Genomic DNA, 43,887 nt, shown 5'->3' with positions numbered 1-43,887 from the left:
GGATCGCGCGGGGAGGCAGGTTCAGCGAGCGGACGTGCCGGGCGATCTCGCCGAGCGGGGCCAGCCACACGTCCGGGCGGGACGCGACGTGCTCGATCAGCCCCTCCAGCGCGGCGGCGCGGCCGGGGCGCCCCGAGAGGAAGGGATGCGCGGTCAGGACGAAGCAGCCGTGGTCGCGGTGCAGCGCCTCGAACTCGGCCCGCCACATCTCCACGGCCTTGACCGGGCTCTCGATCAGCCCGGACCCGGAGACGTCCGGCAGGTAGCAGTACTGCTCCCAGTCGTCCAGGCCCCAGTGGACGGGGATCTCGACGATGGGCGCGCCCGTGCCCGTGTCCAGCTCGTACGGGACGTCGGCGTCCATCAGGCTGGAGTCGTACAGGAACCCGCGCTCTGCCAGCAGCCGCGGCGAGGCGTGGGTCAGCTCCCACATCGGCGCCCGGTACCCCTCCGGGCGGACGCCGGCGACCTCCTCCAGGGCGTCCAGGCCCCGGTCGAGGATCTCCGCCTCGGTCCGCTCGTCGACGGCGCCGTCCGGCCCGGCCAGCGGCTCGTGCAGGTAGCCGTGGTGCGCGATCTCGTGGCCCCCGTCCACGATCGCGCGGACGGCGTCCGGGTGGCGGTGCGCCGTGTGGCCGGGCACGAAGAAGGTCGAGCGGACGTCGTGCCGGTCGAGGATCCGCAGCAGGCGCGGCAGCCCCGTCAGCGGCCCGTACACCTGGTGGCTCAGCACGCTCAGCCGTTCGGCGGCCCGCGGCTGGACGCTCAGCACGGCCGACTCCGCGTCCACGTCGAAGGCGAACGACGCCGCCGACGTCGCCGCCCCCGGCCACCGGACCGGGTCGGCGGTGCGCAGGGCGCCGGTCACGCCGGGCCCTTCGCCAGCAGGCTCAGGATCTCGTAGATCACCGTGGCGGCGGCGATGGAGGTGATCTCGGCGTGGTCGTAGGCGGGCGCGACCTCCACCACGTCCGCGCCGACGATGTCCAGCCCGGCCAGCCCGCGCAGGATCCCCAGAAGCTCCCGGCTGGTCATGCCGCCGCTGTCGGGCGTCCCGGTCCCCGGAGCGTACGCGGGGTCGAGGACGTCGATGTCGACCGACAGGTACACCGGCGCGTCCTGGACCCGGGCCCGTACCCGCTCGGCGACGCCCCGCGCGCCGATGTCGTCCAGCTCCGCGCAGTGCACGATCGTGAATCCGAACGCGGCGTCGTCCACCAGGTCCATCGGGTCGTAGAGCGGGCCGCGGATGCCGACGTGCGCGCTCGCGTCCCGCATCAGCAGCCCCTCCTCGGCGGCGCGGCGGAACGGGGTGCCGTGCGTGTACGGCTCGCCGAAGTAGGTGTCCCAGGTGTCGAGGTGCGCGTCGAAGTGGACGAGCGCGATCGGGCCGTGCAGCGCGTGCGCGGCCCGCAGCGCCGGAAGCGCGATCGTGTGGTCGCCGCCGATCGTGACGGCCCGGCCGCCGTCCCCGGTCAGTTCCCGCAGCCCGGCCTCGACCTGCCTGATCGCGGTGCCGATGTCGAACGGGTTGCAGGCGAGGTCCCCGGCGTCCACCACCTGCTGCGAGGCGAACGGCAGCACGTCCAGCGCCGGGTTGTAGGGCTTGAGGAGCCGCGACCCCTGCCGCACCGACGCCGGCCCGAACCGCGCCCCCGGGCGGTACGAGACGCCGCTGTCGAACGGGACCCCGACCACGGCCACGTCGTAGCCGGGCACGTCGGTGCGGCGGGGGAGGCGGGCGAACGTGGCCGGACCGGCGAACCGCGGGATCTCCAGCGCGTCCACCTGCCCCACCGGCTCCCGCTCGGCCGGGTTCTGCTCTACCGGGTCCTGGTCCACCGGCTCCATCGGGTTCCTTTCCGGGGGGTCACGCGCGGGACCTGGTGGTGCCGCCGTTGACGTGCAGGATCTGGCCGACGAGCGTGGGGAGCCGGGGGTCGGCGAGGAACGCGACCGACTCCGCGACCTCCTCGGGCGAGGCGATGCGGCCGAACGGCACGCGCTCGGCGTACCGGGCGCGGATCTCGTCGACGGTGACCCCGGCGGCCTTCGCGTCCACCTCGAGCTGGGCGGTGTCGATCACGCTCGGCGCGATCGCGTTGACCGCGATGCCGAGCGGCCCGAGCTCGCGGCCCAGCGACTTGGTGAGCGCGATCATCCCGGCCTTGGACGCGGAGTAGGCGGTCGCGTCCGGCCACCCGATCAGCCCCCACTCGGACGAGACCAGCACCATCCGGCCGCCGCCGCGCTCGACCATCCCGGGCAGCACGGCCTGCGCGCACGCGAACGTCCCGCCGAGGTTGACGTCGACGATGCGCCACCAGTCGTCCAGGTCGTGCTCGGCGAACGGCGACATCGTCATGTAGGCCGCCGCGGCGACGAGGAGCCCGGCGTGCTCGCCGGTCTGCCGCTCGACCTCCTCGACCATCGCGTCGACGGCCGCGGGATCGGAGACGTCCGCCGGCACCGCCACCCCGCCCAGCTCGGCGGCGAGGCCGGCCACGTCCCGGTCCGGGTGGTCGTTGAGGGCGACGAGATGGCCGCCGGCCGCGAGCCGGCGCGCGATCGCGGTGCCGAGGCCGCCGCCGGCCCCGGTGATCAGCGCGACCGTCATCTAGATCACCGCCCCGGCGTTGGGGGACAGGATCTCGCCGGCGCAGAACGTCGCGTCCTCGACCAGGTACGCGGCGGCGAGCGCGACCTCCTCGGGGGACGTCAGCCGCCCCGCCGGGAGGCCCTGAAGGTAGGCGGGCCGGCGCCAGGGCGAGTCGGCCGACAGCAGCGGCGTGTCGGTCGGGCCGGGCGCCACCGCGTTCACCCGCACGCCGGACGGCGCCAGCTCCGCCGCCAGCGACCGGACGAAGCCGATCACCGCGCCCTTCGCCGCCGCGTAGTGGGCTTCGGCGTCCGCGCCGCCGATCGCCAGCTCCGAGGTGACCGCGACGACGCTGCCGTGCCCGCGCTCCACCATCCCCGGCGTCACGGCCTTGCACACGTTCACCACCCCGCCCAGGTGCACCCGCAGCATCCGCTGCCAGTCCGGCCAGGCGATGTCGGACACCGGGACGATCGCGTAGTGCCCGGCGGCGCACAGGGCCGCCTCGATCGGGCCCAGCTCGCGCTCGATGCGCCGCGCCGCCGCCCGCACCTGCGCGGGGTCCGACACGTCGACGCCCACCGAGTGGGAGGCGTCGTCGGCGGGGCTGAGGTCCAGGGCGGCCGTCGTCCAGCCGCGCCCGGCCAGCTCGCGTACCATCGCGGCGCCGATCCCGCTCGCGGCCCCGGTGACGAGGGCGACTCGTTCTCGCATCGAACCTCCGAACGGGTCTCGGACAGGCCTTCAGGCAAACCCGCTGTACCGCCAGGTGGCAAGGGTCACGGCGTTTTCTTGGTCAAATGCACCGCGGCACGCCCGAACTGTCGTGCCCTTCTCCAAAATCACGGTCACGATCATGGGACGACCGGCACCCGGGGTGAGAGGCTGAGGCTGTGACCAGCGATCCCGCGGTGCTGCGCCTCACCGTCCGGCAGCTCCTGGAGGTGCCGCGCTTCCGGCTGCGCCTGGTCGCCGGGGAGGGCGGGCTGGACCGCCCGATCCGCTGGGCCCACTCGACCGAGCTGCTCGACCCCGGCCCCTACTTGCGCGGCAACGAGATCGTCCTGACGGTCGGCGCGTCGCTGCGGGACCCGGAGACCTGCACCTCGTTCGCCGACTCGGTCAGGGCCAGCCGCGCCAGCGCGATCGGCTACGGGATCGGCGACGTGACGGACGAGGCGCCCGAGGCGCTGTGCCGGGTCTGCGACCGCCTCGGCCTGCCGCTCATGGAGGTCCCGCCCGAGGTCCCGTTCCTGAGCTTCACCGAGTGGTTCGCCGAACGGCTCGCCTCCACCCGCGACGAGCGGCACGAGCGCGAGGAGACGGGACGCCTGCTGCGCATGGTCCGGGAGGGGCTCGCGTCCGCCGAGGTGCTCCGTCCCCGGATCGACGAGAGCGGGCTCGACCACGCCTCGCTGCTCGCGATCGCGATGGACGTCCCCGAGGTCGACTTCCCGGGCCTGCTGGGGGTGGACGACGACACCGCCATCCTGATCAGCAACGACGCCCACGCCTGGGCCGAGCCCGCCGGCATCGGCAGCCCGGGACCCCTGGAGCACCTGCCGCTCTCGATGACCGAGTGCCTGTCCGCGCTGGACGTCGCGCGCCGCACCGGCGGCGTCGTCCACGCCTCCGACCTGGCCACCTTCCCGGCGCTCCTCGGACGCCTCACGCAGGAGCAGCTGGCCCCGTTCGTCGACCAGATCGCCCGCCCGCTGAGCGAGTACGACGTCGCGCACGGAACGCGCCTCACCGAGACGCTCCGCACGTTCCTCGACATGGGCGGCGCGGTGGGCGCCACGTCCCGCGCCCTGTTCCTGCATCCGAACACGCTCCGCCACCGGCTGGCCCGGATCGAGAGGCTCACGGGCCACAACCCGCTCCAGTTCGAGGACCGCGTGGCGCTCGCGATCGCGGTCTGGGCCGGGCGCTGAACGCCGCCACCTCGGCGCCCGTTTTCCGCCGCAGAGATAAATGCGGTAAATGCCGGAATTGTTGCGATGGAAAATGCCTGGTCGGCGAGGTGTGAAGGCGGTGCGGATCGGTGACGGCATCCTGGCGCGTCCGTAAGTGATCGTTTCGTCCGGACCGTCCGGCCGGCCCGCGGCGCGGCACGCCGGACTCCACCGGAATCCCCCTGGTCACCGCCGTCACGCCGACCTCGGAGTCCTGCCCACTCTGCGTATTCATTAATGTCCTCAAAGGAAAAACGGACAGGCCCGAATTTCGGGTATCTGGCCGCCCCCGTATCGGCGGGGCTAGGTTTGCCGATGAGAGGACGGCCGTACCGCCGAAAGGAGCGTCAGACCGATGACGGATGCCCCCCGCGGCCCGGAACAGGGGTCGGAGACGAAGATCAACACTGACGTTCCGCAGTCGGCGCGGATCTGGAATTACTGGCTCGGCGGCACCGACAACTACGAGATCGACCGGATCGCCGGCGACGAGTACAAGTCGCTGTACCCCGGCATCGTGCCGCTCGCCCGCGCCGGCCGCTACTTCATGGACCGCGCGATCAGGTTCCTGATCCGCGAACGCGGCATCCGCCAGTTCATGGACTGCGGGACGGGACTGCCCACCGTCGACAACACCCACGAGATGGCCCAGCGCGCCGCCCCCGAGGCGAAGGTCGTCTACGTCGACAACGACCCCCTCGTCCTCGCCCACGCGCGTGCCCTGCTGACCAGCACCCCCGAGGGGCGCACCGCCTACATCGACTGCGACCTGCACGACCCCAAGACGATCCTGGACAGGGCGTCCGAGACCCTCGACCTCTCGCGGCCCGTCGCGCTGCTGCTGGTCAACGTCATGGGGCACATCGTCGATCCCGACGAGGCGCTGCGAGTCGCGCACGGGCTGGTGGGCGGCCTCCCGTCCGGCAGCTACCTCATCCTGGACGACTGCACCGACACCGACGACGACTTCAACGCCGCGCAGCGCGCCTACGACGCCACCGGCGCCATCCCGTTCCGGCTGCGCAGCCGCGAGTTCATCTCCCGCTACTTCGACGGCCTGGAGCTGGAGGAGCCGGGGCTCGTGACGGTCAACGCGTGGCGCCCGGAGGCCGACGACGCCGAGGTGGTCCCGACGCTGTGCGGCGTGGCCCGTAAACCCTGACGCAGAGCCATGTCCCGCCGCGGAGGGATGACGGGCCGCGGCGGGCCGAGAACAGGGTTCCTTCGAACATCGCCCACCGTTCCGCGTCCGACGCGCTGTGCGAGGGTATAGTGAGTCGTTCGTCCACGCCTGTCCCGATGAGGAGCCCCCGTTGGCCTCCGTCTCGATCACCGGCAGAAGACAGCCCATAGACGCGCAGGGTGACCCGCTCGTCCCCCGCATGCTGCTGGCCCGGCGGCTGCGGGCGCTGCGCGAGGCCGCCCGGATCACCCGGCGGGAGGCGGCCCGGGCGATCGGCGGGTCCACCTCCAAGATCTCCAGGCTGGAACTGGGCCGCTCGGGATGCAGGCCCGGCGACATCGACGCCCTCCTCACCGGCTACGGCGTGAACGACGACGAGCGCGCGACCCTGCTCGCGCTCGCCGCGCAGACCACCGCGCGGCCGTGGTGGTACGGCGAGGGCGACATCGTCCCGCCGTGGGTGCGCCCCTACCTCAGCGCGGAGCAGTCGGCCAGGCTGGTCCGCACGTTCGAGGCGCAGTTCGTCCCCGGCCTGCTGCAGTGCGAGGACTACGCCCGCGCGCTGATCCGCCGCGTCAGCCCGGCGCCGGAGGTCGAGCGGCGCGTCGAGTTCCGGATGCGGCGGCAGCGCGTCCTGCGCCGCCGCCCGCGCCCGCTGAACCTGTGGGCCGTGCTCGACGAGGCGGCCCTGTGGCGCCCGATCGGCGAGCCGGAGACGATGCGGGCCCAGATCCGGCACATCGTCGAGCTGTGCAGGCGGCCGAACGTCACCGTGCAGATCGCGCCGTTCGGGATCTGCGGGCGGGTCGCCGGCGACGGGCCCCTCACGCTCGTGCGGTTCCCGCAGCAGGGGCTGCCCGACATGGTGTACCTGGAGCGGGCCAACAGCGCCGTGTACCCGAGCCGGTGGCCGGAGATCGAGCACCACTGGCACGTCTTCAACACGCTGGTGACCGAGGCCGCCCCGCCCGAGCACACCCCGCAGATCCTCGCCGGGATCCTCGGCACCTACTGATCACCGCGGACTGACCACCGCGGACGCCGAGGCGATCACATATTCCCGCCTGACCACTTCCGGCCTACACGGATAAATGCGGGGCGTTCGGGAGGGTTTGCCCGGCGGTTCGGGGACGTACGCCACAGGGGGCTCCCGCGGCGCCCATGTTTACCGGTCGATCACCCGGTTACCGGGCACCGTTGACGCCTCACGCCGCCGCCGTTCTCGAAGGAACGCCATGTCCGTCAGCGAGCGCTTGCACAACGAGGCCGAGGAGCGCCGGACCAGGGACGAACTCCAGGCCCGGGAGAACTTCCCGGTGGCCACGCGGCTGCTGCCGGCGCGGCACCGCGCGAACCTGCTGAACGTCTACGGCTACGCCCGGCTCGTGGACGACATCGGCGACGAGGCCCCGCCCGGCGAGCGGACGGCGCTGCTCGACCTGGTCGAGCGCGACCTCGGCCGGATCTACGCGGGCGCGGAGCCGGAGCTTCCGGTGATGCGCGGCCTGGCCCGCACGGTCGCCGGCTGCGCGATCCCGGCGGAGCCGTTCCACCGCCTCCTCCAGGCCAACCGCCAGGACCAGGTCGTCTCCCGCTACGGCACGTACGACGAGCTGCTCGGCTACTGCGCGATGTCCGCCGACCCGGTCGGGCACATCGTCCTGCACGTGTTCGGCGCCGCCACCCCGGACCGGCTCGCGCTGTCCGACAAGGTGTGCACCGCGCTCCAGATCATCGAGCAATGCCAGGACGCCGGCGAGGACTACCGGAACGGCCGGATCTACCTCCCGGCCGACGACCTGCGCCGGTTCGGCTGCGAGGAGGGCGACCTGGAGGCCGCGCTCACCCCGACCCGGCTGCGCGGCGTCCTCGCCCTCCAGGCGCGGCGGGCCCGCCGCCTCCTCGACGAGGGCGCGGTGCTCACCGGGCGGCTCCAGGGGTTCGCGCGGGTCGCCGTGGCCGGGTACGTGGCCGGCGGCCTCGCCACCCTGGCGGCGCTGGAGCGCGGGGCCTACGACGTCCTGAGCGCCCCGCCACGACCGAGGAAGGCACGGCTGCTCGCCGAGTGGTCGCGGACTCTGGGAAGGAGATGACGAGATGGACGGAGCCGGCGTGGGTGCGGCCGCCGCCTACCGGCACTGCGAGGACGTCGTCCGGACGCAGGCGCGCAACTTCTCCTACGGGATCCGCCTGCTGCCCGCGCCGAAACGGCGTGCGCTGAGCGCCGTCTACGCCTTCGCCCGGCGGATCGACGACATCGGCGACGACCACGACGCGCCCGCTCCGGAGCGACTGGCGAGGCTGGCGGACGAGCGGGCGCGGCTCGCCGACCCGGGCGCCCATCCGTCCGATCTCGTGCTCGCGGCGCTCGCGGACGCGGCAGGCCGCCGGCCGATCCCGCTCGACGCCTTCGGGGAGCTCATCGACGGCTGCGAGGCCGACGTCCGCGGCGAGGACTACGACACCTTCGACGACCTGCTCTGGTACTGCCGGTGCGTCGCCGGCACCGTCGGCCGGCTGTCCCTCGGCGTGTTCGGGACGTCCGACCCGGGCACGGCCGTGCCGCGCGCCGACGCGCTCGGCGTCGCGTTACAGCTGACGAACATCCTGCGCGACGTCAAGGAGGACGGGGCGAACGGACGCGTCTACCTCCCGGCCAAGGACCTCGCGCGCTTCGGGTGCACGCTGCACCGGGACGAGGCGGGCCGCCTGACCGACCCGCCGGACCGGCTGGTCGCGCTCGTCCGGTTCGAGGCGACCCGGGCCGAGGAGTGGTACGGCACCGGGCTGAAGCTGCTGCCCATGCTCGACCGCCGCAGCGCCGCCTGCACCGGGGCCATGGCGGGCATCTACCGGCGCCTGCTGAAGCGCATCACGGCCGACCCCCTCGCGGCCCTGGAGACGCGGACGTCCCTGCCGGGCTGGGAGAAGGCCGCCGTCTCCGCGCGGGCGATGGCGGGGACCCGCCGGTGAACGGCGGCCACAGCGGCGGAGCCCACGTCGCCGTCGTCGGCGGCGGCCTCGCGGGGATCACGACGGCGCTGGCGCTCCAGGAGACCGGGGTGCGGACCACCCTCTACGAGGCGCGCCCCCGCCTCGGCGGCGCCACGCACTCGTTCGACCGCGACGGGCTCACCGTCGACAACGGGCAGCACATCTTCCTGAAATGCTGCACCGCGTACCGGGGGCTGCTGGAGAGGTTGGACGCGCTCGACCGCGTCAGCGTCCAGGAGCGCTTCGACGTCCGCGTCCTCGACCCGGACGGTCCGGCCGGGCGGCTCCGCCGCGCCAAGGCGCCCGGCCCGCTGCACTTCGTGCCCGCCCTCGCCCGCTACGCGCTGCTCCCACCGGCCGACCGGCTGCGCGCCGTCCGCGCCTCGCTGGCGCTCGACCGCCTCGACCCGGACGACCCGTCCCTCGACGGCCTCGCCATGGGCGCCTGGCTCGCCGGCCACGGCCAGGGGCCTCGGGCCAGGGAGGCGCTCTGGGAGCTGTTCGTCACGGCGGCGCTCAACATCGGGCTGGACGACGCCGCGCTCGGCCCCGCCGCCATGGTGTGCCAGACGGCGCTGCTCGGCCGCTCCGACGCCGCCGACATCGGCGTCGCGTCCGTCCCGCTCGGCGACCTGCACGGGACGATCGCGGCGGCGAAGATCGAACGGGACGGCGGCCGGATCCACCTCGGGGCGAAGGTGTCGGCGGTCGTGGCCGGGCCGAAGCTTCTGGTGAACGGCTCCCCGGCCGGCGCCGACGCCGTCGTCGTGGCGGTCCCGCACCGGGCGGCGGCCTCGCTCGTCCCGCCGGAGGCGTGCCCCGACCGATCGCGCTGGGCAGGCCTCGGGTCCAGCCCCATCGTCAACGTCCACGTCGTCTACGACCGGCCGGTCATGGACGAGCCGTTCGTCGCGGCGGTCGGCTCGCCCGTCCAGTGGGTGTTCGACCGGACCGGGGTGAGCGGCCTGACCGGCGGCCAGTACCTCGCGGTCTCGGTCTCGGCGGCCGACAGCTGGATCGACACGCCCACCGCGGAGCTGCGGGAGGTGTACCTCGCCGCGCTGGAACGGCTGTTCCCGGCCGCCCGCCGCGCCCGCGTCACCGACTTCTTCGTGACGCGGGAGCGGCACGCCACCTTCCGCCAGAGCCCCGGCAGCGGCGCGCTGCGCCCCGGGTCCGCGACCCGGCTGCCGTGGCTGTTCCTCGCCGGCGCGTGGACCGACACGGGCTGGCCCGACACGATGGAGGGAGCCGTGCGCAGTGGCCTCACCGCCGCCCGCCTCGTCCGGCGGCACCTGCGCGAGACCGCTCGGCGGGCCGGAGCCGAAGAGGTGACCGGCCGATGACCGCCGTCCCGGCACCGATCACCGACGGGCGCGCCCTGGTCGACCGGGCGATGCGCGTCTCCGCCGACCGCCTGGACCCCTGGACCCGCCGCGTCGTCGCCTACCACCTCGGCTGGACCGACGAGGACGGCAGGCCCGCCGCCGCGGGCGGCAAGGCGCTGCGCCCCGCGCTGGCGCTGCTGTCGGCCCGCGCGGCCGGGACGCCGCAGGAGACGGCGCTGCCCGGCGCGGTCGCCGTCGAGTTCGTGCACGCGTTCTCGCTGCTGCACGACGACATCATGGACGGCGACCGGACGCGCCGGCACCGTCCCGCCGCGTGGACGGTGTTCGGCCCGTCGGCCGCCATCCTCGGCGGCGACGCGCTGCTGGCGCTGTCGGAGAACCTGCTGCTGGACGAGCACTCGCGGGGCGCGCACTGGGCGGCGCGGGCGCTGACCGCCGCCACCCAGCGGCTCATCACCGGCCAGGCGCTCGACCTCGGGTTCGAGCAGCGCGACGACGTGACCCTCGACGAGTGCCTGGCGATGGCGGCGGACAAGACCGGGGCGCTGCTCGCCTGCGCCTGCTCGATCGGTGCGATGCTCGGCGAGGGGCCCGCGCGGCTCGTCACCGGGCTGACGGGGTTCGGGTCCGAGATGGGCGTGGCGTTCCAGCTCGTGGACGACCTGCTCGGCATCTGGGGGAGCCCGGACACCACCGGCAAACCCGTCCTGTCGGACCTGCGGGCCCGCAAGAAGTCCCTTCCGGTGGTCTTCGCGTTGAACGCCGGCACCGCCGAGTCCGCCCGGCTCGCGGAGCTGTACGCGCGCCCGGAGCAGCCGTCCGAGGACGCCTTGGAGGAGATGGCGCGCCTGGTCGAGGCGGCCGGCGGGCGGGACTGGGCCGCGGCGGAGGCGGACCGGCGCGTCGCGGCGGCCGAGCGGTACCTGGCCGACTCGGGGATGGACGACCACGTCCGCGCCGAGTTCCGCGACATCGCGCTGTTCGTCACCTCCCGGGACCACTGACCCCGGTGCCCTCGACACGGATCCTCACCACCGACACGGACCCTCACCACGAACGCGGACGAGAAGGAGCGCGCATGACCACGACCGACGTTTCCGGACTCACCGGAGCCGCCGCCGCGGCCGTCGAGGCGGCCCGCGACCACCTGCTGGGTCTGCAGTCGCCCGAGGGCTGGTGGAAGGCGGAGCTGGAGACGAACGTGACGATGGACGCCGAGGACCTGCTGCTCCGCGAGTTCCTCGGCATCCGCACGGGCGGCGACACGCGGGAGGCGGCGCGCTGGATCCGGTCGCGGCAGCGCGCCGACGGGACCTGGGCGAACTTCTTCGGCGGCCCGCCCGACCCGTCCACGACGATCGAGGCGTACGTCGCCCTTCGGCTGGCCGGGGATCCGGCGGACGCCGACCACATGAGGCGCGCCGCCGCCTACGCGCGAGAGGCGGGCGGAGTCGAGGGCAGCCGGGTGTTCACCCGGATCTGGCTGGCGCTGTTCGGGCAGTGGTCCTGGGACGACCTGCCCGTCATGCCGCCCGAGCTGATGTTCCTGCCGAGCCGTGTCCCGCTGAACGTCTACGACTGGGCGTGCTGGGCGCGGCAGACGATCGTCCCGCTCACGGTGCTCGGGTCGCTGCGTCCCGTCCGGGCCCTGCCGTTCGACCTGCCCGAGCTGCGCGGCGGCGCACGCCCGGCGCGGGAGGCGAAGGGCTGGGGGCGGGCGTTCGAGACGCTCGACCGCGTCCTGCACGTGTACGAGCGGCGGCCCGTGCGCCCGCTGCGGACCGCCGCGCTGCGCCGGGCTGCCGAGTGGATCGTCGCCCGCCAGGAGGCCGACGGCTGCTGGGGCGGGATCCAGCCGCCGTGGGTGTACTCGCTGATGGCCCTGCACGAACTCGGCTACGGCCTCGATCACCCGGTCATGGCGCGCGGCATCGCCGGGCTCGACCGCTTCACGATCCGGGACGAGAAGGGCCGCCGCCTGGAGGCGTGCCAGTCGCCGGTCTGGGACACGGTCCTGGCCATGAACGCCCTCGCCGACGCGGGGCTGCCCGGCGATGCCCCCGCGATGGCGCGCGCCGCCCGCTGGGTCGTCGGAGAGGAGGTCCGGGGGCCGGGGGACTGGGCGGTGCGGCGGCCGGGCCTCGCGCCCGGCGGCTGGGCCTTCGAGTTCGACAACGACGTCTATCCCGACACCGACGACACCGCCGAGGCGATCCTGGCGCTGCGCAAGTCGGGCCTCCCGGGCGCGGAGCGGCCGATCGGGCGCGCGGTCGGCTGGCTGTCGGGGATGGCCTCGCGTGACGGCGGGTTCGCTGCGTTCGACGCCGACAACACCCGCGAACTGTGCACCAAGCTGCCCTTCTGCGACTTCGGCGCGGTCATCGACCCGCCGTCCGCGGACGTCACCGCCCACGTCGTGGAAGCGCTCTCCCGCGAGGGGCTCGCGGAGACGGCCGTGGTCAAGCGGGCCGTGGTGTGGCTGCTGAAGGCCCAGGAGGCGGACGGGTCGTGGTTCGGGCGCTGGGGGGCCAACCACGTCTACGGGACGGGAAGCGCGGTGCCCGCGCTGATCGCCGCCGGCGTCCGTCCGGGCAAGCCCGCGATCCGCCGCGCCGTGGCGTGGCTGGAGGAGCACCAGAACGGCGACGGCGGCTGGGGCGAGGACCTGCGCTCCTACGACGACGCGTCCTGGATCGGGCGGGGCGCGTCCACGCCGTCGCAGACCGCCTGGGCGCTGCTGGCGCTGCTCGCCGCCGGTGAGCGCTCGGCGGCCGTGGAGGGCGGCGTCCGGTGGCTGGTCGACCATCAGCGCCAGGACGGGAACTGGGACGAGGAGCATTTCACCGGCACCGGATTCCCCGGCGACTTCTACATCAATTACCACCTCTACCGGCTGGTGTTCCCGATCAGCGCCCTCGGCCGCTATCTGGGAGGGGCGAAGGAGGTTCGAGAGTCATGAGCATGCCGCTGCGCCAGAGCGCCCGAATCGGGGGCTACATCCTCCGCAACAAGCTCCGCGGCAGGAAGAGGTTCCCGCTGATCGTCGAGCTGGAGCCGCTGTTCGCCTGCAACCTGGCGTGCGCGGGCTGCGGGAAGATCCAGCATCCCGCCGACGTGCTGAAGAGGCGCATGCCGGTCGAGCAGGCCATCGCCGCCATCGAGGAATGCGGCGCGCCCATGGTGTCCATCGCGGGCGGTGAACCGCTGATGCACCCGCAGATGGACGAGATCGTGAGCGAGCTCGTCAAGCGCAGGAAGTTCGTCTTCCTGTGCACGAACGCGCTGCTCATCCCGAAGAAGCTCGACAGGTTCAAGCCGTCGCCCTACTTCGCGTGGTCGGTGCACATCGACGGCCTCCAGGAACGCCACGACGAGTCCGTCTGCAAGGAGGGCGTCTTCGAGGACGCGGTCGCCGCGGTCCGCGAATGCCAGCGCCGCGGGTTCCGCGTCACCACCAACACGACGTTCTTCAACACCGACACCCCGCAGACCGTCATCGAGGTCCTCGACTACCTCAATGACGACCTCAGGGTCAACGAAATGATGATCTCACCGGGCTACGCCTACGAGAAGGCGCCCGACCAGGAGCATTTCCTCGGCGTACAGGAGACGCGGGAACTGTTCCGGAAGGCGTTCTCCGGCGGGAACCGCGAACGGTGGCGGCTCAACCACTCTCCGCTTTTCCTGGACTTCCTGGAAGGGAAGGTCGACTTCCCCTGCACGGCCTGGGCGATCCCGTCGTACTCACTCTTCGGGTGGCAGCGCCCCTGCTATCTGATGTCCGACGGCTACGCGCAGACCTACCAGGAACTCCTCGACGAGACCGACTGGGAGTCCTACGGCCGGGGCCGCGACCCGCGCTGCGCCAACTGCATGGCCCACTGCGGCTACGAGCCCACGGCCGTCTTCGGCACGGTGAGTTCCCTGAAGGAATCGCTGAGGGCGCTCCGCACCACGTAGGACTTCGCGCGTCGCCGATGTGACCGACGTCGCTTTCATGAAGGTGTCACGCATCGCCGGGCCATTCCGTCTACTGGGCATGGAATCCCGCCCGGCCCGATGAGCGGCGGGCACCGTCATGGAAGGGATCATGGCACATACACGTGACCGGGAAATGCCGCGCGGACCTTCGGCGACGCCCGGCCGGATCGCCGGGAAATGGTTCTCGACCGGCACGGAGCTGGTGAAGGGCGCGCGGGGCGGTGCCGGCGGGCCCGGCGCGACGCGGCGGTACCGCTCCCGCGCCGACCACTGGACCTTCATGTTCGCGCAGATCACGGGCTACTCGTTCGCGGTGCTCGTGGTCACCGGCGTGTTCCTGACCTTCTACTTCGACCCGTCCATGGCACGCGCCCCCTACGACGGCCCCTACGGCCCGCTCCAGGGCGTACCGGTCTCGCGGGCCTACGCCTCGACGATGGAGCTGTCGTTCGAGGTACGGGGCGGGCTGCTGGTGCGGCAGATCCACCACTGGGCGGCGCTGATCTTCTGCGCCTCCATCGCGCTGCAGTTGCTCCGGCTGTTCTTCACCGGCGGATTCCGCCGTCCACGGCTCCTCAACTGGCTGGTCTGGGTGGGCCTGTTCGTCATCGGCATGGTCGCCTCGCTGAGCGGGACGATCCTGCCCGACGACATGCTGTCGGGTGGAAGCCTGCTGCTGACCAAGAGCGTCATCGAGTCGATCCCGTTCGCAGGCACCCGCCTGTCGCGATTCGTCTTCGGCGGCGACTTCCCCGGCGAGGTCATCATCGAGCGGGTCTACTGGCTGCACATCCTGATCCTGCCGCTGGCGATCGGCGGGGCGCTGGCGTACCGGCGGCGCCTGGTGAGCCGGCGGCACGGCCACACCCGCTTCGCCGCGACCTCCGCCGCGCGCCGCCTCGGCTCGCACCACGTCGCCCGCGCGCGTACGGCGATCGTCGGTGCGCCCCGGCCCGCCGCGATCGCGATGTTCCTGTTCACCTGCGGCACGCTGGCGCTGCTGGGCGGGTTCGTCCAGATCAACGCGATCTGGCAGTTCGGACCGTTCGAACCCGGCGCGATCACCGCCGGCGCGGTCCCCGGCTGGTACATGGCCTTCCTGGACGGCGCGATACGGATCACGCCCGGCTGGGAGTTCGACGTCGCCGGGCACCCCCTCACGCTCGCGGTCCTGATCCCCGCGGTCCTCGTCCCGGGAGTCTTCTTCACCGCCCTGGTGCTGTGGCCGCTCGGTGAGGCGGTCGTCACCGGCGACCGAGCCGAACATCACGTCCTGGACCGTCCGCGCGACCGTCCGGCTCGTACCGCGGCCGGCGTCGCCGGGATGACCTTCTACGGGCTGCTGTGGCTCGCCGCCGCCAACGACCAGATCGCCCTCAACTTCCACCTCGACCTGTTCACCGTCACCTGGTTCTTCCGCGTCGCGGTCTTCGCGGGGCCGGCGGCGGCGTTCGTCGTCACCGACCGGATCTGCCGCCATCTGACCCGGCGGGAGCGCCAGGACAGGACGCACGGCCGCGAGACCGGGCGGATCGCCATGGACGCCCGGGGCCGGTACACCGCGGTCCACTCACGCCCTGCCCCGCCGGACGAGGCGTCCGCCTCAGCCGGCCGCCGCCTCGCCGCCAGCAGCAAGGAGTGAACGATGTCATCCCGGTCCGTCCGTCCCGACCTGGAACCGGCCACGGCCGCCCCACCGCGCTTCCACGGGCTGCTGAAAGCGGCCACGGCCTTCCTGGCGACCTGCATGCTGCTCCAGGGAGTCACCGCGGGCCAGCTCCTGGACGGCGCCGAGAACGGCCGCGACGTGCATGAGGCCGCCAGCGGCGTCGTCGTCGCCGCCGTGCTCGTCGCCGTCGTCGCGGCGCTGCTGGTGCGTCGCGCCGGCGGGTCGGCCCGCCCCCTGCTCATGAGCCTGGTGACCGCCGTGCTCGTCGGCGTCCAGGTAGCGCTGGGCAGCGGGGGCGAGACCGCCCTCCACGTCCCGCTCGGCGTCGCGCTGATGGGCGGCGGCGCCGCTCTGGTCACACAGGTGTGGGGCCGGAGCGGCGGACGCGCGGAAGACGCCGCCTCCGCTTGAACGGCCGCCGCTATTCGCATCGCGGCGCGGCGGACGCGCGCCTGAATTCGGCGCGGGTCTGGTACACGTTGCCGTCCTTGTCGGTCTACCTGAGTTGCGTCCATGCACGTATGAGATCGCCCCATTGTTCCGCCGGTTCAGTTTATGTCGGTTTCGGGTTCGCAACGGTTCCCCTGGCTCGATCATCACCGGAACGACTACGGTGGCCGGGGCACTCAATTACCATGATCCAGGAACCGCACCACGATCTGGACAGGGTGACCATGGCGGACGAGACTCCGGAGTGGCCTCCGGCCGAGCTGGACTTCAACAAGCCCACGATCGCCCGCGCGTACGACGCGCTGCTCGGGGGCAAGGACAACTTCGCCGTGGACCGCGCCCTGGCCGACCAGACGAGCGAGTTCATCCCCGGGCTGCGGGAGTCGGCGGTCGAGAACCGCAAGGTCCTCGTCCGGGGCATCCGCTACCTGACGCGGGACGCGGGGATGGACCAGTTCCTCGACCTCGGCAGCGGGCTGCCCACGGTCGAGAACACCCACGAGGTCGCCCAGCGCGAGAACCCGGACGCGCGCGTCGTCTACGTCGACATCGACCCGCTGGTGGCGGTGCACGGGCGAGCCCTGCTGGCCAGCGACCAGGTCACCAGGGTGATGACCGGCGACGTCCGCGACCCGCAGGCGATCCTGTCCGCGCCCGAGGTGAAGGGCTTCCTCGACTTCTCCCGGCCCGCCGTGATCATGCTGGTCGGGATGCTGCACTACCTGTCCCCGGACGTGGTCGACGACGTGGTCTCCGCCTACCGCGACGTCCTCGTCCCCGGCAGTCACCTGTTCATGACGTCCCTGGTCGACACCGGCATCCCGCAGCAGCAGGAACTCGCCCGCATCACCCGCGAGAACCTCGAAGAGGGCTGGGCCCGCACGCCTGCGGAGATCGAGGCCCAGTTCGGCGACTTCGAGCTCGTCGACCCCGGCGTCACCTACACGGCCCTGTGGCGTCCCGACGGTCCCGTCGACCCCGGCAACCTCACCCCGGGCGAGCAGCTCGGCATGTCGGGCATAGCCATCAAGCTGCACTGACACCACTCGATCCCGCACCCCGCGTGAGCGCCGCGCCACGTGGGGTTCTCGGCTGCGATCATGTCTTGTTGACGGTGTGACACACGATGTATAAGTGTCAAACGCGCAGGTCGCCTCCGCGCGTTCGTCCCGTCCAAGGGGGCCGTGGTGAAAGTGCGGTACAGGCTGCTGGCGGTCGTTCTCCTGGCGGTCGTTCTCCTGCCGGTCGTCGTGCTTCCTCTGACGTCCGGCGAGAACCGCGCCGCCGTCGACCTCACGGTCGGCACGGTGACCGGCGCCGGCGTCGACCGCCCGCCGGACGCGGTGGCGCTCGCCTCGCAGCGCGGGCGGGGCGAGCGGTTCCACGGGTTCGGCGAGCAGTTCGCCCCCTTCGACCTGGCCGGACGCCGGGTACCGATCGTGGTCCGCGAACAGGGCATCGGACGCGGACGGCAGTCGCTGACCACCATGGTCGACCTGGTCTCGGGCCAGGGCGGCGCGTGGGACACCACCTACGCGCCGATGCCGTTCTACGTCACCAGCGCCGACCGGGGATTCGCGCTCTCCGGCAGCCGCTACTCGATCTTCGACCTGTCGCAGGACGGGCTGGCCGTCGTCCAGACGTGGGGCACGCGGCAGCAGGCCGAGCTGTACACGGGCCGCGGTCCCGCCGAGATCCTCGCCGCGCACACCGCCGCGACCGGGCGGATGGGCGCGCTGCCCGCCTGGACGCGCGACGGCGCCGTCCTCGGCCTCCAGGGCGGCACCGCGAAGGTGCGCCGGACCGTCGAGCGGATGGCCGCCGCCGGAACGAAGATCTCGGCGGTGTGGCTCCAGGACTGGAGCGGGCGACGCACCACGTCGTTCGGCGACCGGCTCTGGTGGACGTGGCAGCTCGACCGCGAGCGCTACCCCGGCTGGGGGCCCTCGTGAGCGACCTGCACCGGCGCGGATCAAGGTGCTGACCTACGTCAACCCCTTCCTGGTGGACCCGTCCGGGAAGCCCGGCGGGGTGCCCCGGAACCTGTTCGCCGAGGCCCGCGACCGCGGCTACCTGGTCGCCAGGGCGGACGGGTCGCCGTACATGCTCGACCAGAGCGAGTTCTCGGCCGCGATGGTCGACTTCACGAACCCCGCCGCCCGCGACTGGTACGCGCGGGCGATCGCGACCGAGGTCGCCGGGGCCGGCGCGGACGGCTGGATGGCCGACTTCGGTGAGGCCCTGCCCTTCGACGCCAGGCTCCACGCCGGCTCCCCGGCCGACCTGCACAACCGCCGGCCGGTCGAGTGGGCGAAGGTCAACCGCCGCGCCTGCGCGCTGGCGGGGAAACCCGACTGCCTCTCCTTCATGCGCGCCGCCTACACCGGCTCGCCCGCCCACGCGCCGCTGTTCTGGGCCGGTGACCAGCTCGTCGGCTGGGACGCCCAGGACGGCCTGGCATCCGCGCTCCACGGGATGCTGTCGGCGGGCGTTTCCGGCATGACGCTCAACCACACCGACATCGGCGGCTACACCGCCGTCGACACCCCGCTGGGCGACCACCACCGCCTGGTCGCCCCGGTCCTGAAGCCCGGCGCGTCCAGCGTGGCGGTGCACCTGCCCGCCGGCCGCTGGACCAACGTCTTCACCGGCCGCTCCTACGGCGACCGCACCCGCGACCTCCGCCTGACCGTCCCCGCCCCGCTCGGCACGCCGGCCGCCTTCGTCCGTGCCGGCGACCCCGAAGGCGCGAAGATCCGCACCGCCCTCCACCGCGCGGGCCTCACCCAGTCTTGACGTGTTTGTCCCGAATACGACCGAAATGTCAGGGAAGGGCGGTCCAGAGCAAGGCAAGGAGCAGGGGGGACGCTATGCAGCACGATGAGATGATCGGGCAGGTTCAGGCGCGTGCCCGGCTGCCCAGCCGGGGCGACGCCGAGACCGCCTGCCGCGCCACGCTCGAAACGCTCGGCGAGCGGCTGCCGGAAGGCCTGGCGGACAACCTCGCCGCCCAGCTCCCGCGCGAGATCGGCGAGAACCTGAGGCGTACCGAGGTGTTCGGCGGCTCGGGCACGGGCGAGCGGTTCGGCCGCCACGACTTCATCGAGCGCGTCGCGATCCGCGCGCACGCGGACGACTCCCAGGCCGCGTACCTCGCCCGGGTCGTCCTGGAGGTCGTGGGGGAGGCCACCCAGGGCGGCATGATGACCAAGGTCAAGGAGGCCCTTCCCGACGACATCCGCGAGCTCGTGTCCGCCGGCAGCGCCGGCTGACGGTGCCGGAACACCCCGGCCAGGCCCACGCGGGCGGCAGGTCCGGCCCGCCCCCTACGGTCGCGGAGCGGTGTCGGGGATGTCGATCCTCGGCTCTTCTGTCATGAGCCGGCTTCCGAATGGCGCAGCGGTTCGATTCCCTGGGCGTAACGGAAGACCTGGTGCGGGTCGTAGTGGGTTTTGGCCTTTCGCAGCCGGTCGTAGTTGCTCCCGTAGTAGGCGGTCTGCCAGTCGGTGAGATCCGGGTCGGGGAAGTTCACGTAGGCCGCGTTGGTTTTCAGGGCCTTGCTGAGGCCGCCATGGATGTCGCCCGTCTGGGCCAGCAGGCGATGCACCTCGTCGGGCGTGGTCCCTTCGGTCCAGGCGGTGCCGACGTCGATGACGAACTTGCCGTTGCGGTGCGGGAACGCCGTGGCGTCCGCGCTGGGCGCACCGGCCTTGCCGCCCATCGCGAAGAGGGTGACGTAACCGCTGTTGCCCTTGCGGTACGGCTTCCACTTGAGAGTCCAGTCCACGATCTCCTTCACCGTCGTGGGCGGCAGCCAGGAGTGGGGCACGAGCGACCTGGAGGCCACGGTCTCGTGCTCGGACACCATCGACAGTTTCTCCTGCGCCGCCCAGAACCCGAGCCGCTCGATGCTCTGCTCGGCGGGGTTCAGCCTGAGAAGCGAACCCAGCCTGGTGCGCAGCGCTGATTCGTCGCCGAGGTACTGGCCGAGGACGGCGACGTTGACGTCATGGGGCCCGGTGCCCGGATTCTCGAACTCGATCCGGATGTCCAGGTCGTTCTCGCGGTCGTCGGCGAGCGTCTCCTGGACGATTTTCATGACCTCTTCCCCTGAGCCGGGGCCGAACGTGAAGCGGAAGAACGTGGCGGTCGTCCGGGACACGTCGACGGCGTCGAACAGGAACGAGGTGTTGATGCCGAAGTTGCCGCCCGCGCCGCCCCGGCAGGCCCAGAACAGCTCGGGCTCCTCTTCGCGGTTCGCGCGAACGATCTTGCCGTTGGCCAGGACGACCTCGGTCTCCACCAGGTTGTCGCACGTCAGGCCCCATTTGCGGTCGTTGAAGCCCAGGCCGCCGCCGAGTGTCAGGCCCGCGATGCCGACCCCGACGCAGCGCCCGCCGGGGACGTACAGGTTCGTCTTCCCGGCTCCGGCCTTGGCGACGTCGCCGTTGGTGGCGCCACCGGCGATCCTGAGCCGGCCGTCGGGCAGCGCGGTCACCTGGTTCATCGGGCGCACGTTGATGATCAGGCCCGTCGTCGTCGAGTAGCCGGCGTAATTGTGGCCTCCGGCGCGGGGCGCCAGCGGCATTCCGTTCTCTTTCGCCCACAGTAGGGCCGTTCGCACGTCCTTCGTGCTGGCGCAGGACACGATGCCCATCGGCTTCCTGTCCTCGTACCGCAGATTCCACGGCCGCGCCAGTGCCGGGAAATCCCGAGACTTCGGCAGATGCAGTTTGCTGCCGGACCCGAGCGCATTTTCCAGTTGCTGCCAATTCGGATTGACCGCCGGCTGCGGAGCCGGTGCGGAAGGGATGTGCGACGCCCCTGCGTTGTCGTTCCCGGTCAGTGCCGCGACCAGGCCGGCGGTGGACGCGTACGCCCCCGCTCGTAGTACTCCGCGTCGATCGAGCATTTTTCCCCTTTGCTGAATGGGCGAGCGCCGCCCAGGGCTTCTTCGCCTTCCGCAGAGAACTCAATCACGCACCCGGGTAAAGAGCGGCACTGATCGCCTCCAAAAGACCGTATCGGTGCCGCGCTCCTGTCGGCGGGAGGCGCGGGCCGAAGCGTTGGCCGGCCGTTGGGCGAAACAAGCGAGAATTTTGCTGGAGTCGCGAGGTAGGGGGCGATCGGCCCAGGGGAGGAAGCCCAGCGACCACTCGCGGGCACGATGCCGCGGCCGGGGCGATCGGGAAAGTAGAACGCATTCCCGTACGGCGGAGAGGAGTCAGCGGTGACGCAGCACGGTAATGGCGACGGGCAGGGATCGGCGGATGTCGCCCAATTCGTGGTGGGCGGGGAGCAGGGGGCGCAGCGGCGCCACGGCGCGCACGAGGCGCGAACGGCGATCCTGCCGCACTCGGCCGACGACCCGGACGGCTTCTGGCCCGACCCCAGGCTGGGGCGTCCGCTGGAACTGCACGTGTGCATGGGCTTGAACTCCTGTTGCGGCCACGGCCGGGACGGGACCGGGGAGATGGCGGGCATGGGTCAGTGCGCCACCGTGTCCCACGTCTGCCACGGCGCCAACGAATGCCGGGGGCAGGGCGGCTGCGGATACAGCGGGGGCGACGCCGAGCAGGCCATGCCGGGCGCCCAGGAGTGCCGCTCCTCCGGCAGCTGCGCCAGCCCCATCAACGAGAGCCGGGTCCACGCCGCCGGCCCCTACCGGGGCACGAGCGTGTGGAAGCGGGCCCGCAAGGTCTTCGAGCAGCGCATGTTCGAGGCCGGCGTCCCGTTCGGTCCGGCTCCGGGAGAGGGAGCCCCCGACGATCTGGTGCCGCCCTACGAAGGCAAGCGGCGCTACGACCCGTGCCAGTCGTCCGACCATGGGCAGTGACGCCGCGCCGTCCGGTGGACGCCCTGGGGCCGCCCCTGGGAGGCGCACCGATCGCCGTCTGGGATTCGGCGTGGGCCTTCGCACGCAGCACATGGCGCAGGTCCTGGCGGAGCTCCCGCCGGTCGACTGGTTCGAGATCATCTCGGAGAACTTCATGGACTCCGGCGGCCGTCCGCGGCACGACCTGCGCCGGATCGCCGAGCGCTACCCCGTGGCGATGCACGGCGTGTCCATGTCGATCGGCGCCGCCGAGCCGCTCGACGTCGGCTACCTGCGCCGGCTGCGGCGGCTGGCGGACGAGATCGGCGCCCGCTGGGTCTCCGACCACGTCTGCTGGACGGGGGTGGCCGGCCTGAATACCCACGAACTGCTGCCGATGCCGTTCACCGAGGAGGCCCTGCGGCACACGGCCGGGAGGGTCAGGGTCGTCCAGGAGATGCTGGAGCGCCCGCTGGTGCTGGAGAACCCCAGCACGTACGCGACCTTCCGGCAGTCCACGATGCCCGAATGGGAGTTCGTGGCGCGGCTCTGCGAGGAGACCGGGTGCCGGCTCCTCCTGGACCTCAACAACGTCTACGTCTCGGCGGTCAACCACGGCTTCGACCCGGACGAGTACCTGCGGGGCGTGCCGCACGACCGGGTGGCGGAGCTGCACCTGGCCGGGCACGCCGACCACGGCGGCCACCTGATCGACACGCACGACCGTCCGGTGGCCGAGCCGGTGTGGGAGCTGTACCGGACGGCCCGCGCGCACATCGGCCCGGTGCCCACCCTGCTGGAGTGGGACGACCGCGTCCCGCCGCTGCCGGACCTGCTGGCCGAACTGGACAAGGCGCGACTCGCCGCCGCGGACCGGCCGCCCGTCCCGGGCCGCGCCGCTCGTCATGGCTGAGCGCCGCGCCGGACCACCGGCCGCGCCCGCGTTGACCGCGCTCCAGACGTGGATGCAGCACGCCATCGTGTCACCGCGGGGCCCCGTCACGCCGGCGGCGGACGTCCTGGCCGGAACGCCCGGGCTCGGCGCCGAGCACCGGCTCGGCATCTACCGCCACGGCTACCGGCGGCGGCTGCTGGAGGCCATGCACGCCCTGTACCCGGTGCTCGCCTCGCTGCTGGGCGCGGAGGCGTTCGAGGAGCTGGCGCTGGGACATGTCGAGGCCCGCCCGTCACGCTCGCCCAACCTGGCCCGCCTCGGCGCCGGCTTCGCCGACCACCTGGCGGAACACCGGCCCGATCCGCAGGCGCCGCCGGAACCGTGGGTGCGGATCATCATCGACCTCGCCCGCTACGAGAACGCCTTCGCCGAGGTCTACGACGGCCCGGGGACCGAGGAGGGCGACGGCGGACGCCCGGGGGAGCCGGGTGAACCGGCGCGCCCCGGCGGCACCGTGCCGCGGTTCGCCCCCTGCCTGCGGACGCTGACGGTGTCGGCGCCGGTCCACCGGTACCACACCGCCGTCCGCCGAGGCGAGGCCCCGGAGCCCCTGACGCCTTGCACATGCCACCTCGTGCTGTCCCGCCACGACTACCGCGTCACCTGCACCGAGCTGCCCGCGGCGGAGCACCGGCTGCTGGCCACCGCGCTCGCCGGAACCGGGAACCCGGCGGCGGACGGCGCCGACCGGCACCTGCTCGACCGGTGGTCCGCGAAGGGCTGGCTCGTGAGGGCCGCGCCGGGGGACGCCGATCGGCCCGTCCCGTCCGCACGCCCGCGCATCGACTCCAGAAAGGGCACGCACCATGACCGTTGACGTCCGGAACAAGACCGGCGCCGAGCCGGCACAGGTCCTGACCGACCATCCCATCGACGCCACCACCGACATCGGCAAGCGCGAGGAGCTGAAGAACCATTTGCTCCAGGCCGCCGCACTGGAGATGCAGACCATCCCGATGTACCTGTACTCGCTGTACTCCATCCAGGGACGCGGCCGCTCCCGCTGGGATCCCGGAATGGGGGCCGCGCGCCTGATCCGCAGCATCGTCGTGGAGGAGATGCTGCACCTGTGCCTGGTCCGCAACATCCTGGTGGCACTCGGTCACGGCGACGACATCAGATTCTGCAGCCGCACGTTCATGCCGTCCTACCCGCAGTTGATGCTCCACCGCCATCCACCGCTCACACTGCGGCTGGAGCCGTGCTCCAAGCAGGTCATCGCCGACATCTTCATGGAATTCGAACGCCCCAGGGCCCGGCCGGAGGAGAGCAAACCCGGACCAGGCGAGTACGCCACGATCGGGTTGTTCTACAAGGCCGTCATCAAGGGCCTGGAGGATCTGGCCGACGAGCACGGCCCCGAGCTGTGGCGCCACAACCAGCCCGACAAGCAGTACGTGTCGGGGTACTGGAACAAGGACGGCGGCGGCGAGCCGGTCAAGGTGACCAACCTGTCCACCGCCAAGCAGGCGATGGAGCTCATCGTCGACCAGGGCGAGGGCGTCAACCCCGACCGTCCGACGGTGCCGATCGACCCGCTCGAACCCCGTCCGGGCGACGACGAACTGCCGCACTACACCAAGTTCTCCCGCATCGCCGAGGGCATCGAGCCGATCGGCCGGGTCTGGGACGTGCCCGCCGACCCCACGAGCGAGATGTACGTCTCCGACCCCGCGGCGATGAGGATCAACACCCTGTTCAACGCCGCCTACTGCTACACCCTGCACCTGCTCGACACGATCTACGCGGAGTCCCGGGCCGACGTGGCGCCGGGCGTGCGCAGCAACCGCTACCGGCTGGAGCGGACCTTCATCTCGGCCATGCAGGGCGTTCTCGCCAATCTCGCCGAGACCATGGTCGCCCAGAAGATCGTCAAGGGGCCGCTGGCCGGACGGCACATCGGCCCGACCTTCGAGTACGTCGAACTCCCGGCCGACGGCAAGAAGGACCACCTCCGCCGCCTGTGCGACGAGGCCATGGCCGACTTTCCCCAACTCGGCGGCGACAACGGCGTGCGATGGCTCCTGGGCAAGATGCCGGACGTGTGACCGCGCCCTCGCGGGTGCGCCGGTCCGCCCGGCGCACCCGGAGGTCACGTCCGGCCGGGCTTCGAGGTGGCGACGTCGAAGATGTGCATGATGCCCCGGTCCGTGCTTTCCGGGAGGGTCACCGCACGGACGCGCTTGCCGGTGTCGAGCGCTGCGGGACGCGTCGCGAACACGCGGAAGGTGCCGCCGCCGCCGGTGCCGTCGGCCTTGTTGCGGCCGGTCACGCCGACCAGCTCGACGTTCCCCGCCGCCGCCGATGACGCCCAGTCGGTCAGCTCGACGCCGACCCGCCGCGTCGATCCGTCGGTGTACTCCACGGTGGCCGTCCCCGACGCGGGCCCGTTGGTCGCCAGCCCGAGGAAGGAGATGCTCGCGGCCGGTGCGCCGTCCAGCTCGATGCGCTGGCCGTGCGGGATCCAGTTGTCCGGCTCGCCCGGCCCGGCGTCCGGCCAGGTGAAGGTGATGCCGGTGTCGCCGAGCGGGATCTCGGCGCCCGGCCCCGCCCCGGCCGCGGCGAGGCTCTCTCTGGACAGGGACCAGTCGCTCAGGTCCAGGGATCCCAGGTCTCCCCGGCCGTCGGGTGTGGTGCCGGCGTTGTTGCGCGCGTCGGCGCCGGCGGTGTGCGAGGGAGGCGCGTCACGGGCACCGGTTCCCCAGGTGCCGGGGGTGTCCGACATCCGGAAGTCGAGCGTGCCGCCCGAACGCAGGAAGCCGGCGTCGATCCACGACGACGTCCGCGGCACCCCGTTGATGCGCAGCCCGGTGGTGTAGCGCTCGCCGCGCTGGACGCCGCGGGCGTTGATCCTGACGGCCCTGCGATCGCCGGCCGGGTCGATGACGATCCGGTCGAACATCGGCGCGGTGACGACGAGGTCGCCGGTGCCGTAGATCGCCGGGTACAGGCCGAGGTTGGCGAACAGGTACCACGCGCTCAGCGAGCCCTGGTCGTCGTTGCCGGGCAGGCCGGACGGCGAGGTGTCGTACATCTCCGTGACGGCGCGGTACAGCACGTCGGTGGTCTTCTCGGGCGCCCGCAGCCAGTTGTAGACCCAGGGCGTGCTGAAGGCCGGTTGGTTCGACAGGTAGTTCCCGGTCTGGGTGTACGCCCCTGCGTCCAGTTCCTTCATCAGGACGTCGAGATCCTTCGCCGCCGCCTCGGTTCCGCCGCGCTTGGCGATGAGCGTCGCGAGGTTGTGCGGGACGAGCCACCCGTACTGGTACCCGGTCGACTGGTTGAACTGGCCGCGGCCGCCGCCGTCCTCGCGCACCCGGAGGTCGAAGGCCCGGTCGAAGCCGGTGCGCTCCCTCGGGCGGATGTGCCGGGTCACGGGGTCGAAGACGTTCATCCAGTTCTGGGCCCGGCCCATGAAGAAGGCGTACGACCTCCGGTCGCCCAGCCGACGGGCGAGCTGCGCGATCGCGAAGTCGTCGATCGAGTACTCCAGCACGCGGGAGGTCGCGAAGTCCCCCTTGCGGTTCTCGATCATCCCGGTGGCGAAGTACTGGTAGGCGTCCGTGCGCCTGGTGGTCGCCGCGGGCAGGACCTGTGTGGACACCATCGACCTGAGCGCCGCCTTCCGGTCGTACCGGGTGGCGCCCATGTCGTCCAAGGTGGACAGGATGACCTGAAGGTTGTCGCCCTGCATCCGGGCCTGTTCCGGGGCCCAGGAGCCGGTCTGCTCGGTCAGCAGGACGATCGAGTGGTTGATGTCGCTCGCGACCCCGGGGAACGTCAGCGCGATGAGCTGCGCCTGGCTTCGGTACATGTCCCAGCCCGAGCCGGCGAAGTTCTTGTAGAAGTGCCGTCCCCGCTCGATCCGGTGGACCTTCCCGTCGTAGCCGAGATAGGTGCCGTCGACGTCGTCGCGGATGTTCGGGTGCAGCAGCGAGTGGTAGAGGGCCGTGTAGAACTTCGTGCGCTGCTCGTCCGTGCCGCCGGTGACGTCGATCGTGCCGAGGGCCTCCCGCCACCGGCGCGCCGCGTGCGCCCGCACCTTGCCGAAGCCCGCCTCGCCGACCTCGGCGTCGCGGTTCTCGGCCGCGTTGGCGACGCTGACGAAGCTGAGGCCGGTCTTGGCCGTCACCTTCGCGCCGTCGGCGAAGGTGATCCAGGCGCCGGTGTCGTGCCGGAGGTCGGCGCCGGTGTCGCCGGTGCTCTTGCGCACGTGCTTCGCGCCGGCGCTCATCTCGCCGTCCTGCCAGACGCCGTACGACGCGAAGTCCCGGTCGTAGGTGGTCGAGAAGTAGGCGCGGTAGCGGTTGCCGTTGTCGCAGAGGTCGGCGCCGTGCGTCCACCCGCTCACGGTGCGGGTCTCCGGGTCGATCGTCACCTCGGTGCCGAACGTCCGGTTGTTCGGGCCGGACGCGTCGAGGATCAGGGTCGAGCTCCCGCGGTCCGGGAAGTCGAACTCGCTCACGGCGGTCCGCGCGCTCGCGGTGAGCCCGACCTTCACCCCGTTGTCCAGGCCGACCGAGTAGTGGCCGGGTTCGGCGACCTCGTTCGCGTGGTCGAATTCCAGGTAGTACTTCTTGATGTCCGCGGACGGGTTCACCGGCAGCGCGCCGTTCCGCAATTCCCCCGCGTACGGGATCACCGGGAATTCGTACCCGCCGTAGCGTCCCGTGCAGCCGGAGCCCGAATACCGCGTCATGCCGAATCCGCGGATGAGGCCGGCCGTGTACTCGTAGCCGCCCTTCTCGCCGACGAGCGGGTCGCCCGGCTTGTAGGTGGTCGGGCTCGGCTGCACCATCCCGAACGGCACCGCCGCGCCCGGATACGTGTTGCCGTAGGCGTCGTTGCTCTTGTTCTGCGTCGTGTCCATCTCGGTGCCGATGAACTGGTCGACGGCATCGAAGGGCGAGAGCCTCGAATCCGCCGCGGCCGGGACGGTGACGGCCATCGCCGGCGCCAGGGCGCAACCCACGAGGATCGCGATTCGGCGCCGGATGCGCGCGGACCTCCGAGACGGCATGCACGCCCCTTTCTCGCGGCGGGTCGGAGCCGCAACAGCCTCGGGTCCGGAGAAGGCGCCCGGTCGACGACCGGCCGGCGTAAAGATCAACGACGGGTGACGTCGCGGGTCACGCTTCCCGGAGCGCCGTCACCGGCCGAGTTCGAGGCGCAGGATGCGGTCGTCGCCGGGACGGGGGTCGGTCCCTCCCCAGGTGGCCTCGTCGGTGTTGGACGTGGCGAGCCACAAGGAGCCGTCCGGGGCGCGCTCGACGGTGCGGATCCGTCCGTATTCGCCGGCGAAGTGCTCGACGGGTTCCCCCGCCGCCTCGGGACCGTCGACGGGAAGCTGCCAGAGCCGCTGCCCGCCCAGCGCCCCCATCCAGATGGACCCCCGGGCGTAGGCGATCCCCGAGGGCGAGGCGTCGTCGGGATGGACGGTGAAGATCGGCTGTTCGCCGGTGTCGCCGTCGGTCCCCTCGGTCTCCGGCCACCCGTAGTCGCGGCCCGGCCGGAGGACGTTCAGCTCGTCCCAGGTCCGGTGGCCCAGCTCGGAGGCGTAGGCGGTGCCGTCCGGGCCGAAGGCGATCCCCTGCACGTTGCGGTGGCCCGAGGAGTAGATCGGGGAGCCCGGGGTGGGGTTGTCCGCCGGAATCGACCCGTCCGGCCGGATGCGCAGGATCTTGCCGTTGAGGGAGTCGTCGTCGGCCGCGTTCTCGGGCTCGAACGCGTCGCCCGTCCCGATCCACAGGTCGCCCTCGGGGCCGAAGCGCAGCCGGCCGCCGTGGTGCCGGTCGGCGGGCTGGATCCCGTCCAGGACGACGCGCTCCTGCCTGAGCGACCGGAAATCCTCGCCGACGCGGAGCGCGACGACACGGTTGGCCGGCGTCCCGGACACGTAGGCGTAGACCGTGCGGTCCTCGGCGAAGCCGGGTGAGGCGGCCAGGCCGAGCAGGCCGCCCTCGGCGCTCTCCTCCACGTCCGGAACCTCGCCGACCAGCGCGGGTTCCCCGCCTCCGGCGGGGATGCGGTGGATCCGCCCGGACGCCCGTCCGGAGACCAGGGCCGAGCCGTCCGGCAGGAAGGCCAACCCCCACGGCATGTCGAGGCCGGTGGCCAGTTCGGTGACCTTCCCCGGCGCTGGGGCCGGTGACGAGTCGGGGCCCACCCGGCCGGGAGTGCGTGCTTCGGGCGTCCCCGCGCACCCGGCGAGCGCCAGGGCGGCGGTCACCGCCAGGGCGGCGGCGTGCTTCGAGCGCATGATGTTCCTCGCTTCCGCTGGATGCCGACCACGGCCCGGCCGTTGTGTTGATGCTGGCAACAAAAACACGTTGGCACTGGCAACGTCAACCCGATAACACATTTTTGTTATCGTTGTCCCCATCCCCACGGCGGGAGGTTATCGTTGGCGGCCATGAAGCGGGACGCGACGCGGGAGCGGATCATCCAGGCGGCCTGCGACCTGCTCGCCCGGGGCGGCCGCGAGGCGCTGTCCACCCGCGCGATCTGCGCCGAGTCCGGGGTGCAGTCACCGGCCATCTACCGGATCTTCGGTGACAAGCAGGGCCTGCTGGACGCGGTCGCCGGCCACGGATTCGAGTCCTATCTGGCGGACAAGGCGTCCCTCGGCGAGTCGGACGACCCCGTGGACGACCTGCGCCGCGGCTGGGACCTGCACATCGGGTTCGGGGTGAGCAACCCGGCCCTGTACTCGCTCATCTACGGCGACGCCCGCCCCGGCGTCGAGACCCCCGCGGCCCGGCGGGCCTCGGCGATGCTGGCCCGCCACATCAGACGCATCGCCGAGGCGGGCCGGCTGCGGGTGAGCGAGGAGCGGGCCGCGCACCTGGTCCACTCCGCCGGCCGGGGGATGACCTTCACCCTCATCTCGCTGCCGGAGGACCGGCGCGATCCCGCGCTGTCGACCCTCGCCCGCGAGGCGGCCATCGCCGCCGTCACCACCGCGCCGGCCGCCACGGCGTCCGACACCACGGCGTCTGCCGCCACGGCGTCTGCCACCACCGGGGGCGCTCCGGCGGCCTCCGCCGACGACCCCGTCCGCCTGGCCGTCGCCCTGCGCGCCGCGGCCCCCAGGCTCACCGCCCTGACCCCCGCGGAGCACGCCCTGCTCCGCGAATGGATGGACCGGGTCGCCTCCCCGCCGGCCTGAGTCCGCGAACGCGCCGATAAACACCGGACGGGTGCCGGAGGTCAGCGGCGTGGGCACGGTCCAAAGGGATCTATCTGACGAATCGCTTAATTAACACGACACTTCTCAAGTCGGACACTTTGTACTGAGAGAAGCGGGAAAGTTCGGCTAAGTAACCCACGTTGCTCCCCCGTCTTGGCGCATCATGGATTGCGCCCTACTTTGGGGGTGCTCGTGTTCTGGGTCCGTATTCGGGCCGGAGTCCGCTGTTCGCCGGGCTCGCACATGCTCCCTCATCAGCCCTCGCTCAAAGGACAGGATGGATGCCGGTACACGCAAGCCGATCCCGCATCGAGCGCGCCGCGCTGGAGCGCGCACTCCTGGCCTGGCTCATCGCGGCGATCATCGGGGGCAGCGCCTGGCTGGCCGCGCTCTTCGCCGCCGGTCCGCAGGAGCGCGCCCTGGTCGCCGCCGGCGGGGGCGGCGCGGCCCTCGCGCTCAGCGTCGTCATCGGGGTCGCCGTGTACTACGCCGCGCACAGCCGGTGGCTCAGCGGGCGTCTGGACCAGGCCACGGTCCAGGACGACCGGCTGGAGAGACGCCTGACGGAACTGGTCGACGGGCCGCTGCCCGGCCTGGTCGCCCGGCTGCGCGACGGCGCCCCGCCCGAGGAGGTGCTGGCCGGCTTCCCGCCGGTGAACGACCGCGTCCTCGCGCGGCTGCTGCGCATCGTCGTGGACGGCGTCGCGGCCGGTGAGCACGCGGCGGCGCAGGCCCGTGCGGACGCCGCCGGCCTCCAACGGGAGGCGGCCTGGCTCGCCGACACCGCGGTGCCCGCCCTGGCCACCCGGATCAGGCGCGACCGGGCGAGCGCTCAGGCCGTCCTGGCCGAGCTCGTGGAGCCCGCCCACGACACGACGCGGCGCGTCCTGCACCAGGTCGCCGAGGACATCGCCGCGGGCGAGCGGGCCAACGCCGCCGCGCTGGCCGCCTGCGCGAGCGCCGCCGCCCGCATCCAGGCGCAGACGACCCGCATGCTCGGTGAGCTGCGCGACCTCGAAGACCGGTACGGCGACGACAAGGTCTTCGGTGACCTGCTCGGCCTCGACCACGACGTCTCGCAGCTGGGACGGCTGGCCGACAGCATCGCGCTGCTCAGCGGGGGCCGGTCCGGGCGCCGCTGGACCAAGCCGATCGTGATGGAGAGCGTCCTGCGCGGCGCCATGGGCCGCATCGGCGCGTACCAGCGCGTCCAGTACCACTCGACCAGCACCGCCGCCGTCGCCGGCTTCGCCGCCGAGGGCGTGATCCACGCGCTGGCGGAGCTGATGGACAACGCCGCCAACTTCTCGCCGCAGGGCAGTGCCGTGCACGTCTACGTCGAGGAGGAGGACGCGGGGATCGTGGTCACGATCGAGGACGGCGGCCTCGGCATGCGGCAGCGCGAACGGCAGCGCGCCGAACGGCTCGTCTCCGAGGCCGCCGACCTCGGTTCGCTGCCCGGCACCAGGCTGGGGCTGGCCGTCGTCGGGCGGCTCGCCCGCAAGCACGATCTGCGGGTCAGCTTCCGCCCGTCCTCGCGCGGCGGCATCGGCGTGGTCGTGCTGATCCCCGCCAAGCTCGTCATCTACAGCCCGCTGCCCGAGGCCGCGCCGGCCCGCACGGAGACCGTTCCCGCCGCCCGCCGCCCGGCGGAGCCGCGGCGTGAGGCCGCCCCGCCCCAGCCGGACGGCGCGGACTCCGACGACCTGGTCCTGCCCAAGCGCAGGCGGGGCGCCGCGCTGGCGAGCGCGCCCGCCGGACGGCCCGCGGGGCAGGACGCGCGTCCCCGCGACACCGGAACCCGGTTCGCCGCGTTCCGCCAGTCCGCGTCCGGGCACGCGTCCGCGTCCGGGCACGAGTCCGCGTCCGTGGCGGCGGCCGCCCGGGACGAGGCCGGGACGGAGGGGACCGGGCCCGGACGCGCCGGGACCCGGGCCGCCGAGACCGGCACGGGGGACGGCAGAACCGGGGAGCCCGGAACCGCCACGGACGAGTGAGACCGCGATCCGCCCCGCGCGAACGACCGACAGCAGGACTCACAGATGGGAGGAGGGGCGCGACCGGCCCACGGCCGCCCCGGCAACCGATGAGCACCGATCAGCGTGATCTCGACTGGCTACTCGCGGGCCTCGTGGACCGTGCGCCGGGTGTCCGGCACGTCCTGGTGCTGTCCAGCGACGGCCTCAAGATCTGCTACACGGCCGGGCTCGACGAGGACAGGGCGGACCAGCTCTCCGCCGTCGCGTCCGGCATCCAGAGCCTGTCCCTGAGCGCGTCCGGCGAGTTCGGCGAGGGCCTCGGCGCGGGCCAGGCGATGGTGGAGTTCGCCGGCGGCGTGCTGCTCATCGTCCCGGCCGGCCAGGGCGCGCACCTGGCCGTCATCGCGGACGAACTCGCCGACGTCGGGCTGGTCGGGCACTGCATGAACGAGCTGGTCGAGCAGATCGGCGGATACCTGACGGCCGCGCCGCGCAGACTCGAGCCCGACTTCCGCCCATGAACCCCCGCCCTCTGGACAGGGAGGACCCGGACCGGCTCTACACCGTGACCGGGGGCCGCACCGAGGCCGGCGACGACACGCTCGACCTGGTGGCGCTGATCGTCGCCGAGGACGAGCCGGCGCCCGGCATGCAGTCCGAGCACGCCGCGATCCTGGAGCTCTGCGGCGGCGGCCCGGTCGCGGTCGTCGAACTGTCCTCCCAGTTGCGGCTGCCGGTGAGCGTCGTGAAGATCCTGCTGCTCGACCTGCGCGACATGGGCCGCATCACCGTCCGCCAACCGTCCTCGGCCGCGGCCCCAGCCGCGTACGCGGCCGACCTGGAAACGCTTAAGCAGGTGCTCGTTGGACTCGAAAGCCTTTGACCCCGCGCCCGCTGCGCAGCCCGGCGACCGGATCGCCGGGACGCCGCTGCGCCGCACCGCCCGGGACGCCCTGAAGATCGTGATCGTCGGCGGGTTCGGCGTGGGCAAGACCACCATGGTCGGATCGGTGAGCGAGATCCGGCCGCTCAGCACCGAGGAGACCATGACGCGGGCCGGGATCGGGATCGACGACCCCGGCCGCGTCGAGACCAAGCGCACCACCACGGTCGCGTTCGACTTCGGCCGCATCTCCCTGGACGAGCAGCGGGTGCTCTACCTGTTCGGCGCGCCGGGCCAGGAGCGGTTCTGGTTCCTGTGGGACCAGCTCTTCTCCGGAAGCCTCGGCGCCATCGTCCTGGTGGACACGCGGCGCCTGGAGGAGTGCTTCTACAGCGTCGACCGCCTTGAGGCGCACGCGATGCCGTTCGTGGTGGCCGTCAACCGGTTCGACGGCCCGCGGCCCACGCTCGACCGGGTCCGGGACGCGCTCTCCCTCGACGACGGCATCCCGCTGGTCGAGTGCGACGCCCGCGCCCGCGACTCCTCCAAGTCCGTGCTCATCACGCTCGTCCGGCATCTGACCCATCTCAGCGAAACCCATCTCCGCGAACCATCCGCCGCCCAGGAGGTCACACCGTGACCGAACCATCGACGCCCTCGCCCGCGCCGGCCGGAGACGCCCCGCCGGGCGGTGCCGCCGTTCGGCTGTACGGGGCCGCCATCACCCGCGACCCCGACGTGTTCTACCGCGACCTGCGCCGCGAGCACGGTCCCGTGGTCCCGGTCCTGCTGGACGGCGACGTCCCCGCGTGGTTCGTGATCGGCTACCGGGAGGTCAATCACATCACCAGCAACCCCATGCTGTTCGCGCGCGACTGCCGCCGCTGGAACGCGTGGGACCGCGTCCCCGACGACTGGCCGCTGATGCCCTACGTCGGGTGGACGCCGTCGGTGATGTTCGCCGAGGGGGAGGAGCACCAGCGGCGGGCCGGCGCGATCGGCGACGCGCTGGACGCCTTCGACCGCACCGAGCTCGCCGGCATCTGCGAGGAGCTCGCCGACGGGCTCATCGACGGGTTCGCCGGGACCGGGAAGGCCGACCTCGTCGCGCAGTACTCGCACCGCATTCCGCTGCTGGTCATCGCCAGGCTGTTCGGGCTGCCCGACTCCGACGTGCCGACCCTCGTCCAGGACGTCGCCGAGTCGCTCGACGCCGACGAGAACGCCGTCGCGGCGCACCAGCGCATCCAGCAGCGGATGGCGCGCCTGGTGGCCGAGCGGCGGATGCGTCCCGGGCCGGACGTCCCGTCCCGGCTGCTGGCGCACCCGGCCGGGCTCACCGCCGAAGAGGTGACCATCGATCTGCTGGTGGTGATGGCCGCCGCGCAGCAGCCCACCGGCAACTGGATCGGCAACGCCCTGCGGCTGATGCTGGTCGACGACCACTTCTCCATGACGTTCCAGGGCGGCAGGAGCAGCGTCGACCAGGCGCTCACCCAGGTGCTCTGGGAGGACACCCCCACCCAGAACTTCATCGGCCGCTGGGCCGTGCACGGCTGCCGGCTCGGGGGCCGCGACATCAGCGCCGGTGACCTGCTGGTCATGGGCCTCGCCGCGGCCAACGGCGACCCCCAGGTGCGGCCGTCGGACCGCTCCGACCCCGGCAACCGCGCCCACCTGTCGTTCGGGCACGGCGAGCACGGCTGCCCGTTCCCCGCACCGGAGCACGCCGAGGTCATCGCGCGGACGGCCATCGAGGTGCTGCTCGACCGGCTGCCGGACATCGAGCTCGCCGTCCCGCCGGACGCCCTGGAGTGGCGGCCGTCGCTCTGGATGCGGGGCCTGCACACGCTCCCCGTCACCTTCAGCCCGGCCGCCCACCGGAACGGCCCCGTGCCGTTCAGCCCGGGGCCGTTCAGCCCCGAGGCGTGAACTCCAGCGGCAGGGACGCGGGGCCGCGGGTGAACACCCCGTGCTCGACGGGATCGGCCCCCTCGGCCAGCCGGACGTCCGGCATGGCGTCCAGCAGCATGTTCGTGCCGACCTCGATCTCCGTCTTGGCCAGCAGCGCGCCGACGCAGAAGTGCCGTCCCAATGCGAACGCCAGATGGTCGGCAGCGGCGGAGAACGCGCTCTTGGTGGCGAGATCGTCCCGGAAGATGTCGAAACGGCCGGGGTCCCGGTAGCGCTCGGGGTCCCGGTTGGCCGCGCCGATCAGGCAGGTGACCGTGCTGCCCGCGGGGACCGTCCCGCCGCCCAGCTCCACGTCCTCGGCCGGCTGCCGCATGATCATGTGGACGGGCGGGGAGAAGCGCAGCGTCTCGGCGAACGCCTGCGGGATCAGGTCGCGGTCCCGCTGCACCGCCGCGAGCTGGTCCGGGTGCGCGAGCAGGTTCGCGAACAGAGCGGACACGGCCTTGTCGGTCGTCTCACCGCCCGCGGCGAGGAGCAGGCTGACGAACGCCTTGATGTCCTCGTCGCTCATCCGCGTCCCGTCGATCTCCGCCAGGCACAGCTTCGAGAGCAGGTCGTCCCCGGGGTTCTCGCGGCGGCGCGCGATGATCGGCAGCATGTAGGCGGCCAGTTCCTCCCGCGTCCGCAGCCCGGCCTCCGCGACCTCCGGATCCTGGGCGAGGTTTCCCAGGAACGCGATGATCGAGGTGTACCACCGCTGGAACCGCGCGTGGTCGGCCTGGTCGAGCCCGAGCATGTCGACGATGACGTTGATCGGGAAATGCGTGCTGAACTGCCCGACCAGCTCCACCTTTCCGGCCGTCCGGAAATCGTCGATCAGTGTGCGCGCGTTCCGCTCGATCACCGGCAGGAATTTCGCCTGCAGCTCGTCGCCCCGGAACGCGGGCGCCACCAGCCCCCGCCGTACCGCGTGCTCCCGGCCGCTGAGCTGCAGAATCGTCCGCCCGTGCACCGGTTCGAGCTGCCAGTCGTAATTCGCCGTCGTGAACACCGGGTCCTTGAAGGCCCGCGCGACGTCCTCGTACCGCGAGATCACATAGCTCTGCATCCCCTCATGCCAAAAGAGCGGCGCGTTATCGCGCAGCACTCCATAGGCGCTGTAGGGGTCGGTGGCAAAGCCTTCCGACAAGATATCGGGAAGCTCTGGACTCGTGGTCATGACACTCCCATGAACGCGTTTCGGTCGCCATCGTCGAGACTAAATACCCCCGATGGGAAGTTCCAGGTCCCCGTGGTTTCGGACACGCTACCAACCGACCGAAACCGCCCGCGCCTTACTCGCAGGAAAAGATGATCTGCCTCGGACGCCACTTGCGCATCACTTGTCCCGTCCTAGGAACCGGATAGGGAATGTCAGTTCGGTCCGGCAGGCGGTGCCGGTCTTCTGGAGAATCGGGCGGTACTCGATGGCGCATGGCCCGCCGCGGGGCCGTCCCCGACGGCCGCCTTGAGGCCCCCGCCGTGTCAGGGTGAACGCCCGGTGTCGTCGACGTCGTGCTGGAGGTCTCTTGCGGAAGGATCATCCGCTCATCGAAGCGGCCAAGGCCGGGGATCTGGACCGGGTCGTCGAGGTGCTGGACGCCGAGCCGGAATCGGTGAACGTCCGGGGATGGATGGGCATCACCCCACTGATCGCCGCCGCGTGGCACGCCGACTCCGCGCCGATCGTCCGGCTGCTGCTGGAACGTGGCGCTGATCCGCTCGCGGCGCGGTCGGACGGAGACGGCGCCCTGCACTGGGCCGCCGGCGGCGAGGTGGCGGAGCTGGTCGCCACCGCCGCGGGCCCGGCCGGATTGGCGGCACGGTATCTGTTCGGCCGGACGCCTCTGCACATCGCGGTCGCGAACGACCGCGCGGACGTGGTGCGGGCCTTCCTCGCGGCGGGCGCCGAGACCACCGCGCTCGATTCGCGCGGGCGGACACCGCTGGACCTGGCCGACGACCCTCGCATCGCACGACTCCTGATCGAGGCCGGGGCCCCGCTCGCGCACGGCCTGCCGACCACGCCGCTCCACCGTGCGAGCGAGCGGGCCGCCGTCGACGACGAGTGGGCGGCGGTGGTCGACCTGCTGCTCGAACGCGGCGCCGACCCGGGCCGGCGCGACTGGTCCGGCGCGTTGCCGTCGGATCTGATCGGTGACGGCGGTCCGCACGAACTGCGGGAAAGGCTGGTCGCCCACGTGGAGGCGTCCGGGCGTTCGGTGGAACTGACTCTGGAGGAGGTCGCACAGAGCCCGCAGGGTCGCGTGACCGTCCACCCCGAGCTGCCGGAGGCGCTGACCACCATGTTCTCCGGCACGGTGCTCGTGCGGTGGCGGCTGGCGCCGTCGATCGAACCTGCCGAGGTCATCCGTGTGAGCAGGCGCACGGCCCTCGGCGGCCCCCACGGGGGCACGGCCCCCCGCCTGGCCTTCTCCGACGGTGACTCGGTGTGGCTGCGCGACTGGGCCGACCTACGGCAGGCCCGTGAGGTCGCCGCGGAGTTGCTTCCCGACGACCTCCACGCCGACCCGGTGCTGTCGCCGGACGGGCGCCGGCTGGTCGTCGCCTCGTGTGAGTGCCTCCGCCTGATCGACCTCGACCACGGCGAGGTGGCCGGCGACAAGACAGGCTTCGGCGACTGGAGCGTGGTCCCGCGGTTCGCCCCCGACGGGCGAACGCTCGCAGTCGGAAACTCGATGCAGGGCTCCTGGTGGCTGACCGTGCTCGAAGCCGACGGGGACGGGCTCCGGCTCCGCTACGAGCGCGAGACCGGGCTCCCCACAGGCCCACGCCCCGAGATCGTCACCGATGTCGCCTTCGCCCCGGACGGCCGCAGGTTCGCCACCTGGGTCCGTCCCGACCACGGCCACCGCGGCCTCAACGGCCACCGCGGCCTCGTCGCCACCACCTGGACGCACTCCGGCGAACCCGCCTGGCATCAGCACATCGACGACGTCGACGGCACTCGCGACCACGGCGCGTCGGCGTCCTTGTGCTTCACGCCCGACGGCACCCGGCTGGCGGTCGGCCTGGACTCAGGCGTCGTATGGCTGCACGCCGAGACCGGCCACCCCCTGCACCGAGACCACACCACCGGAGCGGTGAACGCCCTGACTCCCCACCCGACCACCGGCATCCTCGCCGCCACCGACCACGGACTACGCCTTCTTCTCCCTCCCACTCCCTGACCGCAACAGGGCCGAACACCATTCTTCTCCATGCTGCCGGGCGCCGGCAGCATGGAGAAGAACGGTCCCGGTCTGCTTGCGGTGTCCGGAGCCGGCGCATCCGGGCCCGCGTTCGTCGGGAATCCCCGTTCAAGGGTACATGGGGCCGGGACGCTCCGTAGAGGCGCTCCAAAAGAACCAGCCTCCGCGCCACGGTGCGAACCGGGCGAGGAGGCCAGCCAGTGTGTACGGTCAGATCACCTACCTTGCTGAGGCGTCAGCAAGGTACGTGATCACCGCGGGATTTCGAAAAGGAGTTCTCGATCGAACCCCTTGATGGTGAAGACGGGGTTGTCTCCGGAGGACGAGCTGCACACGAAGTAACCCGAGGTCGAGTCTCCCCGAATAATCGTTCGGATTCGGTGGAGCTCTGCGGACAGGTCCACGCCGATCACGTCGACCTGCAGTTTTGACCGGCTGCGCGACTTGATGCGCTGGATCTTCACCGTGATCGGCGAAGACTTGCTTTGGCCGACCGCCTGGGTCACCGCGTGGTTCATGACGAACGCGATGATCGCGGGTGCCTTCTCCCTGACCTCGAACGCCAGGTCCCAGTCGGCGATGGCCACCGTGAGCAGCTGAGCTGCCTTCGCCGGGGTCTCCATCGCTGCGGGCAGCACGGCCGTCACACTTTCGTCGCAAGGGCTCGTCGTGAGACCCTCGCCGTCCTTGTTGTCGCGAGGGCTCGTCGCGAGTCCCTCGCCGTCCTTGTTGTCGCGAGGGCTCGTCGCGAGTCCCTCGCCCTTCAGACTTGTGTCCGTGTCGGACAGGTAGCTCTTCAGCGCCTCCCCGAACGACCGCATGGTTCGTTTAACCGACCTGCTCCTGTCACTGGGATGGGAGCGCCTGCCGGGCAGGTTGGTGCTGACGAATACCGTGTTGTACGACGCGTCCTGCTGCACCTTCTCGCCGTCCTGCGAGGGGATGACGTAGAGGCTGAAGCGATCGTAGCCGTCCACCTGACCGAGGTGGTGAGCGGCGGCGCCCCGAAACTTCTTGTTGTCCTGCTCGGCGATCGCCTTGACGGCGGCTGTGATCTCCGCCGCCGTACGGGGCTGTGTCAGCAGGAACTTCATGGAAGTCATTTCGGTCTCCTCTGTTTGTGCCACGATGAGTGGCTTCCTTACAGGAGGACCGTCCTCGCGCGGGGAAGATCGGCAACATGCCCAGTGCTTGGTGGCACAACGTCCTTGCCAGTGCTCGTACGGGTGTTGCGGGGCGCGGCTGAGCAGGGCTTCAGTGAGCGATTCTGTCGGGATTCTTGGGGCAAGTGCACACGCCCCAAGAATCCCGGCAGAATCGCTCAGCACCGGTACTCAGTCTTCCGCGGTTCCGGCCGCTTGGGATGCTCCCTCTCGCCCGCCCACTCCAGGGCCGGGCCGTATCGGGACACGCCTTCCCCTGTTCCACGTGATCGCAGCAAATCGGGCTCACATCATCTCTATGCCGGACACCGCCTGGCCAGTCAGCGGGCATCCGCCAGACTCTTCCCGGGACCATTTCGATGTAGCGGTCCAGATGCCACTTCCGCTTACATCGAGCCCTCCTCGCGTTCAGGACACACCGAAATACTTGGCCGCCCGGCGCAAGTTTCACGCTCGGCTTCCAGTTCCCGTACCTTGGCGCGGAGCTGCCGATTCTCCTGTTCAAGCACGAGACCCGAGCTCAGCGAGCCCGCCTCGGCCTTAACCTCCTCGGAATAGACCTTGATCCCAACACGGGACCCCGACCGAAGGCGAGTCGATCACTCCGGAAACAAAAAACCGGCCCTGTACTCAGTACGGGGCCGGTTTGCTGGGTCGGGGACCGAAGTCCCGGACAGTTTGGCTCCACCTTTTGGCGGACATTCCGTGAGTTGCTGAGTTTTGTTTTGTATACCTGAGACGCAGTCTCAGGCAATCCGTTGCGAACGGACGCGGAACATTCTACACGATGAACAGCTGTTTTCAAGACCTTCTCGCCAATACTTCAGTCGCATCAACGATCGCTGACGTGGTGGTGCTGGAAGCGGTCGATGCCCCTACCCATAAGCGGCGCGGGCGGGCTTATGCTGCAGTATTTCGCGCCACCGGTCAGCGCTGGGCGAGGGCCCAGGGAAAACGAAGGTCATTGCTGCCCGAACGGGGCCCTGATCTGTGATGCTTCTGCGTCCAGGCGGCGAACTGGTCGCGCTTACATGCGGGCGTCGAAGCGCTGGCAAAGCGGCTCGTAGTCGATGGTGTGGAGGTCTGCCAGTTCGGCGTACTCCTCGGGAGGCATCGTCCAATCGTCGGGATGCCCCCCGTTCACCGCCCATTCAACGATGTTCTGAAGGCAGAACTCGCCGCCACGCGTGCTGTCGGCTGACAGCCGCCACAACGTGAAGTTGTTTGGACGTGAAGTACAGGCGGCGGAAGGACCGGTCAGGTGAAGGTCGTCGCTCTCGGCCAACTTTGCGAACGCGACGTCGGCCCCGCCCCCGTCCGGCACGTCCTCGCCGGACTTCTGATGTTTGACAGAAACGAGCGGGCTTGCGACCAGCTGCTCAACGACGCGAGTGTAGCGTTCCTGGAACGGAATGAAGTCGTTCATCATGCTTCTCCCGTCTTGACGCGTTGTTCATTGGCTGAAGGCGGCGACGGCTTCGACGGCTCGTCGGCCCGTAGCGCCGCGATGAGCGCGCGGAGCGTCTCGCGCGCTGACGCGAGCTCGGCGACGCCGACGTCGGCGGCCTTCAGCTGTGCGGCGCGTACCGTCTCGGCCGTGATGTTCAGCCTGCCCAGCTCGATCTCGCCGGCCGGGGTCAGCGTGACCAACGGTGAACGTCGGTGGGCTGGATTGTCCTTCACTGCGACATGACCCATCCTCGCCAGGGCGTCGACCACGCGCTGCACGCTCTGCCGCCGGTGGCCTAGGCGGCGCGCGATGGCCGGCACCGTTGCGGGTTCCTCCGACACCACGCTCATGACATGCCAGCGTGCCACCGACTGGCCGCTGACCTCCCGCGCGAACGTCTCGCTGGTTCGCCGGGACAGCCCGGCCAACTCGTACACGTCGGCCATCAGCAGCCGGTAGGCGGTGACGTGGTCAGGAGTAGCGCTTGACGAGTTCATAGTGCTGGGACTCGGTGTCGAAGCGGCGCAGCACCGCGCGGGCGGCGGGCGGGACCACGGCCGCGGTCGGGTCCGTGCCTGCGAACGCCTCCACCGCGGCCCAGTCGTCGAAGGTCATTGCCGTGACGAACCTCGACCTCGTCCGGGCTCGACTCCTTGCGCAGCACCTTCACGCCGTGCAGGCCGGGCACCTTGCGGTCGATGATGCCGGGGACGATCTCCGCGTCGAGGAGACCCTGGTAGACGTCGGCGCCGGCGGTGTTGGTCCATCCGTGCCAGATTCGTACGATCACGCATCCATTATGACAGGATGCTGTCATCTTGGCCAGTGCCAGGCCAGGACGGTCGAGCTGGATGCGGCGGCCAGGACCGGTCGTTCGTCCTGTCCGGCGACGTCCTTACCGCGGAACAGGCCAGGACGGCCGGAATCGTCGAGCGGGTGCTCCCCGCCCCCGGTTTCCAGGCGGAGGCGCTGCGACTGGCGCGCCACATGGCGTCCCGTCCCGCCACCGCGCTCGCCGCGGCAAAGCGCGCTCTGATCGAGGGCTCCCGGCTGCCGCTCTCCGAGGGTCTCCGCCTTGAGGCCGGGCTGTCCGCGGAACGCCTGGCCAGCCCCGAGTCCAGGGCGCTCCAGGAAGCCGCCCACCGCCGCTACGCCGAAGCGGCCGACACCGACCGCGTCACCTTCGGGGACCGCCGATGAGCACCGCCGTCATCACCGGAGCGAGCCGCGGCATCGGCCGCGCGGCCGCACTGGCGCTCGCCCGCGACGGCTACGCGGTGGCGGTCGGCTACCACCGGGACGCCAAGGCCGCCGCCGCCGTCGAGGAGATCCACCGCGACGGCGGGCAAGCGGCCGCCTTCGCATTGGACGTCGGGAACCAGGACCAATGCGCGGAATTCGTCCGCACCGCAGGCGAGCGCCTCGGACCGGTACGCGCCGTCATCTCCAACGCCACGGGCTTCAGCGCAACCTCGCCCGCACTGGGAGAGGCCCTCGACACGCCTTGGCGCACCTATGAGCAGATGTTCACCACCCGAGTCGGCTCCCTCCTCGCCCTGGTGGCGGCGGCGTGCCCGCAGTTGACCGGCGGGGGCAGGGTCGTGACGACCGTGAGTACTGGGACGAGTCGGCACGTCCCCGGCTCCGCGGCCATCGCCGCCGCCATGGCCTCCGCCGAGTCCGTCGTCCGCTACCTCGCGGTGGAACTCGGCCGCGACGGCATCACGGCCGACCTGGTGAGCGGCGGAGTGGTGGCCACGGACGCGCTGCGCGACATCAGCTCCGACCCGGAACGCCTCCTGTCCGCCGCCGCCCGCGCCACACCCCTGGGCCGCCCCGGCACCCCCGAAGACCTAGTCGATGTCATCTCATTCCTCTGCAGCAAGAAGGCCGCCTGGATCACCGGCCGCTCGCTGACCACCGACGGGGGCCACTCCCTCCGCTGACCCGTAACCGGGCTCACGGTGTGCGGCAAACGGCGGGGAGGCGGCCCTCCCTGCCGTTGTCCGACCGACGGCGGCGGGTCGCCGCCGTGAACTCGATCCGCGGCTTGCTTCGGACTTCGAGCTGATGGGCGCCAGCCTCGTTCAGGACCGAATCCCGGCGTCGCCAGTAACGAGGAGAGAAGAGCTTGGCCCACGGGCTGACCTTCAGTTGCGCCAGAACCTTGGCACGCGCCGTGGAGTTGGCCACCACCAGTGACCGGTCCACGACCCCGAACTCTGGGTTGATCGCGGACTTCACCAGATCCATGAACCAGCCGTTGATCGCTTCCTTGACCTTGCGGCCCGGGTCGAACCACCCGCAGCCACCAACAGCGGAGCCGGTCGTTCCATTCTTCTGGGTGCCCCCTGCAGGATTCGAACCTGCGCACACGGCTCCGGAGGCCGTTGCTCTATCCCCTGAGCTAAGGGGGCGCTGTGATGCGGTAGAAGATTACCAGGGTTGGCGGGGTGACGCGCACGCGGACGTTCGCCGTGCGTGTGGGGTGGGAGTGGGCTAACTTCGAGGCCGTGACCGAGCCACTGGGACGCGTTCTCGTCGTCGACGACGATGAGGTGATCCGCCAGCTCATCGCCGTGAACCTGCAACTGGAGGGGTTCGAGGTGTCGACCGCGGTGGACGGCCAGGACTGCCTGGACAAGGTGGCGGACGCCAGGCCGGACGTGATCACGCTGGACGTCATGATGCCGCGGCTGGACGGGTGGGTGACGGCCGTCAGGCTGCGGGAAGAGGCGGAGACGGCGCACATCCGGGTCGTGATGATCACTGCCAGGGCGCAGGAGCACGATGTGCGGCGGGGGCACGAGATCGGTGTGGACGCGTACGTGACCAAGCCGTTCGACCCGAACCAGCTGATCCAGACGGTGCGGAAACTCGCAGCGGTGTCCAGATAGTGGTCGGATAGTCTCACCAGAGTGACTCCAGCCGATGTCAGCGGTGCCCTTGTGCGCGCGGTGCGGGACGCCGTGGCGGAGGGTGAGCTCGACGTTCCGGTGCCGGACAGGGTGGTCGTCTTCTGCCGGGGGGCCGGGGTCTACGAGAGTCCTGTGGCGTTGAGGCTCGGGGTTGATCCGGAGGTCGTCGCGCGGCGGGTCGGGGGTGTGG

43 protein-coding genes and 1 tRNA gene are annotated in these 43,887 nt (G+C 71.5%); 30 read left to right on the top strand and 14 right to left on the bottom strand.

Going from position 1 to position 43,887, the window contains the following annotated elements:
* The 4 genes from E1281_RS07265 to E1281_RS07250 form a co-directional block, all read right to left on the bottom strand.
* A partial coding sequence (locus E1281_RS07265) for a polysaccharide deacetylase (protein WP_207943157.1) occupies nucleotides 1-868 on the bottom strand: 868 nt, incomplete at its 3' end.
* Nucleotides 865-1,851, bottom strand: a complete 987-nt coding sequence (speB, locus tag E1281_RS07260) for an agmatinase (RefSeq protein ID WP_131876373.1) — start codon at nucleotides 1,849-1,851, stop codon at nucleotides 865-867. The genes E1281_RS07265 and speB, both read right to left, overlap by 4 nt.
* A gap of 19 nt (nucleotides 1,852-1,870) precedes the next feature.
* Nucleotides 1,871-2,617: an SDR family oxidoreductase gene (locus E1281_RS07255; RefSeq protein WP_131876372.1), complete on the bottom strand. Its 747-nt coding sequence runs from the start codon at nucleotides 2,615-2,617 to the stop codon at nucleotides 1,871-1,873.
* Complete coding sequence (locus E1281_RS07250; protein ID WP_131876371.1) at nucleotides 2,618-3,313, bottom strand: SDR family oxidoreductase; 696 nt, start codon at nucleotides 3,311-3,313, stop codon at nucleotides 2,618-2,620.
* 179 nt (nucleotides 3,314-3,492) lie between these two features.
* On the opposite strand from E1281_RS07250, the gene E1281_RS07245 reads away from it, so the two are divergent.
* From E1281_RS07245 to E1281_RS07175, 15 genes are all read left to right on the top strand, one after another.
* Nucleotides 3,493-4,533, top strand: coding sequence for a PucR family transcriptional regulator (locus E1281_RS07245; RefSeq protein ID WP_131876370.1), 1,041 nt, complete (start codon nucleotides 3,493-3,495; stop codon nucleotides 4,531-4,533).
* A gap of 376 nt (nucleotides 4,534-4,909) precedes the next feature.
* Complete coding sequence (locus tag E1281_RS07240) at nucleotides 4,910-5,716, top strand: SAM-dependent methyltransferase (protein WP_131876369.1); 807 nt, start codon at nucleotides 4,910-4,912, stop codon at nucleotides 5,714-5,716.
* A gap of 151 nt (nucleotides 5,717-5,867) precedes the next feature.
* The gene (locus E1281_RS07235; RefSeq protein ID WP_243716678.1) at nucleotides 5,868-6,752 is read left to right on the top strand and encodes a helix-turn-helix transcriptional regulator; all 885 of its coding nucleotides are present in this window, start codon (nucleotides 5,868-5,870) and stop codon (nucleotides 6,750-6,752) included.
* 220 nt (nucleotides 6,753-6,972) lie between these two features.
* Nucleotides 6,973-7,830 carry a squalene synthase HpnC gene (gene hpnC / locus E1281_RS07230; protein WP_131876368.1) on the top strand — a complete coding sequence of 286 codons (858 nt, stop codon included), beginning with the start codon at nucleotides 6,973-6,975 and terminating at the stop codon, nucleotides 7,828-7,830.
* 4 nt (nucleotides 7,831-7,834) lie between these two features.
* Nucleotides 7,835-8,710: a presqualene diphosphate synthase HpnD gene (gene hpnD, locus E1281_RS07225; protein WP_131876367.1), complete on the top strand. Its 876-nt coding sequence runs from the start codon at nucleotides 7,835-7,837 to the stop codon at nucleotides 8,708-8,710.
* Nucleotides 8,707-10,077: a hydroxysqualene dehydroxylase HpnE gene (gene hpnE / locus E1281_RS07220; RefSeq protein WP_131876366.1), complete on the top strand. Its 1,371-nt coding sequence runs from the start codon at nucleotides 8,707-8,709 to the stop codon at nucleotides 10,075-10,077. Before hpnD ends, hpnE begins: the two co-directional genes overlap by 4 nt.
* Nucleotides 10,074-11,084 carry a polyprenyl synthetase family protein gene (locus E1281_RS07215; protein ID WP_131876365.1) on the top strand — a complete coding sequence of 337 codons (1,011 nt, stop codon included), beginning with the start codon at nucleotides 10,074-10,076 and terminating at the stop codon, nucleotides 11,082-11,084. The genes hpnE and E1281_RS07215 overlap by 4 nt, the downstream gene beginning before the upstream one ends.
* A gap of 74 nt (nucleotides 11,085-11,158) precedes the next feature.
* Nucleotides 11,159-13,039, top strand: a complete 1,881-nt coding sequence (gene shc, locus E1281_RS07210) for a squalene--hopene cyclase (protein WP_131876364.1) — start codon at nucleotides 11,159-11,161, stop codon at nucleotides 13,037-13,039.
* Nucleotides 13,036-14,040, top strand: coding sequence for an adenosyl-hopene transferase HpnH (gene hpnH / locus E1281_RS07205; RefSeq protein WP_131876363.1), 1,005 nt, complete (start codon nucleotides 13,036-13,038; stop codon nucleotides 14,038-14,040). The genes shc and hpnH overlap by 4 nt, the downstream gene beginning before the upstream one ends.
* A gap of 130 nt (nucleotides 14,041-14,170) precedes the next feature.
* On the top strand, nucleotides 14,171-15,703 hold the full coding sequence (locus E1281_RS07200) for a cytochrome b N-terminal domain-containing protein (RefSeq protein WP_165958814.1): 1,533 nt from the start codon (nucleotides 14,171-14,173) through the stop codon (nucleotides 15,701-15,703).
* A gap of 3 nt (nucleotides 15,704-15,706) precedes the next feature.
* Nucleotides 15,707-16,141: a hypothetical protein gene (locus E1281_RS07195; RefSeq protein ID WP_131876361.1), complete on the top strand. Its 435-nt coding sequence runs from the start codon at nucleotides 15,707-15,709 to the stop codon at nucleotides 16,139-16,141.
* A 224-nt stretch (nucleotides 16,142-16,365) separates the two neighbouring features.
* The gene (locus E1281_RS07190; protein ID WP_347813272.1) at nucleotides 16,366-17,220 is read left to right on the top strand and encodes an SAM-dependent methyltransferase; all 855 of its coding nucleotides are present in this window, start codon (nucleotides 16,366-16,368) and stop codon (nucleotides 17,218-17,220) included.
* Nucleotides 17,221-17,367: 147 nt separating this feature from the next.
* Nucleotides 17,368-18,132 carry a hypothetical protein gene (locus tag E1281_RS07185; protein WP_131876360.1) on the top strand — a complete coding sequence of 255 codons (765 nt, stop codon included), beginning with the start codon at nucleotides 17,368-17,370 and terminating at the stop codon, nucleotides 18,130-18,132.
* Between the two features lie 25 nt (nucleotides 18,133-18,157).
* A complete protein-coding gene (locus E1281_RS07180) occupies nucleotides 18,158-18,976 on the top strand; it encodes a TIM-barrel domain-containing protein (RefSeq protein ID WP_165958813.1) in 819 nt (272 codons plus the stop codon).
* A gap of 74 nt (nucleotides 18,977-19,050) precedes the next feature.
* Nucleotides 19,051-19,452: a DUF2267 domain-containing protein gene (locus E1281_RS07175; RefSeq protein WP_131876358.1), complete on the top strand. Its 402-nt coding sequence runs from the start codon at nucleotides 19,051-19,053 to the stop codon at nucleotides 19,450-19,452.
* Nucleotides 19,453-19,553: 101 nt separating this feature from the next.
* On the opposite strand, the gene E1281_RS07170 is transcribed toward E1281_RS07175, so the two are convergent.
* Nucleotides 19,554-20,837: an FAD-binding oxidoreductase gene (locus tag E1281_RS07170; protein WP_207943156.1), complete on the bottom strand. Its 1,284-nt coding sequence runs from the start codon at nucleotides 20,835-20,837 to the stop codon at nucleotides 19,554-19,556.
* Between the two features lie 573 nt (nucleotides 20,838-21,410).
* Here E1281_RS07170 and E1281_RS07165 point away from each other — a divergent pair.
* The 4 genes from E1281_RS07165 (at nucleotide 21,411) to E1281_RS07150 (ending at nucleotide 24,998) form a co-directional block, all read left to right on the top strand.
* On the top strand, nucleotides 21,411-22,016 hold the full coding sequence (locus E1281_RS07165) for a hypothetical protein (RefSeq protein WP_131876356.1): 606 nt from the start codon (nucleotides 21,411-21,413) through the stop codon (nucleotides 22,014-22,016).
* A gap of 70 nt (nucleotides 22,017-22,086) precedes the next feature.
* The gene (locus E1281_RS07160; RefSeq protein WP_243716677.1) at nucleotides 22,087-22,908 is read left to right on the top strand and encodes a DUF692 domain-containing protein; all 822 of its coding nucleotides are present in this window, start codon (nucleotides 22,087-22,089) and stop codon (nucleotides 22,906-22,908) included.
* Complete coding sequence (locus E1281_RS07155) at nucleotides 22,901-23,767, top strand: DNA-binding domain-containing protein (protein ID WP_131876354.1); 867 nt, start codon at nucleotides 22,901-22,903, stop codon at nucleotides 23,765-23,767. Before E1281_RS07160 ends, E1281_RS07155 begins: the two co-directional genes overlap by 8 nt.
* Entirely contained in the window at nucleotides 23,757-24,998 is a 1,242-nt protein-coding gene (locus tag E1281_RS07150) for a ferritin-like protein (protein ID WP_131876353.1), read from the top strand. The genes E1281_RS07155 and E1281_RS07150 overlap by 11 nt, the downstream gene beginning before the upstream one ends.
* 44 nt (nucleotides 24,999-25,042) lie before the next feature.
* Here E1281_RS07150 and E1281_RS07145 read toward each other — a convergent pair whose 3' ends face one another.
* Both E1281_RS07145 and E1281_RS07140 read right to left on the bottom strand, forming a co-directional pair.
* Nucleotides 25,043-27,970 (bottom strand): GH92 family glycosyl hydrolase, encoded by a 2,928-nt coding sequence (locus E1281_RS07145; RefSeq protein WP_131876352.1) that lies wholly within the window; start codon nucleotides 27,968-27,970, stop codon nucleotides 25,043-25,045.
* 129 nt (nucleotides 27,971-28,099) lie between these two features.
* Complete coding sequence (locus tag E1281_RS07140; RefSeq protein WP_131876351.1) at nucleotides 28,100-29,209, bottom strand: PQQ-dependent sugar dehydrogenase; 1,110 nt, start codon at nucleotides 29,207-29,209, stop codon at nucleotides 28,100-28,102.
* 153 nt (nucleotides 29,210-29,362) lie between these two features.
* Here E1281_RS07140 and E1281_RS07135 point away from each other — a divergent pair, with 153 nt between their 5' ends.
* From E1281_RS07135 to E1281_RS07110, 6 genes are all read left to right on the top strand, one after another.
* Nucleotides 29,363-30,118: a TetR/AcrR family transcriptional regulator gene (locus tag E1281_RS07135; RefSeq protein ID WP_131876350.1), complete on the top strand. Its 756-nt coding sequence runs from the start codon at nucleotides 29,363-29,365 to the stop codon at nucleotides 30,116-30,118.
* Between the two features lie 302 nt (nucleotides 30,119-30,420).
* Nucleotides 30,421-32,136, top strand: a complete 1,716-nt coding sequence (locus tag E1281_RS42540) for an ATP-binding protein (protein ID WP_279433597.1) — start codon at nucleotides 30,421-30,423, stop codon at nucleotides 32,134-32,136.
* Nucleotides 32,137-32,225: 89 nt separating this feature from the next.
* Nucleotides 32,226-32,639: a roadblock/LC7 domain-containing protein gene (locus E1281_RS07125; protein ID WP_131876349.1), complete on the top strand. Its 414-nt coding sequence runs from the start codon at nucleotides 32,226-32,228 to the stop codon at nucleotides 32,637-32,639.
* A complete protein-coding gene (locus E1281_RS07120; RefSeq protein ID WP_131876348.1) occupies nucleotides 32,636-33,001 on the top strand; it encodes a DUF742 domain-containing protein in 366 nt (121 codons plus the stop codon). The genes E1281_RS07125 and E1281_RS07120 overlap by 4 nt, the downstream gene beginning before the upstream one ends.
* 31 nt (nucleotides 33,002-33,032) lie before the next feature.
* The gene (locus E1281_RS07115) at nucleotides 33,033-33,641 is read left to right on the top strand and encodes an ATP/GTP-binding protein (RefSeq protein WP_243716679.1); all 609 of its coding nucleotides are present in this window, start codon (nucleotides 33,033-33,035) and stop codon (nucleotides 33,639-33,641) included.
* The gene (locus E1281_RS07110; RefSeq protein WP_131876346.1) at nucleotides 33,638-34,933 is read left to right on the top strand and encodes a cytochrome P450; all 1,296 of its coding nucleotides are present in this window, start codon (nucleotides 33,638-33,640) and stop codon (nucleotides 34,931-34,933) included. The genes E1281_RS07115 and E1281_RS07110 overlap by 4 nt, the downstream gene beginning before the upstream one ends.
* On the opposite strand, the gene E1281_RS07105 is transcribed toward E1281_RS07110, so the two are convergent.
* The gene (locus E1281_RS07105) at nucleotides 34,917-36,134 is read right to left on the bottom strand and encodes a cytochrome P450 (protein WP_131876345.1); all 1,218 of its coding nucleotides are present in this window, start codon (nucleotides 36,132-36,134) and stop codon (nucleotides 34,917-34,919) included. The genes E1281_RS07110 and E1281_RS07105 overlap by 17 nt on opposite strands.
* Before the next feature lie 349 nt (nucleotides 36,135-36,483).
* Here E1281_RS07105 and E1281_RS07100 point away from each other — a divergent pair, with 349 nt between their 5' ends.
* Entirely contained in the window at nucleotides 36,484-38,145 is a 1,662-nt protein-coding gene (locus tag E1281_RS07100; RefSeq protein ID WP_131876344.1) for an ankyrin repeat domain-containing protein, read from the top strand.
* Nucleotides 38,146-38,417: 272 nt separating this feature from the next.
* Here E1281_RS07100 and E1281_RS07095 read toward each other — a convergent pair whose 3' ends face one another.
* From E1281_RS07095 to E1281_RS41105, 4 genes are all read right to left on the bottom strand, one after another.
* Nucleotides 38,418-39,269: a hypothetical protein gene (locus tag E1281_RS07095; protein ID WP_131876343.1), complete on the bottom strand. Its 852-nt coding sequence runs from the start codon at nucleotides 39,267-39,269 to the stop codon at nucleotides 38,418-38,420.
* A 1,087-nt stretch (nucleotides 39,270-40,356) separates the two neighbouring features.
* A complete protein-coding gene (locus E1281_RS07090; RefSeq protein WP_131876342.1) occupies nucleotides 40,357-40,758 on the bottom strand; it encodes a hypothetical protein in 402 nt (133 codons plus the stop codon).
* Nucleotides 40,755-41,225, bottom strand: coding sequence for a MarR family transcriptional regulator (locus tag E1281_RS07085; protein WP_207943155.1), 471 nt, complete (start codon nucleotides 41,223-41,225; stop codon nucleotides 40,755-40,757). Before E1281_RS07085 ends, E1281_RS07090 begins: the two co-directional genes overlap by 4 nt.
* A gap of 25 nt (nucleotides 41,226-41,250) precedes the next feature.
* Entirely contained in the window at nucleotides 41,251-41,394 is a 144-nt protein-coding gene (locus tag E1281_RS41105; protein ID WP_207943154.1) for a hypothetical protein, read from the bottom strand.
* Between the two features lie 210 nt (nucleotides 41,395-41,604).
* Between E1281_RS41105 and E1281_RS07075 the strand changes: the two genes are divergently transcribed.
* Entirely contained in the window at nucleotides 41,605-41,979 is a 375-nt protein-coding gene (locus E1281_RS07075; protein ID WP_165958811.1) for an enoyl-CoA hydratase-related protein, read from the top strand.
* Entirely contained in the window at nucleotides 41,976-42,725 is a 750-nt protein-coding gene (locus tag E1281_RS07070; protein WP_131876339.1) for an SDR family oxidoreductase, read from the top strand. Before E1281_RS07075 ends, E1281_RS07070 begins: the two co-directional genes overlap by 4 nt.
* Before the next feature lie 13 nt (nucleotides 42,726-42,738).
* Here the strand turns inward: E1281_RS07070 and E1281_RS07065 are convergent, their stop codons facing one another.
* Both E1281_RS07065 and E1281_RS07060 read right to left on the bottom strand, forming a co-directional pair.
* Nucleotides 42,739-43,155 (bottom strand): hypothetical protein, encoded by a 417-nt coding sequence (locus tag E1281_RS07065; protein WP_131876338.1) that lies wholly within the window; start codon nucleotides 43,153-43,155, stop codon nucleotides 42,739-42,741.
* A tRNA-Arg gene (locus tag E1281_RS07060) sits at nucleotides 43,125-43,196 on the bottom strand. The genes E1281_RS07065 and E1281_RS07060 overlap by 31 nt, the downstream gene beginning before the upstream one ends.
* 96 nt (nucleotides 43,197-43,292) lie before the next feature.
* Here E1281_RS07060 and E1281_RS07055 point away from each other — a divergent pair.
* Together E1281_RS07055 and E1281_RS41100 are read left to right on the top strand one after the other, a co-directional pair.
* Nucleotides 43,293-43,676 (top strand): response regulator, encoded by a 384-nt coding sequence (locus E1281_RS07055; RefSeq protein ID WP_243716676.1) that lies wholly within the window; start codon nucleotides 43,293-43,295, stop codon nucleotides 43,674-43,676.
* A gap of 21 nt (nucleotides 43,677-43,697) precedes the next feature.
* Nucleotides 43,698-43,887, top strand: a 190-nt coding sequence (locus E1281_RS41100; RefSeq protein ID WP_207943153.1) for a hypothetical protein, incomplete at its 3' end; no start/stop codon positions are given.

The organism is Actinomadura sp. KC345 (assembly GCF_004348515.1).
In the GTDB taxonomy this organism is placed as follows: Bacteria; Actinomycetota; Actinomycetes; order Streptosporangiales; family Streptosporangiaceae; genus Spirillospora.
The sequence above is the reverse complement of the archived record's forward strand: the minus strand, read 5'-3'. Positions and strand labels throughout refer to the sequence as shown.

Coding starts and splice junctions, on each gene's coding strand:
- E1281_RS07195 (WP_131876361.1), top strand. CDS start 15,707: ATGTCATCCCGGTCCGTCCGTCCCGACCTGGAACCGGCCACGGCCGCC.
- speB (WP_131876373.1), bottom strand. CDS start 1,851: ATGGAGCCGGTGGACCAGGACCCGGTAGAGCAGAACCCGGCCGAGCGG.
- E1281_RS42540 (WP_279433597.1), top strand. CDS start 30,421: ATGCCGGTACACGCAAGCCGATCCCGCATCGAGCGCGCCGCGCTGGAG.
- hpnH (WP_131876363.1), top strand. CDS start 13,036: ATGAGCATGCCGCTGCGCCAGAGCGCCCGAATCGGGGGCTACATCCTC.
- E1281_RS07255 (WP_131876372.1), bottom strand. CDS start 2,617: ATGACGGTCGCGCTGATCACCGGGGCCGGCGGCGGCCTCGGCACCGCG.
- E1281_RS07105 (WP_131876345.1), bottom strand. CDS start 36,134: ATGACCACGAGTCCAGAGCTTCCCGATATCTTGTCGGAAGGCTTTGCC.
- E1281_RS07125 (WP_131876349.1), top strand. CDS start 32,226: ATGAGCACCGATCAGCGTGATCTCGACTGGCTACTCGCGGGCCTCGTG.
- E1281_RS41105 (WP_207943154.1), bottom strand. CDS start 41,394: ATGACCTTCGACGACTGGGCCGCGGTGGAGGCGTTCGCAGGCACGGAC.
- E1281_RS07175 (WP_131876358.1), top strand. CDS start 19,051: ATGCAGCACGATGAGATGATCGGGCAGGTTCAGGCGCGTGCCCGGCTG.
- E1281_RS07155 (WP_131876354.1), top strand. CDS start 22,901: ATGGCTGAGCGCCGCGCCGGACCACCGGCCGCGCCCGCGTTGACCGCG.
- E1281_RS07135 (WP_131876350.1), top strand. CDS start 29,363: ATGAAGCGGGACGCGACGCGGGAGCGGATCATCCAGGCGGCCTGCGAC.
- E1281_RS07240 (WP_131876369.1), top strand. CDS start 4,910: ATGACGGATGCCCCCCGCGGCCCGGAACAGGGGTCGGAGACGAAGATC.
- shc (WP_131876364.1), top strand. CDS start 11,159: ATGACCACGACCGACGTTTCCGGACTCACCGGAGCCGCCGCCGCGGCC.
- E1281_RS07150 (WP_131876353.1), top strand. CDS start 23,757: ATGACCGTTGACGTCCGGAACAAGACCGGCGCCGAGCCGGCACAGGTC.
- E1281_RS07090 (WP_131876342.1), bottom strand. CDS start 40,758: ATGATGAACGACTTCATTCCGTTCCAGGAACGCTACACTCGCGTCGTT.
- E1281_RS07140 (WP_131876351.1), bottom strand. CDS start 29,209: ATGCGCTCGAAGCACGCCGCCGCCCTGGCGGTGACCGCCGCCCTGGCG.
- E1281_RS07095 (WP_131876343.1), bottom strand. CDS start 39,269: ATGACTTCCATGAAGTTCCTGCTGACACAGCCCCGTACGGCGGCGGAG.
- E1281_RS07215 (WP_131876365.1), top strand. CDS start 10,074: ATGACCGCCGTCCCGGCACCGATCACCGACGGGCGCGCCCTGGTCGAC.
- hpnC (WP_131876368.1), top strand. CDS start 6,973: ATGTCCGTCAGCGAGCGCTTGCACAACGAGGCCGAGGAGCGCCGGACC.
- E1281_RS07200 (WP_165958814.1), top strand. CDS start 14,171: ATGGCACATACACGTGACCGGGAAATGCCGCGCGGACCTTCGGCGACG.
- E1281_RS07120 (WP_131876348.1), top strand. CDS start 32,636: ATGAACCCCCGCCCTCTGGACAGGGAGGACCCGGACCGGCTCTACACC.
- E1281_RS07070 (WP_131876339.1), top strand. CDS start 41,976: ATGAGCACCGCCGTCATCACCGGAGCGAGCCGCGGCATCGGCCGCGCG.
- E1281_RS07170 (WP_207943156.1), bottom strand. CDS start 20,837: ATGGGCATCGTGTCCTGCGCCAGCACGAAGGACGTGCGAACGGCCCTA.
- hpnD (WP_131876367.1), top strand. CDS start 7,835: ATGGACGGAGCCGGCGTGGGTGCGGCCGCCGCCTACCGGCACTGCGAG.
- E1281_RS07190 (WP_347813272.1), top strand. CDS start 16,366: ATGATCCAGGAACCGCACCACGATCTGGACAGGGTGACCATGGCGGAC.
- E1281_RS07250 (WP_131876371.1), bottom strand. CDS start 3,313: ATGCGAGAACGAGTCGCCCTCGTCACCGGGGCCGCGAGCGGGATCGGC.
- E1281_RS07145 (WP_131876352.1), bottom strand. CDS start 27,970: ATGCCGTCTCGGAGGTCCGCGCGCATCCGGCGCCGAATCGCGATCCTC.
- E1281_RS07085 (WP_207943155.1), bottom strand. CDS start 41,225: ATGGCCGACGTGTACGAGTTGGCCGGGCTGTCCCGGCGAACCAGCGAG.